Source organism: uncultured Pseudokineococcus sp., assembly GCF_947499845.1.
Taxonomy (GTDB): Bacteria; Actinomycetota; Actinomycetes; order Actinomycetales; family Quadrisphaeraceae; genus Pseudokineococcus.
In genome coordinates, this window is sequence record NZ_CANMPM010000005.1 from 1 (window position 1) to 56,690 (window position 56,690).

At 78.1% G+C, this 56,690-nt stretch carries 52 protein-coding genes (1 of these 52 running past the window's edge); 31 read left to right on the forward strand and 21 right to left on the reverse strand.

Features of this window, described 5'->3' with window-relative positions:
- Positions 1-104: 104 nt before the first annotated feature.
- The gene (locus Q0789_RS06470; RefSeq protein ID WP_366917667.1) at positions 105-1,718 is read right to left on the reverse strand and encodes an amidohydrolase family protein; all 1,614 of its coding nucleotides are present in this window, start codon (positions 1,716-1,718) and stop codon (positions 105-107) included.
- Between the two features lie 378 nt (positions 1,719-2,096).
- Between Q0789_RS06470 and Q0789_RS06475 the strand changes: the two genes are divergently transcribed.
- Together Q0789_RS06475 and Q0789_RS06480 are read left to right on the forward strand one after the other, a co-directional pair.
- Positions 2,097-3,491: an ATP-binding protein gene (locus Q0789_RS06475; RefSeq protein WP_298803322.1), complete on the forward strand. Its 1,395-nt coding sequence runs from the start codon at positions 2,097-2,099 to the stop codon at positions 3,489-3,491.
- Positions 3,492-3,699: 208 nt separating this feature from the next.
- On the forward strand, positions 3,700-4,704 hold the full coding sequence (locus Q0789_RS06480) for a sensor domain-containing diguanylate cyclase (RefSeq protein WP_298803324.1): 1,005 nt from the start codon (positions 3,700-3,702) through the stop codon (positions 4,702-4,704).
- On the opposite strand, the gene Q0789_RS06485 is transcribed toward Q0789_RS06480, so the two are convergent.
- Positions 4,691-5,620 (reverse strand): NADP-dependent oxidoreductase, encoded by a 930-nt coding sequence (locus Q0789_RS06485; RefSeq protein ID WP_298803326.1) that lies wholly within the window; start codon positions 5,618-5,620, stop codon positions 4,691-4,693. The two genes, Q0789_RS06480 and Q0789_RS06485, sit on opposite strands and share 14 nt — an antisense overlap.
- 136 nt (positions 5,621-5,756) lie before the next feature.
- Between Q0789_RS06485 and Q0789_RS06490 the strand changes: the two genes are divergently transcribed.
- Positions 5,757-6,278 (forward strand): GNAT family N-acetyltransferase, encoded by a 522-nt coding sequence (locus Q0789_RS06490; protein WP_298803328.1) that lies wholly within the window; start codon positions 5,757-5,759, stop codon positions 6,276-6,278.
- A complete protein-coding gene (locus Q0789_RS06495; protein ID WP_298803332.1) occupies positions 6,275-7,096 on the forward strand; it encodes a hypothetical protein in 822 nt (273 codons plus the stop codon). Before Q0789_RS06490 ends, Q0789_RS06495 begins: the two co-directional genes overlap by 4 nt.
- Positions 7,097-7,154: 58 nt before the next feature.
- On the opposite strand, the gene Q0789_RS06500 is transcribed toward Q0789_RS06495, so the two are convergent.
- Together Q0789_RS06500 and Q0789_RS06505 are read right to left on the reverse strand one after the other, a co-directional pair.
- Positions 7,155-8,321, reverse strand: coding sequence for a serine hydrolase (locus Q0789_RS06500; protein WP_298803334.1), 1,167 nt, complete (start codon positions 8,319-8,321; stop codon positions 7,155-7,157).
- A 45-nt stretch (positions 8,322-8,366) separates the two neighbouring features.
- Positions 8,367-9,506: an App1 family protein gene (locus Q0789_RS06505; protein ID WP_298803337.1), complete on the reverse strand. Its 1,140-nt coding sequence runs from the start codon at positions 9,504-9,506 to the stop codon at positions 8,367-8,369.
- Positions 9,507-9,672: 166 nt separating this feature from the next.
- Between Q0789_RS06505 and Q0789_RS06510 the strand changes: the two genes are divergently transcribed.
- A complete protein-coding gene (locus tag Q0789_RS06510; RefSeq protein ID WP_298803339.1) occupies positions 9,673-10,059 on the forward strand; it encodes a hypothetical protein in 387 nt (128 codons plus the stop codon).
- Complete coding sequence (locus Q0789_RS06515) at positions 10,025-12,073, forward strand: bifunctional diguanylate cyclase/phosphodiesterase (RefSeq protein ID WP_298803341.1); 2,049 nt, start codon at positions 10,025-10,027, stop codon at positions 12,071-12,073. The genes Q0789_RS06510 and Q0789_RS06515 overlap by 35 nt, the downstream gene beginning before the upstream one ends.
- 28 nt (positions 12,074-12,101) lie before the next feature.
- On the opposite strand, the gene Q0789_RS06520 is transcribed toward Q0789_RS06515, so the two are convergent.
- Complete coding sequence (locus tag Q0789_RS06520; protein WP_298803343.1) at positions 12,102-13,724, reverse strand: amidase family protein; 1,623 nt, start codon at positions 13,722-13,724, stop codon at positions 12,102-12,104.
- A gap of 176 nt (positions 13,725-13,900) precedes the next feature.
- On the opposite strand from Q0789_RS06520, the gene Q0789_RS06525 reads away from it, so the two are divergent.
- Positions 13,901-14,875: an acetylxylan esterase gene (locus Q0789_RS06525; protein ID WP_298803345.1), complete on the forward strand. Its 975-nt coding sequence runs from the start codon at positions 13,901-13,903 to the stop codon at positions 14,873-14,875.
- Positions 14,876-14,902: 27 nt separating this feature from the next.
- Here the strand turns inward: Q0789_RS06525 and Q0789_RS06530 are convergent, their stop codons facing one another.
- From Q0789_RS06530 to Q0789_RS06550, 5 genes are all read right to left on the reverse strand, one after another.
- Positions 14,903-16,132, reverse strand: coding sequence for an MFS transporter (locus tag Q0789_RS06530; protein WP_298803348.1), 1,230 nt, complete (start codon positions 16,130-16,132; stop codon positions 14,903-14,905).
- A gap of 187 nt (positions 16,133-16,319) precedes the next feature.
- Positions 16,320-17,483 (reverse strand): NAD(P)/FAD-dependent oxidoreductase, encoded by a 1,164-nt coding sequence (locus Q0789_RS06535; RefSeq protein ID WP_298803350.1) that lies wholly within the window; start codon positions 17,481-17,483, stop codon positions 16,320-16,322.
- A gap of 5 nt (positions 17,484-17,488) precedes the next feature.
- The gene (locus Q0789_RS06540; protein ID WP_298803352.1) at positions 17,489-18,109 is read right to left on the reverse strand and encodes a CE1759 family FMN reductase; all 621 of its coding nucleotides are present in this window, start codon (positions 18,107-18,109) and stop codon (positions 17,489-17,491) included.
- On the reverse strand, positions 18,109-19,254 hold the full coding sequence (locus Q0789_RS06545; RefSeq protein WP_298803354.1) for an LLM class flavin-dependent oxidoreductase: 1,146 nt from the start codon (positions 19,252-19,254) through the stop codon (positions 18,109-18,111). The genes Q0789_RS06540 and Q0789_RS06545 overlap by 1 nt, the downstream gene beginning before the upstream one ends.
- A 158-nt stretch (positions 19,255-19,412) precedes the next feature.
- On the reverse strand, positions 19,413-20,372 hold the full coding sequence (locus tag Q0789_RS06550; protein ID WP_298803356.1) for an aldo/keto reductase: 960 nt from the start codon (positions 20,370-20,372) through the stop codon (positions 19,413-19,415).
- Between the two features lie 132 nt (positions 20,373-20,504).
- Here Q0789_RS06550 and Q0789_RS06555 point away from each other — a divergent pair, with 132 nt between their 5' ends.
- From Q0789_RS06555 to Q0789_RS06595, 9 genes are all read left to right on the forward strand, one after another.
- On the forward strand, positions 20,505-22,340 hold the full coding sequence (locus Q0789_RS06555) for an HNH endonuclease signature motif containing protein (RefSeq protein ID WP_298803358.1): 1,836 nt from the start codon (positions 20,505-20,507) through the stop codon (positions 22,338-22,340).
- A gap of 228 nt (positions 22,341-22,568) precedes the next feature.
- Positions 22,569-23,423 carry a DUF4397 domain-containing protein gene (locus Q0789_RS06560; RefSeq protein ID WP_298803360.1) on the forward strand — a complete coding sequence of 285 codons (855 nt, stop codon included), beginning with the start codon at positions 22,569-22,571 and terminating at the stop codon, positions 23,421-23,423.
- A gap of 215 nt (positions 23,424-23,638) precedes the next feature.
- Positions 23,639-24,430: a class F sortase gene (locus Q0789_RS06565; protein WP_298803362.1), complete on the forward strand. Its 792-nt coding sequence runs from the start codon at positions 23,639-23,641 to the stop codon at positions 24,428-24,430.
- Positions 24,431-24,544: 114 nt separating this feature from the next.
- Positions 24,545-25,462 (forward strand): sigma-70 family RNA polymerase sigma factor, encoded by a 918-nt coding sequence (locus Q0789_RS06570; RefSeq protein WP_298803364.1) that lies wholly within the window; start codon positions 24,545-24,547, stop codon positions 25,460-25,462.
- Complete coding sequence (locus Q0789_RS06575; RefSeq protein ID WP_298803366.1) at positions 25,452-26,351, forward strand: anti-sigma factor; 900 nt, start codon at positions 25,452-25,454, stop codon at positions 26,349-26,351. The genes Q0789_RS06570 and Q0789_RS06575 overlap by 11 nt, the downstream gene beginning before the upstream one ends.
- Before the next feature lie 152 nt (positions 26,352-26,503).
- Positions 26,504-27,193 (forward strand): NTP transferase domain-containing protein, encoded by a 690-nt coding sequence (locus Q0789_RS06580; RefSeq protein ID WP_298803367.1) that lies wholly within the window; start codon positions 26,504-26,506, stop codon positions 27,191-27,193.
- Between the two features lie 216 nt (positions 27,194-27,409).
- Positions 27,410-28,387: a PRC and DUF2382 domain-containing protein gene (locus Q0789_RS06585; protein WP_298803368.1), complete on the forward strand. Its 978-nt coding sequence runs from the start codon at positions 27,410-27,412 to the stop codon at positions 28,385-28,387.
- Positions 28,384-28,908, forward strand: coding sequence for a DUF2382 domain-containing protein (locus Q0789_RS06590; RefSeq protein ID WP_298803748.1), 525 nt, complete (start codon positions 28,384-28,386; stop codon positions 28,906-28,908). Before Q0789_RS06585 ends, Q0789_RS06590 begins: the two co-directional genes overlap by 4 nt.
- 50 nt (positions 28,909-28,958) lie before the next feature.
- The gene (locus Q0789_RS06595) at positions 28,959-29,156 is read left to right on the forward strand and encodes a hypothetical protein (protein ID WP_298803370.1); all 198 of its coding nucleotides are present in this window, start codon (positions 28,959-28,961) and stop codon (positions 29,154-29,156) included.
- Positions 29,157-29,231: 75 nt separating this feature from the next.
- Here the strand turns inward: Q0789_RS06595 and Q0789_RS06600 are convergent, their stop codons facing one another.
- Positions 29,232-29,750, reverse strand: a complete 519-nt coding sequence (locus Q0789_RS06600; RefSeq protein ID WP_298803372.1) for a hypothetical protein — start codon at positions 29,748-29,750, stop codon at positions 29,232-29,234.
- A 237-nt stretch (positions 29,751-29,987) separates the two neighbouring features.
- Between Q0789_RS06600 and Q0789_RS06605 the strand changes: the two genes are divergently transcribed.
- Positions 29,988-31,385 (forward strand): GntP family permease, encoded by a 1,398-nt coding sequence (locus Q0789_RS06605; RefSeq protein ID WP_363326099.1) that lies wholly within the window; start codon positions 29,988-29,990, stop codon positions 31,383-31,385.
- 107 nt (positions 31,386-31,492) lie between these two features.
- Here the strand turns inward: Q0789_RS06605 and Q0789_RS06610 are convergent, their stop codons facing one another.
- Positions 31,493-32,749, reverse strand: coding sequence for a GAF domain-containing protein (locus Q0789_RS06610; protein WP_298803376.1), 1,257 nt, complete (start codon positions 32,747-32,749; stop codon positions 31,493-31,495).
- A gap of 135 nt (positions 32,750-32,884) precedes the next feature.
- Positions 32,885-33,130 carry a hypothetical protein gene (locus tag Q0789_RS06615; protein ID WP_298803380.1) on the reverse strand — a complete coding sequence of 82 codons (246 nt, stop codon included), beginning with the start codon at positions 33,128-33,130 and terminating at the stop codon, positions 32,885-32,887.
- A gap of 222 nt (positions 33,131-33,352) precedes the next feature.
- On the opposite strand from Q0789_RS06615, the gene Q0789_RS06620 reads away from it, so the two are divergent.
- The 3 genes from Q0789_RS06620 (at position 33,353) to Q0789_RS06630 (ending at position 35,879) form a co-directional block, all read left to right on the forward strand.
- The gene (locus Q0789_RS06620) at positions 33,353-34,045 is read left to right on the forward strand and encodes an L-ribulose-5-phosphate 4-epimerase (protein WP_366917669.1); all 693 of its coding nucleotides are present in this window, start codon (positions 33,353-33,355) and stop codon (positions 34,043-34,045) included.
- A 48-nt stretch (positions 34,046-34,093) separates the two neighbouring features.
- Positions 34,094-35,602, forward strand: coding sequence for an L-arabinose isomerase (araA, locus tag Q0789_RS06625; RefSeq protein WP_298803383.1), 1,509 nt, complete (start codon positions 34,094-34,096; stop codon positions 35,600-35,602).
- Positions 35,603-35,705: 103 nt separating this feature from the next.
- Positions 35,706-35,879 (forward strand): CsbD family protein, encoded by a 174-nt coding sequence (locus Q0789_RS06630; RefSeq protein WP_298803385.1) that lies wholly within the window; start codon positions 35,706-35,708, stop codon positions 35,877-35,879.
- A 195-nt stretch (positions 35,880-36,074) separates the two neighbouring features.
- Here Q0789_RS06630 and Q0789_RS06635 read toward each other — a convergent pair whose 3' ends face one another.
- The 3 genes from Q0789_RS06635 to Q0789_RS06645 all read right to left on the reverse strand — a co-directional run bounded on the left by Q0789_RS06635 (position 36,075) and on the right by Q0789_RS06645 (position 39,476).
- On the reverse strand, positions 36,075-37,109 hold the full coding sequence (locus Q0789_RS06635; RefSeq protein ID WP_298803387.1) for a LacI family DNA-binding transcriptional regulator: 1,035 nt from the start codon (positions 37,107-37,109) through the stop codon (positions 36,075-36,077).
- Between the two features lie 126 nt (positions 37,110-37,235).
- Positions 37,236-38,813, reverse strand: coding sequence for an alpha-N-arabinofuranosidase (locus Q0789_RS06640; protein WP_298803389.1), 1,578 nt, complete (start codon positions 38,811-38,813; stop codon positions 37,236-37,238).
- 105 nt (positions 38,814-38,918) lie between these two features.
- A complete protein-coding gene (locus Q0789_RS06645) occupies positions 38,919-39,476 on the reverse strand; it encodes an Lrp/AsnC family transcriptional regulator (RefSeq protein ID WP_298803391.1) in 558 nt (185 codons plus the stop codon).
- 133 nt (positions 39,477-39,609) lie between these two features.
- On the opposite strand from Q0789_RS06645, the gene ald reads away from it, so the two are divergent.
- Positions 39,610-40,722 carry an alanine dehydrogenase gene (gene ald / locus Q0789_RS06650; protein WP_298803393.1) on the forward strand — a complete coding sequence of 371 codons (1,113 nt, stop codon included), beginning with the start codon at positions 39,610-39,612 and terminating at the stop codon, positions 40,720-40,722.
- Positions 40,723-40,842: 120 nt separating this feature from the next.
- Positions 40,843-42,855, forward strand: a complete 2,013-nt coding sequence (locus Q0789_RS06655; protein WP_298803396.1) for a DUF2264 domain-containing protein — start codon at positions 40,843-40,845, stop codon at positions 42,853-42,855.
- 14 nt (positions 42,856-42,869) lie between these two features.
- Here the strand turns inward: Q0789_RS06655 and Q0789_RS06660 are convergent, their stop codons facing one another.
- Positions 42,870-43,388 carry a hypothetical protein gene (locus tag Q0789_RS06660; protein WP_298803398.1) on the reverse strand — a complete coding sequence of 173 codons (519 nt, stop codon included), beginning with the start codon at positions 43,386-43,388 and terminating at the stop codon, positions 42,870-42,872.
- 71 nt (positions 43,389-43,459) lie between these two features.
- Here Q0789_RS06660 and Q0789_RS06665 point away from each other — a divergent pair, with 71 nt between their 5' ends.
- Positions 43,460-44,383 carry a LysR family transcriptional regulator gene (locus Q0789_RS06665; RefSeq protein ID WP_298803400.1) on the forward strand — a complete coding sequence of 308 codons (924 nt, stop codon included), beginning with the start codon at positions 43,460-43,462 and terminating at the stop codon, positions 44,381-44,383.
- A gap of 34 nt (positions 44,384-44,417) precedes the next feature.
- Here Q0789_RS06665 and Q0789_RS06670 read toward each other — a convergent pair whose 3' ends face one another.
- On the reverse strand, positions 44,418-45,803 hold the full coding sequence (locus tag Q0789_RS06670; RefSeq protein WP_298803402.1) for an MFS transporter: 1,386 nt from the start codon (positions 45,801-45,803) through the stop codon (positions 44,418-44,420).
- A gap of 124 nt (positions 45,804-45,927) precedes the next feature.
- Positions 45,928-46,734 (reverse strand): DUF2071 domain-containing protein, encoded by an 807-nt coding sequence (locus Q0789_RS06675; RefSeq protein WP_298803404.1) that lies wholly within the window; start codon positions 46,732-46,734, stop codon positions 45,928-45,930.
- Positions 46,735-47,355: 621 nt separating this feature from the next.
- On the opposite strand from Q0789_RS06675, the gene Q0789_RS06680 reads away from it, so the two are divergent.
- The 4 genes from Q0789_RS06680 (at position 47,356) to Q0789_RS06695 (ending at position 51,599) form a co-directional block, all read left to right on the forward strand.
- Positions 47,356-48,918 (forward strand): hypothetical protein, encoded by a 1,563-nt coding sequence (locus Q0789_RS06680; protein WP_298803405.1) that lies wholly within the window; start codon positions 47,356-47,358, stop codon positions 48,916-48,918.
- Complete coding sequence (locus Q0789_RS06685; protein WP_298803407.1) at positions 48,809-49,693, forward strand: metal ABC transporter substrate-binding protein; 885 nt, start codon at positions 48,809-48,811, stop codon at positions 49,691-49,693. Before Q0789_RS06680 ends, Q0789_RS06685 begins: the two co-directional genes overlap by 110 nt.
- A gap of 94 nt (positions 49,694-49,787) precedes the next feature.
- Positions 49,788-51,101 carry a lycopene cyclase family protein gene (locus tag Q0789_RS06690; protein ID WP_298803409.1) on the forward strand — a complete coding sequence of 438 codons (1,314 nt, stop codon included), beginning with the start codon at positions 49,788-49,790 and terminating at the stop codon, positions 51,099-51,101.
- A gap of 84 nt (positions 51,102-51,185) precedes the next feature.
- Positions 51,186-51,599, forward strand: coding sequence for an ATP-binding protein (locus Q0789_RS06695; RefSeq protein ID WP_298803411.1), 414 nt, complete (start codon positions 51,186-51,188; stop codon positions 51,597-51,599).
- Positions 51,600-51,648: 49 nt separating this feature from the next.
- Here the strand turns inward: Q0789_RS06695 and Q0789_RS06700 are convergent, their stop codons facing one another.
- Positions 51,649-52,827 carry a diacylglycerol kinase family protein gene (locus Q0789_RS06700; protein ID WP_298803413.1) on the reverse strand — a complete coding sequence of 393 codons (1,179 nt, stop codon included), beginning with the start codon at positions 52,825-52,827 and terminating at the stop codon, positions 51,649-51,651.
- A gap of 151 nt (positions 52,828-52,978) precedes the next feature.
- On the opposite strand from Q0789_RS06700, the gene serS reads away from it, so the two are divergent.
- Entirely contained in the window at positions 52,979-54,253 is a 1,275-nt protein-coding gene (serS, locus tag Q0789_RS06705) for a serine--tRNA ligase (protein WP_298803416.1), read from the forward strand.
- A gap of 3 nt (positions 54,254-54,256) precedes the next feature.
- On the opposite strand, the gene Q0789_RS06710 is transcribed toward serS, so the two are convergent.
- Entirely contained in the window at positions 54,257-54,706 is a 450-nt protein-coding gene (locus Q0789_RS06710; protein WP_298803418.1) for a DUF1232 domain-containing protein, read from the reverse strand.
- Positions 54,707-54,854: 148 nt separating this feature from the next.
- Between Q0789_RS06710 and Q0789_RS06715 the strand changes: the two genes are divergently transcribed.
- The 3 genes in view from Q0789_RS06715 to Q0789_RS06725 are tightly spaced (each overlapping or abutting the next) and all read left to right on the forward strand, a layout consistent with a single transcriptional unit that may run on beyond the window.
- On the forward strand, positions 54,855-55,430 hold the full coding sequence (locus tag Q0789_RS06715) for a PadR family transcriptional regulator (RefSeq protein WP_298803750.1): 576 nt from the start codon (positions 54,855-54,857) through the stop codon (positions 55,428-55,430).
- On the forward strand, positions 55,427-56,164 hold the full coding sequence (locus tag Q0789_RS06720) for an ABC transporter ATP-binding protein (RefSeq protein ID WP_298803420.1): 738 nt from the start codon (positions 55,427-55,429) through the stop codon (positions 56,162-56,164). Before Q0789_RS06715 ends, Q0789_RS06720 begins: the two co-directional genes overlap by 4 nt.
- A protein-coding gene (locus Q0789_RS06725) for a hypothetical protein (protein ID WP_298803422.1) crosses the window boundary here: on the forward strand, positions 56,161-56,690 show its start. 1,054 nt of this gene lie beyond the right edge of the window; only the first 530 of its 1,584 coding nucleotides appear in the window; its start codon is at positions 56,161-56,163; its stop codon lies beyond the right edge, outside the window. The genes Q0789_RS06720 and Q0789_RS06725 overlap by 4 nt, the downstream gene beginning before the upstream one ends.

The window sequence follows — 56,690 nt, forward strand, 5'->3', positions numbered from 1 at the left end:
TAACCGGCGGGGTGTGGACGTCGCACTCGACATCCTTCCTGGTCACCGGGGCACCCCGGCCTACATCACCCCCGCCACGCCGCCCACCACCGGTGGATCAGGGCTCAGCCGCGCAGCGCCGTCGCGCGGTGGGTCCAGCGGCCGCCGACGAGCGTCCCGAGCACCTCGGGCTCGCGCAGCGCCGCCGGGCCCCGCTCCGCGAGGACGTCGGCCGGGTCCTCGGCGAGGAGCACGAGGTCGGCGGCGTCGCCCACCCGCACGTGCGAGCGACCGCCGCAGGAGGCCGCCAGCGCCTGCGCCAGCGTGAGGTGCTGCTCGGGGTGCCAGGCGCCGCGCCCGTCGAGGGTGCGGTGCAGCGCGCTGGCGAGGGCGTCCCACGGGTCGAGCGGCGCCACGGGCGCGTCCGAGCCGAGGACGACGTCGGCGCCCGCGGCCAGCAGGGCGGCGTAGGGGAAGGCGCGGTCGGTGGCGCCCGCCCAGTGCAGGTCGGCGAGGTCGCGGTCGTCGACGGCGTGCCGCGGCTGGACGCTCGCCGTCACCCCGAGCGCCGCGAAGCGCGGGAGGTCCTCGGCCAGCACCTGCTGGGCGTGCTCGACCCGACCCGGGCAGCCGGCGGCCTCGTAGGCGTCGAGGGCCGCCCGCACGCCGGCGTCGCCGATGGCGTGCACCGCCGTCACGAGGCCCGCGGACGTCGCGCGGCGCAGCAGCACCTCGAGCTCGTCCGGCGGCAGCAGCAGCATCCCGTGGTGGTCCCGCGGCTCGACGCCGCCCAGACCGGTGCTCTCCCGCCCGCCCACCCGGGTCCGGGCGTACGCGCACGAGCACCACGCCGTCCGCGTGCCGAGCGACCCGTCGACGAAGAGCTTCAGCGGCCCGAGGCGCACGCGGTCGGCCGCCACCGGGTCGTCCACGCCGGGCAGCGGGTCGCCGCTGCGCAGCCCCGCGGCGAGGACGCCGTCGAGGTGCTCGCGCCAGACGCCCACGGCCACGCGCAGCGCCGGTCCGGCGCCGGGCTCCGCGCCGTCCGCGGCGGGGCGGGCGGCGCCGGCCCGCCGCGCCCAGTCCTCGACGGGTGCGCGCTGGAGGTCGACCAGCGCCGTCGTGCCCCGCGCCGCCGCGTCCTGCGCCGCCCCGAGCACCCACGCGTCGCCGACCTCCGGCGGCACGGCGCCCGCGTCGCCGAGCAGCGCCATCGCGGCGCCCTCGACGAGCAGCCCCGAGCAGTCCTCGCCGAGACCGAAGCGGCGGGCGGCCTCCGTGCTGCACCACGCGCTGTGCAGGTCCTGGCTGGCGACGACGACGGCGCGGCCCGGCAGCGCGGCGTCGAGGTGGTGCGCGCGCGGCGACGTCGGCCACAGGCCGTCGCGGAACCCGCGCCCGACGAGCACGTCGTCGCGCCGCCCCCGCTCGGCGTCCGCGGCGGCGAGCAGCGCGGCCGCCTCCTCGGGGGTGCGCGCCCCGGAGACGTCCGGCCGGCGGCGGTCGGCCGCCCAGTCCGCGAGGTGCACGTGCGCGTCCACGAGCCCCGGCAGCAGCGCGGCTCCCGCGCCGTCGAGCACCGGCAGCGCCGCGCCGTCGAGCCCGCGCGGGGCGAGCGCGCCGGCGTCCGCGACAGCGGCCACCCGCCCGCCGAGGAGGAGCACGTCGCGCGCGCGGCGCGGGTCGGGGGCGCCGACCAGGCGCACCGAGCGCAGGAGCATCCCGTCCACGCCGCGCATCCTGCCCGCCGAGCGGGACGGCGTGGGCCGGTCGACGTGGCCGCACGTCGCCTCCGGGGGTGCGGCTGAAGGGCGATATGGCCACACGCCGCCCCGTGTGGGTGCGGGCGAGCGGCGACATGGCCACACGTCGCCTCCGGGAGTGCGGGCGCGGCGCGGGTGGGGGCGATATGGCCACACGTCGCCTCCGGGGGTGCGGGCTGAGGGCGACATGGCCGCACGTCGCCTCCGGGGGTGCGGCTGAAGGGCGATATGGCCACACGTCGCCCCGTAGGGGCGTGCAGTCGGGGCGACATGGCCACACGTCGCCCCGTGGGGGCGTGCGGTGAGGGCGACATGGACGCACGTCGCCGTGACGGGCCTCGGCAGACTGGCCGCGTGCCGACCGACGACGCCCCCGCCGCCCCGCCCGCCGCTGCGACCGCGACCCCCGCTCCCGACGCACCTGCCACGACGGCCGCCCTCGACGGCGAGCACCCGCTCGTGCGGCGCTCGCTCGAGGTCCTCGGGCAGCTGCTCACCGGCGCCGGCGGCGGCAGCAGCAGCACGGCGGGCGGCTTCGTCGAGGCCCACCTCGGGCAGCCGCACACCTCGCTCGTGCTCGAGCGGGTGGCGCTCACCCACACGCGGTCGGTGTCCGTGGGCGCCGTCGTCGCGGACCTCCTGGCCGCCCACCCGAGCGCCGTCCTCGGCCCGGTCGAGGACGGCGAGGCCCCGACGTGGACGCGCATCGACCTCGACGGCGACCACGTCTCCGTGCCGACGTCGGCCGCCGTCGCCTTCCCGGCCGGCACGGCGGCGGACGTCGACGTCGTCGTGCAGCTCTCGCGCAGCGAGTTCGACCCCGACCCGGCGTCGCTGCGCGTGCTCGCGCGCCCCGCCGACCACGCGGCCGCGCGGGCGCTCGTCGACGACGTCCTCGCGACGGCGCGGCGCGACAAGGGCTTCTTCCGCGGTCGGGTGCTCCACGCCGGGGCGCGGCTGCCGCTCGAGCTGCAGCCGACGTCGCTCGGCCCCGGCGGGCGCGAGGACCTCGTCCTGCCCGCCGCCGTCTGGGCCGAGGTCGACGCCGCCACGTCGGCGCTGACGACGCGCGCCGACGTGCTGCGCGAGATGGGCCTCGGCACGAACCGCGGCGTGCTCCTCGCCGGGCCGCCCGGGGTGGGCAAGAGCGCGCTGTCGCGCGTCGTCGCGCGCGAGATGGCGGGCGCCTTCACGGTCGTCGTCGTGGACGCCGCCGCGGCCAGCAGCGTCCTGCGGCAGGTCTACCGGGAGACCGCCGACCTCGGCCCGTGCGTCGTCGTCCTCGAGGACGTCGACCTCTACCTCGGCGACCGGCGCGCGGGCGCCCGCGGCACGGCCCTCGCCGACTTCCTCGCCGTCCTCGACGGCACGGAGGTCTACACCGACGTCCTCACCCTCGCCTCGACGAACGACCCCGCGGCCCTCGACGCCGCAGTGACCCGCTCGGCGCGCTTCGACAGCACCGTCACCCTGGCCCCGCCGGACCGGGCGGCGAGCGCCCGCATCCTCGACCGCTACCTCGGACGGCTCCCCGCTGCTGGCGCCGCCGGCGACGGCGAGCAGCGGCCCCGCGTCGACACCACGGCCGTCGCCGCGGCCCTGCCCGCGGGCGCCACCGGCGCGGACCTGCGGGAGGTCGTGCGCCGCGCCGTCCTCGACCACGGGCGCGACCTCACCACAGAGCGCCTCTTGCGGGTCGTCGCCGACGGGCGCTGGAGGGCGGAGCCGCTCACCGGCACCTACCTCTGACGGCGCCGGGCGCCCCGCGCCCGGGCGAGCCGACGGCTCAAGGCCGGCGTCCGTCCTGCCGATGCTCCGGCGAGCCGCAGGACGCGGCGCTGCAGGAGGGGTGGCCGTGGACGCTGCCGGGCGCGTCCCCGCCCTGCTGACCTTCGAGCAGGCGTGCCGCGTCGTCCTCGACCACCTCGCCACCGCGCTGCCCCTGGGTCTGTGAACGGTGACGCGACGCGACGACGACGACCAGGTCTTCCTGGCCGTCCGCGACGCCTCCTACGACTTCCCCCAGGGGACCGTCGTCCCGTGGGCGGCCTCGCTGTGCCAGCACATGGCTGCGGGCGACTCCCCGCAGGTCGTCCCCGACGTCGACGCCGACGTCGCGATGGCCGGGGCCGCCGCCCGCGCGGCCTTCCCCATCGACGGCTACGTCGGCGCCCCCATCCGCTCCGCCGGTGGCGAGCTCTTCGGCACGCTCTGCGGCTTCAGCCCCGAGCGGCTCCCCGACAGCGCGGAGGAGCACCGCGGCTTCCTCGACGTCCTCGCCGGGCTGCTCTCGCAGATCCTCCACGCGGAGGCCCTCGCCGAGCGGGCCGCCGAGCGCGAGGCCGAGCTGGTGCGCCTCGCGACGACGGACGACCTCACCGGTCTCGCGACCCGCTCCCTGCTCCTCGACCGGCTCGAGCACGCCCTCGCGCTGCACCGGCGCGACCCGCGCCCGCTCGCCGTCGTCGTGCTCGACCTCGACGACTTCAAGGACGTCAACGACACCCTCGGGCACGCGGCGGGCGACGACCTGCTCGTCCACCTCGCGCAGGAGTGGGCCCCGCTCGTGCGGCCGGGGGACACCCTGGCCCGCATGGGCGGGGACGAGTTCGCCCTCCTCGTCGAGGGGTCGGCGAGCGCCCGCGCCGTCGTCCACCGGCTGGAGGAGGTGCTGTCCGGCACCTACGCGCTGACGGGCACCGACCTCCGGGTGGGCGTGAGCGCGGGCGTCGCCCACCTCGGCGCCGACGACCCGACGCCGACGGCGGACGAGCTCCTCGCCCGCGCCGACGCCGCCATGTACGCCGCCAAGCGCGCGGGCAAGGGCGCCGTGGTGGCGCACGACGCCGCGGTGGTGGACGCCGTCGCGCACCTGCCGCGGCCCACGGACGTCGTCCGCGGCTCCGGCAGCGCCCCCGCCGACGACGCCCCGCGGGCCGAGCGGGAGCTCAGCCCTCGCTGACCCCGTCGCTCACCCGGAGCGCGACCTTGCCGCGCACGTGCCCCTCCTGCGAGAGGCGCACCGCGTCCGCGACCTCCTCGAGCGGGAAGGTCCGCTGCACCTCGACCCGCAGCTGGCCGCGCTCGACGAGGGCGGTCAGCCGCGCGAGGGCCGCGCCGTCGGGGCGGACCCAGACCCAGCGGCCGCCGTGCTCCTCGACCGAGGGCTCCGTGATGGAGGCGTGGCGGCCCTCGGGGGCCAGGACGGCGAGCGTCTGCTCGAGCACGCCGCCGACGGCGTCCAGCACGACCGTCGCGCCCTCGGGCGCCAGCGCGCGCACGCGCTCGGGCAGGCCGTCGCCGTAGACGACCGGCTCGGCGCCGAGGTCGCGCAGGAAGTCGTGGTTGCGCTCGCTCGCCGTGCCGATGACGCGGGCGCCGCGGGCGTGGGCCACCTGGACCGCGAGATGCCCCACGCCGCCCGAGGCGCCGTGGACGAGCACGACGTCGTCCGAGCCGACGTCGAGCAGCTCGACCATGCGCAGCGCCGTCAGCCCGGCCAGGGGCAGGCTCGCGGCCTCGTCCCAGGACATCGCGGCGGGCTTGCGGGCGACGCCCACCGCCGGGACGGCGACCTGCTCGGCGTACGTGCCGCCGTGGACGAGGTCCTTGCGGGCGTAGGTGAGGACCTCGTCGCCGACCGCGAGCTCGGGGACGTCGGGGCCGGTGCGCACGACCACCCCCGCGGCGTCCCAGCCCGGGACGACGGGGAAGACGACGTCCATGAGCCCGTCCAGGCCCCCGGCCATGAGCTTCCAGTCGACCGGGTTGACCGACGCCGACCGGACCTCCACGAGGACGGCCCCGGGCGCCAGCTTCGGCTCGGGCAGCTCGGAGGGGTGGAGGACGTCGAGGTCGCCGTAGGCGTCGTAGCTCATCGCGCGCATGGCCGGGACAACGGCGCCGGGGCCCGTCGGCTTCCCGTCCGGGCGACCGCCCGCCCGACGACGTGGGTGGCCCCGGACGGCCCGCCGGTGCGGGCCCGGCCGCCGCGGTGCGGCAGGCTCTCCCCCCGTGGTGGTGGTGCGCGAGCGGACGGACGGGGACGTCGGGGCGGCGGCGGGGGTGCTGGCCGGGGTGCACGCCGCGGACGGCTACCCGTCGCGGTGGCCGGCGGACCCGGAGGGGTGGCTGCGGCCCGACGGCGCGCGCGGCGCCTGGGTGGCCGTCGAGGGGGCGGCGCTCCTCGGGCACGTCCTCCTCGTCGACCGGGCGCCCGGCCGCGGCCTGCCGACCGACGCCGCCCTCGAGGTCGTCCGGCTCTTCGTCGACCCGGCGGCCCGTGGCCGCGGGCTCGCGGCGGCGCTGCTCGCCGCGGCCCTCGGGCGGGCGGAGGAGCTGGGCCTCGACGTCGACCTCCAGGTGGTCGCGGCCAGCCCGGCCGTGCGCGCCTACGAGCGCCTCGGCTGGCGCGCCGTCCGCCGGCACCTCGCGTCGTGGACCGAGGCCGACGGCACGCGGCCCGAGGTCGTGCGGATGGCGCCCCCGGTCGCGTCCGCCTCCTCCGGCGCCGCGCGGGTCGGGGGTGCGGCGTGACGGTCGTCGCCCTCCTCGTCGCCGTCGTGGCGATGCTCGTCAACACGGCCGCGACGCTCCTCGAGGCGGCGGGCAGCCGCCGGGCCACCTCGGACCGCCCGCTGTGGCGCCAGCCCGCCTACCTCGTCGGCCTCGTCCTCGACGCGCTCGGGTGGGTGCTCGCCGTCGTCGCGCTGCGGTACCTGTCGGTCATCACCGTCCAATCGGTCCTGACCTCCTCGGTCGCCCTGACGGCCCTCGCCGCCCACCGCTTCCGGGTGCGTCGCATGCCGCGCTCCCAGCTGGTGGGCGTCGCCGGCGTCGTCCTCGCGCTCGTCCTCGTGGCGGGGGCCACGACCGGGCAGCGGTCCGAGGGCACGCTCCCGTCCGCGGCCGCCCCGGTGCTCCTCGTCGTCGCCCTCGCCCTGGCCGCGGCGGGCCTGCCGCTCGCCCGCGCGGGGCGGCCGCTCGTCCTCGCGGCCGCCGCGGGGACGGCGTACGGGGGCGCGGCGCTGGGCGTCCGGGCGCTGCACCTCTCGCCCGACGTCCGCGTCGACGCCGACCTGCTCGGCCGCCCGCTCGTCTGGGCCGTCGTCGTCTTCGGCGTCACCGGCGTCCTGCACGTCGCGGCGGCCCTGCGCCACGGCCAGCCGGGCCCCGTCGTCGGCGTCGTGTCGGTCACCGAGGTGGTGCTGCCGGGCTCGGCGGGGCTCGTGCTGCTCGGCGACGCGGTGCGGCCGGGGTGGACGCCGGTGCTCGTCGTCGGCGTCCTGGCGGTCGCGGCCTCCGTCGCGCTGCTGTCGCGCTCCGGCTCCCGCGTCCCGTCCCGCGCCGTCTGACCGCCCCCGGAGCACCGCCGGCCGCGGAGCACCTCGGGGCCGGGCGGGGACCCGCCGGTCAGCGGCGCGCGCGCCGCCGCCGGCGCAGGAGCACCCGCGCCCGCAGGGCCACCACGGCCAGCGCGAGGGCGGCGAGGACGCCCAGCAGCGCGGCGCCGACCGCGGGCAGCGCCGACCCGCTCTCCTCCTCGGGCTCCTCGAGCGCCGTGCGGACGGCGTCGCCCACCGCGCCGTCCTCGACGGCGGCGGCGGTGGCCGCCGGAGCCGGCGGGGCGGCGGCCACCTGCGCCGCGACCTCCTCGGCGACGTCGGCGAGGTAGGGGTCGGCGGCCGCCGTCGGCGAGCGGCCGTCCTCGGTCTCGCTGAGGACGACGAGGACGGTCTCGCGCCCCTCCTCGAGCAGGTAGGCGCCGTCGTGGCTCACCTCGGAGGTGTCGCCCGTCTTGCTCGCGAGCGGCACGCCCTCGAGCACGGGCGCGAACTTCGTGTCGAGCTGCTGGTCGCGCATCCAGCCCAGGAGCAGGTCGCGCGAGGCGGCGCTCAGCACCTCGCCCTCGTGCACCGCGCTCAGGAGCTCGACCGTGCTCGCGGTGTCGAGGTCGTTGCTCTCGCCGACCGGCCCGTCCGAGAAGAAGAGCCGGCCCATGCGCGTGGGCTCCAGGTCGAGGTCGGCCACGAGGCGCTCGACGGCGTCCAGCCCCACGGTCTCGGCGAGGACGTTGCTCGCCGTGTTGTCGCTCACCGTGATGGAGAGCTCGGCGAGCTCGGCCACCGTCGCGGGGTAGGGGGAGGAGTAGCCGGCGATGACGCCCGTCCCCGGGACGTCGTCGCGGTTCGTCACCTCGACGACCTGGTCCAGCGCGAGGTCGCCCTCGTCGACGGCCCGCAGCGCCGCCACGACGAGGGCCACCTTGATGAGGCTGGCGGAGGAGTACGGCTCCGTCGACCCGACGACGACGGGGCCGTCGGTGAGGGTCGCGCCGCCGAGCGACTGCACGCCGACCGACAGCCGCACGTCGTCCTCGGCGGCCTCGTCGACGATCGCCTGCAGCGGCGCGACGTCGAGGCGGCCGACGTCCTCCGCCGGCGGCGAGGGAGTGGCGCCCTCCTCGCCCGCGGTCGTGGTCGCCGACGACGTGCTCGCCCCCGCGGGCGCGGCCATCGGCAGCTCCACGGCGGCGACCGCCACGAGGGCGGTCAGCACGGCGGTCAGCGGGAGGCGCACCCGCCGACTATCCCCCGGGACCGGGGCGCGCGGGTCGGTCGGTGCTCAGTCGGTCGAAGGACGTCGCGGGCGCCCGAGGTGCGGCTCCAGCGCCTCGAGCAGGGCGCGCCCGTCCGGCGCGGAGACGACGGGGACGTCGCCCTCGGCGTCGACGACGGGCCGGCTGCCCGGCGCGACCTGCCGGACCGCCACCGCCTCCACCGCGTCCGGGTGCCGCTGGGCGAGGTCGCGGTAGACGGCCGGGTCGTGCTCGCCGTCGTCCCCGACGAGCACCCAGCGGACGTGCGGCAGCTCGCGCACGAGCCGCTCCAGGGTGTCGCGCTTGTGCTGGCGCCCGTCGCGGAACCACCGCTCGGGCGTCACGCCCCAGTCCGTCATGAGCACCGGCCCGGCCGGGAAGCGGTGGCGCCGCAGGAAGCGGACGACGGGCCCGTTGAGGTTCCAGGTCCCGTTCGACAGGTAGACGACGGGCGCGTGCGGCTCGTCGCGGACGAGCGCGCGCAGCAGCCCCGCGACGCCGGGCACGGGGTGGCGCTGGGCGCTGGAACGGGCGACCGTGCGCCAGAAGGCGACGAGCGGGCGCGAGAGACCGGTGACCCAGACGGTGTCGTCGACGTCGCAGACGACGCCGCGGACCGGCCCGGCGGGGGCCGTGTGGACGACGCCGCGGACGTCGGGTCGCGCGGCGACGCCGGGCGCGCTGAGCCGGACGTCCGTCGGGCCCGGCGGGAGCGCGGCGTCGACCACCACGTCGAGGAGGCCCGAGCCGTCGCTGACCGCCGTCACGGCCGTGCCGGGCAGGTGCACCTCGACCGCCTGGTCGGGCAGCTCGAGGGTGAGGAAGCGCCGCCACCCCGGCAGGCCGCGGCGGCGGGAGGGCTCGACGCCCGGCGGTGCGAGCAGCACGCGGCCCAGGACCCGGGCGCCCCCGGGGCCGGCGTAGCCGGGGTAGGCGAGCAGGGCGGGCGTCCAGCCGAGGCGCCGGGCGCCCGCGGCGAGGGCGTCGCGCCCGGCGGTCAGCGCGGCGTAGGCCAGGCGCACGCCGCGCGGCGCGTCCGCGGGGGCGTGCCCGGGGCCGCGGCCCGGCTCGTCGGCCGAGTCGCGGGCCGCCCCGTCCGCGGGCGACGGGCCCGGCCCGGGTCCGTGCGGTCGGTGGTCGGAGGGGTGATCGGGAGCGTCGGCCACCGCGCCACCCTGCCGCAGCGCGCCGACGGGCGCGGGCCGGGACCGGCGGCGGACGGGTTCCCGCGTTCGCCGGACGGTCTCCCCGTCGGGGGAGCACCCTCAGGACGGGCCGCCCGACGCCGATGGGGGGGAGGAGCCGCGGACGCGGGGAGCACGAGGGGGGCGCGTGGTCGGGACGAGGGGGCTGCTGGGCTACGGCGCGGCGGCGGTGGCGCTCTGCGCGACGTACGCGCTGCTGCCGACGGGCCCCGTCCGGTCCGCCGTCTTCGTGATCGCCTCGCTCGTCGGGGCGGCCGCCGTCCTGCGCGGGGCCGTCCTCCCGCGGGCCGTCCTCCCCCCGACCGGGCGCCGCGGCGCCGCCGGTCGCGCCGGGTGGGCGCTCGTCGCCGCCGCCGTCCTCTCCTGGGGCCTGGGCGACCTCGTCTACCAGGTCTACGCCGAGCTGCTCGACCGACCCGTACCCCTCGCCCGCCGACGCGCTGTACCTGCTCGCCTACCCCCTCTTCGCCGCTGGCCTCGTGGTCCACCTGCGCCGCCGGGCGCGGGGCGCTGAGCCCGCGGCGCTGCTCGACGTCGCCGTCGTCGTCGTCGGCCTGGCGCTCCCGTGCTGGGTGGGCGTCGTCGAGCCGTTGCTGCACGCCGAGCACGCCAGCCCGCTCGAGCAGGCCGTCAGCCTGGCCTACCCGCTCGGCGACGTCCTGCTGCTCGGCCTGCTCGTCCCCCTCCTCGGGCTGCCGGTCGGGCGGTCGACGTCGACGCGCCTGCTCGGCGCCTCCCTCGGGCTCATGCTCGTGGCCGACGTCCTGTACTCCTCGCTGTCGGCGTCCACCGACGTCGTCGAGGGGGCGGTGAACGTCGTCTACATGGCCTCCTACCTCACCGCCGGCGCCGCGGCCCTGCACCCGAGCGCGACGGCGGACCCCGCCCCGGTGGCGTCGCGCTCCGGCGCGGTGCCCGGCCGCCGGCGGGCGGTCGGGCTCGCGGGGGCCCTCCTCGTGGCCCCGGGCGTGCTCGCGCTCCAGCTCGTGAGCGGCGCGAGGCTCTCGGGCTGGGCGGTGGTGGTGGCCGCCGCGGCGATGGCGCTCCTCGTGGTCACGCGGCTCGACCGCGCCACCGCCGAGGTGTCCTCCGCCGCCCGCGAGCGCGAGTCCCTCGTCGCCCGGGTCGCGCACCAGGCCTCCCACGACGCCCTCACGGGCCTTCCGAGCCGCGCGCCCTCGCTCGCGGCGCTCGAGGTGGCCCTGCACTCCCAGCACGCGCACCCGCGGGCCGACGACCGCCTCGTCGGCCTGCTGCGCGTCGACCTCGACCGCTTCACCCAGGTCAACGACCGCTACGGGCCCGGCGTCGGCAACGAGGTGCTCCGCGGCGCCGCCGACCGCCTGCGGGCCCTCGTGCGCACGGACGACCACGTCGGGCGGCTCGGCGCCGACGAGTTCCTCGTCGTCCTCGGGCGGCGCACGGCCCTCGAGCTGCGCGAGGTCGCCGACCTCGTCGTCGTCGCCCTCTCCGCGCCGCTGCCCGCGGGCGACCGGGACGTCGCCGTCGGCGTCAGCGTCGGTGCGGCCCTGGCGTGCGGGCGCGGGACGACGGCCGACGCCCTGCTGGCCGACGGCGGCGTCGCCCTGGCCCGGGCCAAGGAGGGCGGGCGAGGTCGCGCCGTCGTCGTCGACACCGACCTGCGCCGCGAGCTCGAGGAGCAGGCCGCCGTGGAGGCCGCGCTCGTGCACGGCCTCGCGGCCGGCGAGCTGGTCCTGCGCTACCAGCCGGTGCACGAGCTCGCCGGGGGCGCCGTCACCGGCTACGAGGCGCTCGTCCGCTGGGAGCGGCCCGGGGTCGGCCTCGTCCCACCGGACCTCTTCATCCCCGTCGCGGAGCGCTCCGACCTCGTGTGCGACCTCGACCGCTGGGTGCTGGAGGAGGCCACCCGCCAGATGGCCGCCTGGACGGCGGCCGACCCCGACGCCTTCGCGGGGCGGCACGTCGCCGTCAACCTCTCCGGCCGCCACCTCGCGCGGCGCGTCGTCGTCGACCACGTGGCCGGTGCGCTGGAGCGCTCGGGCCTCGACCCGCACCAGCTCGTCGTGGAGATCACCGAGACCGTGCTCGTGGACGCCTCCACCGCCGGCGAGCACCTGGCGGCGCTCCGGGCGCTCGGCGTGCGCGCCAGCATCGACGACTTCGGCACCGGCTACACGTCCGTGGCGCAGCTGCGGAACCTGCCGGCCGACGCGCTCAAGGTGGACCGCTCCTTCGTCTCCGGAACGGCCGCCGACACCGGGCTCCTGGCGCTCGTCGTCCAGGCCGGCCAGGCGGCGGGCCTGCGCGTCGTCGCCGAGGGCGTCGAGCACGTCGGCCAGCTCGCGCAGCTGCGGGCCCTCAGCTGCGACGAGGCGCAGGGCTACCTCCTGGCCCGCCCCTTCGCGCCCGAGCAGGTGCCCGGGCACGGGACGGCCCGGATGTCGCCGGGGGAGCGCGAGGGCGAGGCCGCCGGCCAGCAGGTGCGCGTCCCCCACCAGGGGACGTCGGCCCTGCCCTCCCGGGCCGGGACCGGCGCGGGCGGCTGAGCGGCGCACCTCGGGCGCCGGCGGACGGCTAGGCGGGCAGCTCGCGCGCCGGCCCGGTGCGCTCGAGCACCTGCAGCAGCAGGTCGTCGGACCGGGGTCCGGCGACGACCGACAGCCCGACCGGCAGGCCCGCGGTGCGCCCCCACGGCAGGACGAGCGCCGGGAGCCCGGCGAGGTCGGGGAGCCGGTGCAGGCCGTCGCTCGCCGTGCCGGCCCCGTCGTCCCCGTCGTCCCCGTCGTGCCGCGCGGACGGCGCGGGCCCGCTCGTGGTGGGCAGCGCGAGGAGCCGTCCGCCCCCCAGGAGCGCGCGCAGGCGCACCCGTGTCGTGTCGAGGTCGGCGCGGGCGCGCGCCAGCTCGTCGGGTCCGACCTCGGCGCCCGCGCGCAGGCGCCGCTCGACCTCCGGACCCAGCGCGCCCGGGTGGTCGAGGAGGAAGCGCCCGTGGCCGTGCCAGAGCTCGGCGTCCGCCACGACCCCGGCGGCCCGTTCCCAGCGCGCCAGATCGCCGGCGTCGAGCGCGGAGGCGGGCACCTCCTCGACCGGCAGGCCGGTCGTGACGGCGAGCGCGAGGAGCGCGGCGTCCACGGCGGCGGCGGTGGCCGGCTCGGCGAGGCCGGTCAGCTCGTCGCTGCGGAGCAGCGCGGTCGGCTCGCCCTCGGACCCGTCAGGAGCCCCCGCCGGTCTCCCGAGGAGGGCGCGCGCCGCCGCGTGCAGGAGGCGCCCGTCGCGGGCCAGGAGGCCCACGGCGTCGCTCGAGGGGCTCACCGGCAGCACGCCCTCGACGGGCACCGTCCCGTGCGTGGGGCGGAAGACGTGCAGCCCGCACCAGGCCCCCGGCACGCGCAGCGACCCGCCGGCGTCGGAGCCCAGGGCGACGTCCGCGGACCCCGACGCGACGGCGGCCGCGACGCCGCCGCCCGCCCCGCCGGTCGTGCGTCCCGGGGCAGCGGGGTTGGCGGGAGCGCCGTAGTGCGGGTTGCGGCCGTCGCGGGCGGCGCCGAGCTCGCCCGTCTGCGCGACGCCGACGACGTCGGCGCCCGCGTCGAGGAGGCGCTGCAGCGCGGGGGCGCAGGTCCGCTCGAGCGGCGCCTGCGCCAGCCAGGCGGGGACCCCGGCGCCGACGCGGTGCCCGGCGACGGCGACGACGTCCTGCACCGCGACGCGCACCCACGCCAGCGGCCCCTCGAGGGCCCCGCCGAGCAGGGCGCCCGTCGTGGGCGGCGCCACGCTCCACACGGCCTCGTCGAGCAGGGGCTCCGGCGGCGGGGGCGGAGGGGCCGCCGAGGCGTGCGCCAGGGCGACGCACCAGGTGCCGCCCGCCCCGCGCCGCCAGACGCGCGTGCCGAGGACGGCGCCGCCGTCGCGGCGCTCCGCCTCCGTCGTGACCGCGACGACGCCGTCGGCCAGCGCCCGCACGTGCACCCGGCGCGGCCACCGCTCGCCACGGGGCTCCCCGCCCGCCGGCCCCTCCCCGGCCACGAGCACCGCGCCGTCGCGGACGGCGAGGCCGCCGGGCTCGACGGCGTCACCGGCCGCGCGCTCGTCGCCGTCGGCGAGGGCCCGCTCCAGGCGCGCCGCGGCGGCGAGCAGGTCGCGCGGCAGGCCTCCCGAGCGCGCTCCCGCGCCCGACACCGCCCGCCCGTCGTCCACGCCGGCACCTCCCTGCGCCGATGGTGCCGCGCCGGGCGCTCGTCGGGAAGGGGCGCTCGTCGGGAGTGCCCTGCTCGTCCGCCGCCCCACGAGGTGGCAGCCCCTCGTCGCGGAAGAGCACGACGAGGGGCTGCCACCTCCCGCACCAGCGGCTCCGGCCCGGCCAGGATGCGGCCATGCGCACCGACATGAGCGAGCCCGAGCTGTGGGAGTACCGCAGCGCCGTCGAGGACCCGGACGGCGTGGACGCGTTCTGGGCCCGGACCCTGGCGGAGGCGCGCGCCGCGGGCGGGGAGGTGGCCGTCCGACCCGTCGAGACGCCCCTGCGCACGCTCGAGGTGCACGACGTCACCTTCCCCGGCTTCGCCGGCGAGCCCGTCCGCGCCTGGCTGCGCCGCCCCGCCCCCGCCCTGCGGGGCGAGGGACCGCTGCCGGTGCTCGTCGAGTACGTCGGCTACGGCGGCGGCCGGGGTGCGGCCGAGGAGTCGCTCCTGTGGGCGAGCGCCGGCTTCGCGCACCTGCAGATGGACACCCGCGGGCAGGGCTCCGGCTGGAGCCGCGGCGACACGCCCGACACGGGCACCAACGGGCCGCAGGTGCCGGGCGTCATGACGCGCGGCATCACCTCGCCCGAGACCTACTACTACCGGCGGCTGTTCACCGACGCGGCGCGCGCCGTGGACGCCGTGCGCACGCTCGACGGGCTCGACCCCGAGCGCGTGGCCGTCGCCGGCACGAGCCAGGGCGGTGGTACGGCGATCGCCGCCGCGGCGCTCGTGCCGGACGTCGCGGCGCTGGCCGTCGAGGTGCCCTTCCTGTGCGACGTCCCGAGGGCCCTCGCCATCACCGACGCGGACCCGTTCCACGAGGTCACGCGCTACCTCGCGACCCACCGCGAGCAGGTCGACGTCGTCATGGGCGTCCTCGCCCACGTCGACGGCGTCGTCATGGCGCGGCGCGGCCGGGCGCCGGCGCGCTTCTCGGCCGCCCTCATGGACGCGGTGGTGCCGCCGTCGACCGTCTTCGGCGCCTTCCACGCCTACGGCGGGCCGAAGGAGATGGCCGTCTACCCCTTCAACGGCCACGAGGGCGGCGGGACGGCGGAGGACCTGGCCACCCTCGCCTTCCTGCGCCGGCACCTGGAGGACTGACGCCGCCGGTCCGCGGCGGGGTCGGGTCTAGACGGCGGCGCCGCGGGGGCGGCGGCCCACGAGGACCGCACCGGCGACGGCGAGGACGGCGACGACGAGGAGCACGACCGGCAGCGTGAGCACGGGCACCGCGGCGCCCACGGCGACGGGGGCGACGACCGAGCCGAGGGCGCCCGCCACGAGCGCTGCGGTGAACGCCTCTGCCGGTCGGTCGGGGGCGACCTCCGCCGTCCAGACGGCGAGGACGGCGGAGCCGACCATGTACGCCGCCCCGAAGACGAGCGCGGCGGCGAGCACGGCGGCGAGCGAGCCGCGGCCGAGCGCCAGCAGGGCCACGGAGGCGCCGACGACGCCGAGGCTCGCCGCGGCGACGACCCTCGGTCCGGCGACGCGGGCCATCCCGCCGGTCCCGAGCCCGACGAGGCCCCCGACCCCGACGAGCGCGAAGACGGCGGGCGCCGCGGCCGCGCCCAGGCCCCCGTTGCGGGCGACGTCGCCCGCGTAGGTGAAGCAGACGGTCGTCGCCGCGAAGTAGGCGACGGCGTAGGCCAGGGGGCGGCGCAGGCGGCGCGGCACGGCGCCCGGCCCGAGGAGCGCCGCCCGCAGCAGGGCGGACGGTCGCGGCCGAGCCCGGCGGGCCCGGGCGGGGATCGGCCCGCCGAGCGGGGGGAGCCGCGGCACCCCGCGCAGGTTGACCGCGGCCGCGACCGCCGCGGCGACGGCGACGCCCGCCCACGTGGTCCGCCAGGCGGCGGCGCCCGTGACGACGGCGAGCCCGGCGAGGGCGAGCAGCCCGGCGCTCGTCCCCGTCGTGATGAGCGCGAGGGCGGTGGGCCGGTGGCGCGGCTGGACGACGCGGGCGACGACGTCGGAGTAGGGCGCCCACACGAAGCCGGCGGCGCTGCCCGCCACCACCGCGCCGGCGGCGAGGACGCCGGGCGAGGGCGCGAGGGTGACCGCGAGGCAGCCGAGCACGGCGCAGGCGCCGCCGACGGTGGTCGGGGCCCGCGGCCCGCGCCGGGCGGCGAGCCGCGGCGCCGCGAGGAGGCCGACGAGGTAGCCCGCGAAGGTGGCGCTCGCGACCAGCCCGAGCACCGCCTCCCCCAGCCCGAAGGCGGTGCGGACGTCCGGCAGCGTCAGCCCGTAGACGTACCGGGCCATGCCGAAGGCGACGCCGACGACGGCGGCGCCCGACGTCGCGACGCGCGCGGTGGGGGAGCGCGAGAGCTGCTCGGCCCGTCGGCGCCGACCGCTCACGGGACGCGCCGCCGCGCGCAGGACAGGGGTCCGGCGTACCGCGCCCCGGGACGGGTCCGTGCGGTGCGGTCCGTCGCCCTCGGGGACGGGCGGGTCGTCGCCGGCACCATGCCGCGGAGCATGGCGTCGATCTGCTCGTCCCACCCGCGGGACGCCCCGGCTGCGACCGCCGGGGCCGCTCAGCCGCTCAGCCGCTGAGCGCGGCGCTGCTGCGCCGGACCATCCCCGCCCAGAGACCGAGCGCCCACGCCTCCGGGAGGGACCGCATGACGCCGCGGCTCAGCGCGCGGTGGGTGATGGCCTGCTCGCTGCCGGCCAGCAGGGCCACGGGCCGGACCTGGCGGGCGCGGCGCGCCTCGTAGCCGCGCAGGAGGGCGGCGACGTCCCGCGCGCTCGCACCGCGCAGGGCGGCGCTGAGCGCGTGGGCGTCCTCGAGCGCCTGGTTGACCCCCTGGCCGAGGCTCGGGGGCATGACGTGGGCGGCGTCGCCGACGAGCGTGACGGCGCCCGCGCCCCACACGGCGGGCACGGGAGCGGTGCGGTGGTCCCAGCCCGTGGGGCCGCCCTCCGCCGCGTCGTCGGGGCGGCCGAGCACCGCGGCGAGGACGTCGGGCACGGGGTCGGCCCAGCCGCCGAAGCGCTCGCGGAGCGCGGCGGCCGCCGCGCCTGCGGGCGTCGACGCCGGCAGGGCGCCGGGCGGGGTGCTGAAGGACCACTGCAGCAGCCCGTCGCCGGCGGGCTGGAGGTCGCAGAAGCCGGCCGGTCCGGTCATGAAGAGGACGCGGTCGCCGTCGGCGAGCGGGTGGTCGACGCGCGAGCAGCCCTGCCACGTCGTCCAGCCCGTGCGGGCGGGCACCGCGCCGGGCCGCAGGCAGCGGCGGACGGGTGAGCGCTCGCCGTCGGCGCCGACGACGACGTCCGCCGCGGCGCTCGTCCCGTCGGCCCGGTGCACGACCGGGCGGCGCCGGTGCGGCTCGACCTCCTCCACGGCGGCGCCGGTGACCAGCGCGCCGTCCGGCAGCCGGGCGGCGAGCCGGTCGAGCAGGGTGCGGCGCAGGACGCTCGTCGTCGGCGTCCCCCACCGCCGGCCCAGGTCGCCGAGCGGGACGCGCAGGAGGGGTCGCCCGTCGTCGGTGCGGCTGTCGAGCCCCTCGAGGTGGCGGCCGAGGTCCGCGACGTCGACGCCGAGCGCGCGCAGCGCGGCGGTGCCGCCGCTCGTGAGCGTCACGGCGCCGCCGCCCCGGCGCAGGCCGGGGGCGCGTTCCAGCACGCGGACGGCGTGGCCGGCGGCCGCGAGCCCGGCCGCCGTCGCCAGGCCGGCCGGGCCCGCGCCCGCGACGAGCACCTCCACCGGCGTCAGCGGCCGGAGAGCAGGTCCGCGAAGGAGGGCGCGTCCTCGAAGGGGTCGTGCGGCCGGCGCGCGGGGCGCCCCGCGACGACCTCGGCGAGCTCGCCGGCCGCCCGGGAGACGCGGGCGGAGAGGGCGTCGCCGGACCGGCCGGCCTCGCCGCCCCAGTCCTCCGGCGCCGCGAAGACCGCCGTCGGCAGCACGAGGGCGCGCAGGTGCGCGAAGAGCGGGCGCATCGCGTGCTCGAGCACGAGCGAGTGCCGCTGGGTGCCCGCCGTCGCGCCGACGACGACCGGGACGCCGGTGAGCGCGTCCCGGTCGAGCGCGTCGACGAAGGTCTTGAAGAGCCCGCTGTAGGACGCCGCGAAGACCGGCGTCACCGCGACGACCGCGTCGGCGCCGGCGACGGCGTCGAGCGCCGTCCGCAGCGCGGGGCTCGTGGCGTTGGCGACGAGGTGGTCGGCCAGGTCGCGGGCGAGGTCGCGGACCTCGACCACGGTGGTCCCGGCCTCGAGGCCGCGACCCGCCAGGGCGTCGACGGCCTCGGCGGCCAGGCGGTCGGCGAGCAGCCGGGTCGAGGACGGCTGCCCGAGACCGGCGGAGAGGACGACGAGGGACCGGCGCTCCATCAGGCCACCGTCGCAGCCGTCGCGGGCGTCGGCGCGCCGAGACCGGTCTCCCGGTCACCTCCGCGCGCCGTGGCGTCCCGGGCCGCCACGCGGGAGGCGTGCGTCGGGGCGTCGGGCACGTGGGCCGGGCGCATCGCGTCCATCTCGCGCCGGAGCACGGGCACGACCTCCGACCCCAGGAGCTCCATCTGCTCGAGCACGACGTCGAGGGGCAGGCCCGCGTGGTCGATGAGGAACAGCTGGCGCTGGTAGTCGCCGAAGTGCTCGCGGAAGGTCAGCGTCTTGTCGATGACCTCCTGCGGGCTGCCGACGGTGAGCGGCGTGTGCTCGGTGAACTCCTCCAGCGACGGCCCGTGCCCGTAGACCGGGGCCTCGTCGAAGTAGGGGCGGAACCGGCGGACGGCCTCCTGGCTGTTCTTGTGCAGGAAGACCTGGCCCCCGAGCCCGACGACCGCCTGGTCGGCGGAGCCGTGGCCGTAGTGCTCGTAGCGGCGCCGGTAGAAGTCGACGAGCCGGATGAAGTGCTCCTTCGGCCAGAAGATGTGGTTCGCGAAGAACCCGTCGCCGTAGTACGCCGCCTGCTCGGCGATCTCGGGGCTGCGGATCGAGCCGTGCCACACGAAGGGCGGGACGCCGTCGAGCGGGCGCGGGGTCGAGGTGAAGGACTGCAGGGGGGTGCGGAAGCGGCCCTCCCAGTCGACGACGTCCTCGGTCCACAGCCGGCGGAGCAGCGCGTAGTTCTCGATGGCCAGCGGGATGCCGTCGCGGATGTCCTTGCCGAACCAGGGGTACACGGGGCCGGTGTTGCCGCGGCCCATGGTGAGGTCGACCCGCCCGCCCGAGAGGTGCTGGAGCATCGCGTAGTCCTCGGCGATCTTCACCGGGTCGTTCGTCGTGATGAGCGTCACGGCGGTCGAGAGCAGCAGCCGCTCGGTCTGCGCGGCGACGTAGCCGAGCATCGTCGTCGGCGAGCTGGGGACGAAGGGCTCGTTGTGGTGCTCGCCGGTGGCGAAGACGTCGAGCCCGACCTCCTCGGCCTTGCGGGCGATGGCCACCATCGCCCGGATCCGCTCGTGCTCGGTGGGCGTGCGCCCCGTCGTCGGGTCGGGCGTGACGTCGCCGACCGTGAAGACCCCGAACTGCATGACCGCCTCCTGCGCGCCGGCCCCTCGGCCGCCGTGATGTTCCAACGTTCAACTGTCGGAGCGCACAACGACGGCGATCGGGTCGGTGTTCCCCGCTGCGCCGTCCGGGAGCCGGCGCAGCGGGGCCCGCGGCCACCGGGAAGGGAGGCGGCGGGCGGTCAGCGGGCGGCGGTCGCCGCGTCGAGGGCCGAGCGCAGGTCCTCGGCGTCCGCGTCCGACATCTCCCAGTCGCCGGCGGCGGCGTTGGCGGCGACCTGCTCGGGCCTCGTCGCCCCCGCGATGACGGACGACACCTCGGGTCGGGCCAGCAGGCCCGCGAAGGCCACGTCGAGCATCGACCGGTCGCGCTGCTCCGCGAAGGAGGCGACGGCCTCGGCGACGTCGAACGCCTCGTCCGTGAGCCAGCTCGGGCCCATGTCACCGGCCAGGCGCGTCCCGTCGGGGGCCTGCTCGCCGCGGCGGTACTTGCCGGTGAGCAGCCCCGACGCCAGGGGGAAGTAGGGGAGGAAGCCGACGCCGTGCGCGGCGCAGGCGGGCAGCAGCTCGGCCTCGGCGCCGCGGCGCAGCAGCGAGTACTCGGACTGCTCGGACACGAAGGGGGTGAGGTGCGCGGTGCGGGCCGTCCACGACGCGTCGGTGACCTGCCACGCGGGCAGGTTCGAGGTGCCGAGGTAGCGGACCTTGCCCTCGGTGACCAGCTCGCCCATCGCCGTCAGCGTCTCCTCGAGCGGCGTGACGCCGTCGGGGCGGTGGTACTGCAGGAGGTCGACGTGGTCGGTCCGCAGCCGGCGCAGCGATCCCTCGACGGCGCGGCGCAGGTACCGCCGTGAGCCGCGGGCGCCGAAGTCGTCGCCGTAGAGGCCGCCCATGTCGAGGCCGAACTTGGTGGCGAGGACGACGTCGTCGCGACGGCCCTCGATGGCCCGGCCGAGCGCCTCCTCGGAGGCCCCCTGCCCGCCGTAGACGTCCGCGGTGTCGAAGAAGGTGACGCCGTGGTCGAAGCAGGCGTCGACGACCGCCGTCGTCGCCTCCTGGTCGAGCCGGCCGCCGAAGTTGTTGCAGCCCAGGCCGACCGCCGAGACGCGCAGGCCGCTGCTGCCGAGGTTCCTCATCCGCATGCGCTCGACGCTAGGCGGGCGGGGTGCGGGGCGCCTGTCCGACGGGCGTCGGTGGTCGAGGCCGCCGCGGGCACCCGTCGTGTCGAACACGTGTTCGATCCGTTGTCGGTGGTCGCCCCTACGGTCGTGGGTGTGGAGGACGAGGCGGTGCCGGGGCCGGGCGCAGGGGTGCCCGACGCCGTGCCGGACGCGGTGCTCGGCGTCTCCCCGGGTGGGGCGGAGGCGCTCGCGGCGTTGCGGTCCGCTCTCGACGCAGGGCGTTCCGCGGTGGCGGGTCTGGGGCTGTGGTCGGTGGTCACCTCGGACCTGCGGGCGGTGCTGTCCGAGCTCGAGGCCTTGGTGCGCGTCGCGCAGGCCGCGCAGGTGCTGGTGCTGGGGGAGGTCGCCGCCCGGGGGGAGGCGCTGGTGCCAGGCGGTCTGACGCCGGGTGAGCGGGCCGTCCTCGCGCGCTCGCGGGCGGGGGACGGGCGCGGTGAGCTGGCGGCGGTGCTGGGTGTGCACCCGGCGACGGCGGCGCGGCGTCAGGCGACGGTGGCGTTCGTCACGGGGTCGGGCCTGCCCGCGCAGCGGGTCGCCCGCACCGGTGGGCGCGGGGCCGGGCTGGGCGAGGGCGCGGCGACCGCCGCAGCGCTCGCCCAGGGACGCCTCAGCGCGGAGGCCGCGGACGTGGTCGCGGGGACGGTGCTGGACCTGCCCGAGCACTACGGGCCGGTGGGTCGGGCGGCGGTGGAGCGGGTGCTGCTCGAGCACGCCCCCGAGGTGTCGTTGACCACGTTGCGGCATCACGCGGCGGGGTTGCTGGCCCGCGCCGAGCTGTCCGAGGCCGGCGAGGACGCCCTGGTCGAGGGCGGTGACCTGCTGGGGCGGCGGGAGGAGCGGGCGCACCGGCGCCGGGAGCTGTACTGCTCGCCCGACCTGACCGGGACCTGGCACCTGAGGGGCCGCCTGGCCCCCGAGGCCGGCGCGGCCCTCATGACAGCGATCGAGGCCCTCGCTGCCCCGGAGCCGTCCGGGGAGCAGGGCCCGGACCTGCGCTCGGCGGCGCAGCGGCGCGCCGACGCCCTCGTCGCGCTGGCCGACAGGGCCCTGTCGGCCCCGCCGGGCAGCCCCACCGGGGTCCCCTCCGAGGGTGGGGCCCGGGCCCGGGTCGTGGTGACGATGGACCTGCCCGCGCTCACCGGGGCCGTGCGGGGCGCTGGTCTGCTGGCTGACGACGCCCCGTTGTCGGCGGGGGCGGTTCGGCGGCTGGCGTGCGACGCCGAGGTCGTGCCCGCGGTCCTGGGGTCGCGGTCGGAGCCGTTGGACGTGGGCCGGGCCGCCTACACCGTCACACCCGCCCAGCGCCGCGCCCTCGCGATCCGCGACCGCGGGTGCATCGCCCCCGGCTGCGACGCCCCCGTGAGCAGGACCCAGGCCCACCACGTCGTGCACTGGGCCGACGGCGGACCCAGCGACCTGTCCAACTTGGCTCTGGTGTGCGGGCACGACCACCGCCGGATCCACACCGGTGCCCTGGTCGCCCACGGCGTCGACGGCCGCCCCGTCATCACCCGCGCCGGCGACCCCCCACCGGCCACCGCCCCACCACCGTGGCGGGCACGCCTGGAAGACCTCGCCGACGAGCTCCACCACCCCGACGGCCCCGACGACCCCGACGGCCCGGACGACTCCGGCCGCCTCGACGACCCGGACGACCCCGGCCGTCCCGATGATCAGGCTGCTGCCGAGCCCGAAGCCGCTGTCGAGGCCGGTGGGCCCGTCGTGCCCGGCCTTGACGTCGAGGTCGGTGGGCACGTCGACGTCGCTGCTGTGACCGACGAGTCCCGCGCTGTCGCCCGCTCGACCGCCCACGGCGACCACCCGCCGACGGATCGGGTCGCCGACGGGACCACCGGTGAGGCGGGACACGTCGACCTCCACACCGACGCGGCGCAGGACGCGCCCCCGCGGCCGGGGGCAGACCCGTAGCCCGGCTCGCGGGCTCTCTCGCCCGAAGCGTCGGAGGGGATGCGTCCGCCTCCCGGCCGCGGCGTCGGCGGTCCGGCCGCAGCGACGACGCAGTCGCGCCAGGGGTGATCCACAGATTGTGCAGAGGTTGTGCATCCGGCGGGCGAGGTCGGCCGGAAGACGGGGTGCCAGTGCCCGTCAGACCTCCCGGCGGCTCCCGCCGGGCACCGACCGACAGGAGCGACACCCATGGCCACCACCACGTCCCGCGTCCGCAGCCGCGCCCGCGCCCTCGCCGTCACCGCCGCCGGCGCCCTCGTCGCCCTGGGCGGTCTTCCGGCCGCGGCGTCGAGCAGCGGCGACACCGCCACGGTGACGGTGTTCCACGGCGTCCCGGACACCCCCGTCGACGTCTACGCGAACGGCGAGCGCCTCCTCGACGACTTCGAGCCCGGCACCGTCACGGACCCGCAGCAGCTGCCCGCCGGCTCCTACGACCTCGCGGTCTACCCGGCCGACACCGAGAGCGTCGAGGGCGTGGACCCGGTGATCAGCGCTGACGGCGTCGAGGTGCCCGCGGGAGCGAACGTCACCGTGGCGGCCCACCTCACCGAGAGCGGCGACCCGACGCTCACGCCCTTCGTCAACGACACGTCGGCCGTGCCCGCGGGCGAGGGCCGCGTGACGGTGCGCCACACGGCGGCCGCGCCGGCCGTCGACGTGCTGGCGGACGACGCCGTGATCATCGGCGGGCTCACCAACCCGGACGGCGAGTCGCTGACGACGGCGGCGGGCACCGTGAGCGCCGCGGTGAACCTCGCCGGGACGGACACCACGGCCATCGGCCCGACCGACCTGACCGTCGCCGAGGGCGCCTCGACGATCGTCTACGCCTGGGGCTCGGCCGAGGCCGGCAACCTGGCCCTCGCGGTGCAGACGATCGACGACCTGGGCTCCGACCCCTCGGGCGTGCCCAGCGGGCTGGGTGACGCCTCCACCGGCTTCCCGGCCGGCCTCGCGGCCCTGACGGCGCTGGCCGCCGGCGGCGCCGTGCTCGTGTCGGTGACGATGGTGCGTCGTCGTCGCGCCGACCAGGGCGCCTGAGCCGGAGGTACCCGAGAGGTCGGACCCGGGGGCCGGTCGCCCGAGGACCGACCCCGACGACCGGTGCCCGGTGACCGTCACCGGCGCCCGACGTCGCGCCCCCGCGCGCGACGTCGGGCGCCGTCCCCGGTAGCGCCCGGGAGCACCACCACGAGCACCACCACGAACGGGGTCGCGCGAGCGCGACCGGACGGACGGACGAGGGCGGAGGAGCCGTGGCACGCAGCACCGGAGGCGACGACCGCCGTGCGGCGACCCCGCGGCGCCTGGCCGCGGTGCTCGCCGCCTGCCTCGCCGTCGCCGTCGGGACGCCGCTGGCCTGGGCGCTCACGCGCCCGCCCGCGGCCGTCGGCGAGGGCCTGCCCTCGTCGGCACCCCGGCCCACCGTCGGGACAACCGGGACGACCGGGACGACCGGAGGGGCGACACCCGGTCCGCAGCGGGAGCGGGGCGCTGCGCCGGACCCGCCTGGCGACGCGGCGCCCGCCGTGCCCACGCGCTGGACGGACGTCGCCCGCGACGCCAGCCCCGCCGCCGTGGCCGCCCGCCGGGCGCCGGCGGCCGCCGCGCCGGTCGAGGTGCGCATCCCCGCGCTGGACGTCGTCGCCCCGGTCGACGCCCTCGGCGTCGACGAGGACGGCGCGATGGCCCTGCCCGACGACGTGAGCCGGACCGCCTGGTACCGCTGGGGCGCCGCCCCCGGTTCCGGGGCGGGCAGCGCCGTCGTGGCCGGTCACGTCGCCGCGGCCGACGGCGAGCGCGGCGTGCTCGCCGGCCTGACCGAGCTGGGGCTGGACGACGTCGTCGAGGTCGTGCGGGCCGACGGCACCGTCGTGCCCTACCGCGTGACCACGCGGGAGGCCGTCGAGAAGACGGCCCTCCCGGTCGCCGCGCTGTTCGACGAGGACGGGCCCGAGCGGCTCGTGCTCGTCACCTGCGGCGGCCCCTACCTGCGCGACGTCGGCGCCCACCGGGACAACGTCGTCGTCGTCGCCGAGCTCCTCTGAGGCCGGCCCGTGCGCCGGCGGTCCGCTCCCGACGCCCCGGGAGCCGCCGTCGGCGCGGTGCCCGACCCGCTCCCGGGGTGCCCCCGGCCGCTCGCGCTGGCTACGGTCCCTGCCGTGGCGGCTGAGCGGGGGGACGGCGTGGGCGGGCTCCCCGGCGCCCTCCCGCGCGCCACGTCCGACCACGGTCCGCTCCCGGCGACCTCCGCCCGCGGGGCCGCCCCCGAGGGGAGCGACCTCCCCCCGCCCGGGAGGGAGCCGAGCTCCGGCTCGCCACCCGGGCCGTCCCCGGGCGAGTGGTGGCCGGACCTCCCGCCCCCTGACGCCCGGCCCCCCGACGCCCGACCTCCCGACGTCCGGCCTCCCGACGCACGGCCCGAGGACACGAGGCCCGAGGGCACCCGGGCCCGGCAGGCCCCGCCCGGAGACGCCGGCGCCCTCGACGCGGAGCCCTCCGGCACGGCCCTCGACGACCAGGCTGCCCGCGACGCGGAGCTCGCCGCGGCCTTCGCGGCCGGGTCCGAGGACGGCCTGCGCGGCGCCTTCGAGCGGTGGTCGCCCCTCGTGCACGGCCTCGCCGCCCGCGCGCTGCAGGACGCCGCCGAGGCGGAGGACGTCACGCAGCAGGTCTTCGTGGCCGCGTGGCAGGGGCGCGAGAGGTACCGCCCCGCCGACGGGCCCCTGGGGGCCTGGCTCACGGGCATCACGCGGCACAAGCTGGCGGACGCGCACGCGGCCCGCGAGCGGCGCCGCCGCGTCGTCGAGCGCAGCGCCGGCGTGGCGCCGCGCGAGCAGGGGCCGGGCGGGCCCGACGAGCACGTGCAGGACCTCGTCGACCGGGTCGTCGTCGCCGAGCACGTGGCCTCGCTCGGCGAGCCCGCGCGGAGCATCGTCCGGCTGGCGTTCTTCGCCGACCTCACGCACGTCCAGATCGCCGAGCAGCTCCGAATGCCCCTCGGCACGGTCAAGAGCCACATCCGGCGCGCGCTGCGCCGCATGCGCGAGCAGATGGAGGAGGGTCGCGATGCACGCTGACGACGACGCCCTCTGGGCGCTCGCGCTCGAGGCGCACCCCGGGGAGCACGACGACGCCGACCCCGGCTCGACGACGGGCCCCTCGACGGGCTCGGCCACGGGACGAGGCACCCCCGGCGGCGCGGCGGACGTGCCGGCGGGTGGGAGCTCCGAGGACGTCGACGACCTGCGCGCGCACGTGGAGGGCTGCCCCGTCTGCTCGAGGGAGCTGGCCGCCCGTCGCCGGGTCGTCGCGGCCGGTCGCCGCCCGCCGCAGCACCTCGAGCTGCGCCCGCCCCAGCGGGTGCTCGACGGCGTGCTCGCCGAGGTGGGCCTCGCCCGGTCCTCGGAGGGCGCACCGGGCGGCGGGGGCGCCACCGCAGGCGGCGGCCGCCCGCCGAGCGCGCCGGTCGCGACGGCGGGAGCCCCGGTGCCCGCTCCGCGGGCCCGCGGGCCGGTCACCGGGCGCTCGCGTCGGGCCCTCGCCCTGGCCGCGGTCGTCGGCGTCGTCCTGGGCGCCGGGGCGGGCGCCGCCGTCACCGCCGCGGCCGGGAGGGCGGAGGAGGGCGGCGTCGTCGCCCGGGCGGACCTCGAGCCCCTCGGGGCCACGGGGGCCCGCGGGACGGCCGTGCTGCGCGCCGGGGAGCGGGGGGACGTCCTCGAGGTCGACCTCGAGGGCGCGGGCTCGGGCCGGGGCTCCTACGAGGAGGTCTGGCTCCTCGACGAGCCGAGCGGCGGGCTGCTGTCCCTGGGGGCGCTCGTCGACGGCCACGGCGTCTTCACCGTGCCCCCGGGCGCCCTGCCGGCGGAGCAGGAGGTCCAGGTGGACGTCTCGCGCGAGGCCCTCGACGGGGAGCCGACGCACTCGGGGGACAGCCTCGCCCGCGGTGCGCTCTCCACCGGCGCCTGAGCGCCCGCACCGGCGCCCCTCCCGAGGCCCGCCGGGGCCCGTACGGCCTCTCGCGGTCGGCCGCGTTGACGGCGGGCTGTACAACTGCAGGGGGAGAGCGCCGCGGCGCCCCCGCGCCCGCGTGGCGCACGATCGACGACCTGGAGGTGGACATGAGCGTGAACGTGGTGATCCTGGCGGCGGGCATGGGGACCCGGCTGGGCCGGCCCCACCCGAAGCCGCTGACGGTGCTGCGCGACGGCAGGACGATCCTGCGGCAGCAGCTGGACCACATCAGCGGCGCCTTCGCGGACGACGCGCGCGTGTCCATCGTCGTGGGCTTCAAGAAGCGGCGGCTGCTCGAGGCGGCCGCGTCCGAGGCGAGCTTCGTCTTCAACGAGGAGTTCCAGCGCACGAACACCTCCAAGAGCCTGCTGCGGGCGCTGCGCATGGCGGCCCCGGGCGGGGTGCTGTGGCTGAACGGCGACGTCGTCTTCCAGCCCGGGCTGCTCGACGCCCTCGTCCCGCACATGGCCCGCGGTTCCTTCGTCGCGGTCAACACCGAGCGCGTCGCCGACGAGGAGGTCAAGTACCTGCTCGACGAGAGCGGGCACATCAGCGCGCTGTCCAAGCAGGTCGTGGGCGGGCTCGGCGAGGCCGTGGGCATCAACTACGTGAGCGCGGAGGACCGCGAGGTCCTCGTGCGCCACCTCGCGGCCGCGGGCGACCAGGACTACTTCGAGAAGGGCATCGAGGACGCGATCGCCCTCGAGGGCATGCGCGTGCGGGCGGTCGACATCTCCGAGTTCGGGGTCGTCGAGGTGGACTTCGCCGACGACCTCGAGCGCGCGAACGCCCTCTGAGCCGCCGCGAGGACGCCGGTCGCAGCGTTCCTCGCTCCGGGATGCGCCGCGCGAGATCAGGGCCATGCTCGGGGGGACGAGGGCTGACGCCCTCCCTCCGCCCCTGACGGGGCGACCGCTGCGCTCCCGCTGGGGGCGCTGCTGGCTCCAGCACCGGGGCCCGCCGGCGGACCGCGCGGCGCACGGCGCCGCCACCAAGGCGAAGGAACCCATCGCATGGCCATCAGCGAGAACCAGCTCTCCGACCTCTACGACGCCACCGTCGTGTCCACCACCGACGGCAAGGTCGGCAAGGTCGGCACCGTCTACCTCGACGACGACACCCAGCAGCCCAGCTGGGTCACCGTCAAGACCGGTCTCTTCGGCAGCTCGGAGTCCTTCGTGCCGCTCGACGCGGCCGAGCTCTCCGGCGACGAGGTGCGGGTGTCCTACAGCAAGGACCAGGTCAAGGACGCCCCGCGCATGGACACCGACAGCGAGCTGACGCCGGAGGAGGAGGACGAGCTCTACCGCTACTACGGCCTCCGCCGCGGCGGCGACGACGCGGGCACGCGCGACGCCGGCACGGCCGGCACCAGCACCGTCGGCACCGGGTCCCCCGGCGCCGGGGGCGGCGGCACCGCCGCGCGCAGCGGGACCGACGCCGACGCCTCGACCACGGGGACGGCCGGCAGCGGCGCCCCCGGCCACGCCGACGGCCGTGACGACGCCCGCACCACCGGGGGATCCGCGACCGGTCAGCGCGCCAGCGGGGCCGGGCACGACACGAGCGGCCCCGACACCGACGACGCGATGACGCGCTCGGAGGAGCGCGTGTCCTTCGGCACCCAGCAGCGCGAGAGCGGCCGCGCCCGCCTCCGCAAGCACGTGGTGAGCGACCGCGTGAGCGAGGACGTGGCCGTGAGCCGCGAGGAGGCGGTCGTCGAGCGCGAGCCGATCACGGACGCCAACCGCGGCGACGCCGTCTCGGGCGGCGACCTCACGGAGGAGGAGCACGAGGTCACCCTCCACGAGGAGCGCGCGGTCGTCGACAAGGAGACCGTCCCCGTCGAGCGCGTGCGCCTCGGCACCGAGACGGTCGCCGACACCGAGACCGTGAGCGCCGACCGGCGCCGCGAGGAGATCGAGGTCGACGGCGACGCCACCGACGGCGGCACGGCGGGCCGGGGCACCGGCGACGCCGACCGCCGCTGACCGCCACGGGCGAGGGCGAGGGGCGTCCCCGCTCCTCCGGCACCGGCGACCGCTCGGCCGCCGGTGCGGCCGAGGTGGTCCTCTCGGAGGAGCGGGCGGTCGCCCGGCGGCTCCGCGTGCCCGTCGAGCGGGTGCGGGTGGCCAAGCGCATCAGGACGGAGACCGTGCGCGTGGAGGTCGACGTCGAGGTCCGGCGCGAGGAGCTCGTCGTCACGAGCGCGCCGGTGCCGCCCGAGGAGGGCGAGCGGCTGGCCACCCGGGTCGACGACGCGGGCGCCGCTGCCGGTGAGGGCGCCGAGCGCGGCGCCGCACCGGCGGGCGACGAGCGGGTCGTCCTCGTGCTCTCCGAGGAGGTCCCCGTCGTGGGCGTCGAGACGAGGGCCGCCGAGCGGGTGACCGTGGCCGTGCGCCGCGTCGAGGGCGTCGAGCGCGTCGTCGTCGACCTCGACCGCGAGGTCGTCGACGTCGACGGGGCCCGAGGGGCCCCCGCCGGCACGAGCACGACCGACCAGCACCACTGACCAGACCAGCACCACCGACCAGCGCCGACCGGCGCGACGAGGAGGACGACGTGCAGATCCCCAAGCAGCAGGTGATCGACTTCATCAAGAGCAAGGTGGGCGGTGACAAGGCGGGCCAGGCGGACTCCGAGCTGCCCGACCAGGTCGACACCGACCGCGACGCCGGGCTGCTCCAGAAGTTCGGCGTGGACCCGAAGGAGCTCCTCGGAGGCTCCGGCGGCGGTCTCGGGAGCAAGCTCGGCCTGTGACCGCAGCCCCGCGACGGCGGGGAGGGGGCCCGGCGCGACGCGCCGGGCCCTCCGCGCGTCATGGGGCCCACCGCGTCAGCGGACGCCCATGTCCATCCCCAGCCGTCCCGCGACCGCCCGCGCGACCTGCAGGGCGCTGAGCCCCGTCGTGCGGACGACGACGTCGGCGCGCAGGTGGAGCCAGGCCCGGGCCCGGGCGTGGCGCTCGAGCTCGCGCAGCCGCGGGCCGACGGCGACGCGGGCCGCGCGCACGCGCGTCCGGACCTCCTCGTCGTCGGCGTCCAGCTCCACGAGCACACCGTCGAGGCCGGCGCGCAGGAGGCCCGCCTCGACGACGCCCCACAGCCGCTGGTCCAGCACCGGTCGCGCGACGACGAGCCGCTCGCTGCGCCAGGCGGCGAGCTCGGCGGAGGCCGTGGCGAGCAGGCCCCGCCACCCCGGTGACGCCTCGAGCACCGCCAGCGCGCCCGCGCCGGCGTCCCCCACGGCGTCGAGCGGCCCCGGGTCGACCACGCGGGCGCCGGGCAGCACCGCCCAGAGCTGGTCGGCGACCTCCTCGGCGAGCCCCGGCGCACCCGTGAGCCACAGGACCACGTCACGAGCGTAGGAGCGGCGGGCGCCGTCCGCCGTCCGGGACGAGCGGCCCTCCCGCGCGGGGTCTCGCACCCCGTCACGGATCGACCCGGTCGCCCGGGCCCGTGCCGCCCGCGCCGCCCCTACGGTGCCGGGAGCGAGCGCACGACGCCGACGCCGAGCCGACGGCCGCCGGCAGCGCCTCCCTCCAGCCCCGGAGCCCCCGTGACGACGACGTCAGCGCACCCCGCCGCGATCCTGGCGACGGCGACCCCCGAGCCCGCGGGCTCGCCCGGCTTCCTCCTCGCCGTCGCCGCCGTCGCGATCGCCGTCCTGCTCGTGCTCATCATCAAGGTGCGCCTGCACGCCTTCTTCGCGCTGACGATCGTCAGCGCCCTGACGGCCCTGGTCGCGGGGGTGCCCGTGGGCGACCTCGTCGAGACGCTCCAGACGGCGCTCGGCGGGACCCTCGGCCAGGTCGCGCTGCTCATCGGCTTCGGCGCCGTCCTCGGCCGGCTCGTCGAGGTGTCCGGCGGCGCCAAGGTCCTCGCCGACACCCTGCTCGACCGCTTCGGGGAGCGCCGGGCGCCGCTGGCCCTGTCGGTCGCCTCGCTGCTCTACGGCTTCCCGATCTTCCTCGACGCGGCCTTCATCGTCATGCTGCCGATCATCTACTCGGTGGCGCGACGCCTCGGCGGCTCGCTCCTGCTCTACGCGCTGCCCGCCGCGGGCGCCTTCCTCACGATGCACGCCCTCGTGCCGCCGCACCCCGGCCCCGTGGCCGCCTCGGGGCTGCTGGGCGCCGACGTCGGGCTCGTCGTGGCCGTGGCCCTGCTCGTCGGCCTGCCCACCTGGTACGTCGCGGGCCACCGGCTCGGTCTCGTCCTGGCGCGGCGCACCCGGTCCTTCGGCGTGCCCGACCTGCTCGGCTCGGCCGACCCGGACGGCGACCTGCCGCGCCCGTCCTTCGGCGTCGTCCTGCTCGTGCTGCTCCTGCCCCTCGTGCTGATCTTCGCCAACACCGGCGCGTCGACGCTCGCCGAGGCCGGGGCGCTGGACGGCGACTCGTTCCTCGTCGAGGTGCTGACGACGGTGGGCGCGACGCCGATCGCCCTGCTGCTCACGACGGTGCTCGCCATGGTGCTGCTCGTCGTCGTCCCCCACCGCGGCGCGGTGGGCGCGCGGCTCGAGGACCTCGTCGACGGCGCCTTCGCGCCCGTCGCGTCGATCATCCTCATCACGGGGGCGGGCGGGATGTTCGGCGGGGTGCTCACCGCCACGGGCATCGGCGGCGCGCTGGCCGACAGCCTCGACGCCGTCGGGCTGCCCGTCATCGTCGCGGGCTTCGTCATCGCGGTGGCCCTGCGGGTGGCCCAGGGGTCGGCCACCGTCGCCGGCACCACCGCCGCCGGGCTGCTCGCGCCGGCCGTCGAGGCCGACGGGTCCCTCACGGGCGTGGCCCTCGCCTGCGTCGTCGTCGCGACCGTCGCCGGGGCCATCACGTTCTCCCACGTCAACGACTCGGGCTTCTGGCTCGTCGGCCGCTTCCTGGGGCTCGACACGGCCACGACCCTGCGGACGTGGACGGTGCAGGCGACCGCCGTCGGCTTCCTGGCCTTCGGGCTCGTGCTCGTGCTCTACGTCGTCGTCACCTGAGGGTCGTCGTCACCTGAGCGTCGTCGTCACCTGAGGGGCGGCGTCACCGGGAGGTCGTCGTCCCCCGGGGTCGTCGCCACCCGGTGGCGGCCGAGGGGCCCGGGGCGTCAGGCCGCGGGCAGGGGCGCCGAGGCGCCGACGGCCGAGCCGCGCACCAGCGGCACGCCGAGGGCGCGCAGCGCGTCGAGCTGGCCGGCGGTGGTGACGTCGCGGACCACCAGCCGCGCGCCGACGCTCCGGGTGACGGCGAGCAGCGCCCGCACGAGCTCGGGCCGCACGTGCGCGCCCCCGTCGCCCTGTGCTCCGTCGGGGGGCGGGGCGCCGTCGGGGGGCGGGGCGCCGTCGAGCGTCCCGGCGCAGACGCTGACGAGCGGCGGGCCGAGCCGGAGCGCGTCGACGAGCCCGGACGACGGCGTCCCGGCCCCGTCCACGGCGAGGACGGCGCCGGCCGCCCGCAGCCGGCGCGCCCGCTCGTACGTCGCGCCGTCGTCCGCAGCGCCGTGCCCGACGGCCACCCAGAGCCCCGAGGCCGCGTGGTCGAGCAGGAGGTCCAGCACCCCGGGGCGCTCGAGGAGGCCCCGGGACACCGCGACCGCCAGCGCCGTCCCGGGCGGCTGCCGGCCCTGGTGCCCCAGGGCTCGGCGCAGGCAGGCCAGCTCGACGTCCTCGGCGAGGCCGTGGGCGCCGACGACGTCCCCGACGGCCGCGCCGTGGCAGGCGGCTGCGTGGAACGCCGCCGCGAAGGCGCGAGGACGGTCGGTGGCCAGGTCGACGACCGGCTCGAAGAGGACGTCGACGTCCTCCCCGCGCGCGAGGGACCGCACGGCGCGGTGGTGCTCGAGGGACGACAGCGGTGCACCGCGGGAGGCGCCTGCGGTCGGCGCCGAGGTCTCGGAGGCGGCCGCGGGCCGGCGCGCGAGGCCGAGCGCGACCGACAGCGCCGACGCGAGGCTCTCGAGGACGGCGGGCGCGTCCGGGCCGATGCGGTCGTCCGGGGCGCGGCTGAGGCAGCAGAGCATCCCGGCGACGTGGCCGTCGTCGTCGTGGAGCGGCGTGCCGACGTAGCTGCCGATGTCGTGGGCACGGGTGACGGGGAGGACGGAGGCGAGCGGGTCGGCGCCGGCGTCGGGAATCCACCGCGGGAGGCGGCCGGCGGCCACCTGGCCGCAGATCGTGTTCGCCAGCGGTGTGCGCCGACCGACAGCCCCGCGCAGCAGCGCCGAGCGGCTGCTCGTGGCCACCGCGACCTCGTCGAGCCCCTCGTGGAGGGTCACCAGCGAGGCGTCCATGTCGACGGCGATGCGCGCGGCGTCCAGCAGTCGACGGACCTCGGGGCGCTCGCGGGCGCCCGCGTGCGCGCTCATCGTCACTCCCCGTGTCGCTGCCGTCGTCCCCGGCCGAGGAGACTACGCGGCGATGCGGGCCGGTCGCAGCCCGCCGTCCGACGGTGGGGGGTGGGCGCGCTGCAGGTCTTCACGTGCGGGCGGAGCGTCACCGCGTCACGGGGCGACGCCGCGGCGGGCCCCGGGCACGGGCCGCGCCCACCACGCGCGCGCCCGCCCGGCGGTGAGGCGGACGCCCACGAGCGCGGCGACCGCCAGGCCGGCGAGGACCTGCACGGCGACGGTGGGGCCGCCGGTCCCCGCCAGGACGAGCGACGCGACGGAGGCCAGGACCATGGCGACGGCGCAGGAGGTGACCGGGGCCAGCGCCCGGCCCCGGTGCTCGCGCTGCTGCAGGTACACGGCACCCTCCCCGCCCTCGTCGGGCGCCGTCGGCCCGTCGTGCCACCACTGTGGGTGCACGGCGCCCGCGGGGCAAGAGCACGCCGCTGCAGCGCCACGGCCTTGACCCCACCGATGCTGTGAGCGCTAACATCCGGGTCGACGTGCGCCGCGGCCCGTCGCGGTCCCGACCGCCCGCCGCCGGTGCGACCGCGACGAGAGGAGCGACCCGTGAGCGCCCACCTGCAGCTCGAGCCCGAGGTGCTCGGGCACGTCGACCGGCTGCGGGGCGAGCTCGTGGACCTGCACGCCCAGCTCGTCCGCTATGGCCTCGTCGTCTGGACCGGAGGCAACGTGTCGGCGCGCGTGCCCGGGGCCGACCTCTTCCTCATCAAGCCCTCGGGGGTGCTCTACGAGGACCTCACCCCGGCGTCGATGGTGCTGTGCACGCTCGACGGCGAGGCCGTCGACCCGTCGCAGTCGCCGTCGTCGGACACGGAGTCGCACGCCTACGTCTACCGCCACATGCCCGAGGTGGCGGGCCAGGTGCACACGCACTCGACGTACGCGTGCGCGTGGGCGGCGCGGGCCGAGGAGATCCCCTGCGTGCTCACGGCCATGGCCGACGAGTTCGGCGGCCCCATCCCGCTCGGGCCTTTCGCGCTCATCGGCGGGGAGGACATCGGCCGCGGCGTCGTCGAGACGCTCACGGGCCACCGGTCGAAGGCCGTGATCATGCAGAACCACGGCACCTTCACCATCGGGAAGGACGCGAGGAGCGCGGTCAAGGCCGCCGTCATGTGCGAGGACGTCGCCCGCTCGGTCCACATGGCGCGCGCGCTCGGCGAGTGCGTCCCCATCCCGCAGGACGCGATCGACAGCCTCTACGACCGCTACCAGAACGTCTACGGGCAGCGGCCCTCGCCGACGGCGTAGCGCCGCGCACCACCACCCCAGCAGCACCGACGACCGGGAGGTCACCGCATGAGGTCCGCGCTCGCCGAGAGGGAGGTCTGGTTCGTCACGGGCAGCCAGGGCCTCTACGGCCCCGAGACGCTCGAGCAGGTCGCCGAGCAGTCGCGCCGCGTCGCCGACGAGCTGGGCGCGTCCTCCGACGTCCCGGTCCGCGTCGTCTGGAAGCCGGTGCTCACCGACTCCGACGCCATCCGCCGGATGTGCCAGGACGCCTCGACGAACGACTCGTGCATCGGCCTCGTGGCGTGGATGCACACCTTCTCGCCGGCCCGGATGTGGATCGCCGGGCTGCAGGTCCTCGACGTCCCGCTGCTGCACCTGCACACGCAGGCCGACGCCGCCCTGCCGTGGGCGACGCTCGACATGGACTTCATGAACCTCAACCAGGCCGCCCACGGCGACCGGGAGTTCGGGTACGTCCAGTCGCGGCTCGGCGTGCCGCGGACGACGGTCGTCGGCCACGTGTCCGACCCGTCGGTCACCTGGCGGGTCGGCGCCTGGGTGCGGGCCGCCGTCGGCCGGGCCGAGCTCCGCTCGCTGCACCTGGCGCGCTTCGGCGACACGATGCGCGACGTCGCCGTCACCGAGGGCGACAAGGTGGACGCGCAGGTGCGCCTCGGCGTCACCGTCAACGCGTACGGCGTCAACGCCCTCGTCGCCGCGGTGGCCGACGCGACCGAGGCGCAGGTGGACGCCCTCGCCGACGAGTACGAGGCGACGTACCGCGTCGCGCCCGAGCTGCGCCGCGGCGCGGACCGCCACGAGTCCCTGCGGGAGGCCGCGCGCATCGAGGTGGGGCTGCGGTCCTTCCTCGAGGAGGGCGGCTTCCGCGCCTTCACGTCGAACTTCGAGGACCTCGGGGGCCTGCGCCAGCTGCCCGGCATCGCCGTCCAGCGACTCATGGGCGAGGGCTACGGCTTCGCCGGCGAGGGCGACTGGAAGACGGCGACGCTCCTGCGCACCCTCAAGGCGATGGCCGAGGGCCTGCCCGGCGGCACGTCCTTCATGGAGGACTACACCTACGAGCTGCGGCCGGGGAAACAGAAGATCCTCGGCGCCCACATGCTCGAGGTCTGCCCGTCGATCGCGGCCGACGTCCCCTCGTGCGAGGTGCACCCGCTCGGCATCGGCGACCGGGAGGACCCGGTGCGCCTCGTCTTCGACGCCGTCCCGGGGCCGGCCGTCATCCTCGGGATGAGCGACATGGGTGACCGCTTCCGCCTCACCCTCAACGAGGTGGACGTCGTCGAGCCGGACGAGCCGCTGCCGAACCTGCCCGTGGCGCGCGCCGTGTGGGAGCCGAAGCCGGACCTGCGGACGTCGGCCGAGTGCTGGCTCCACTCCGGCGCCCCGCACCACACGGTGCTGTCCTCGGCGCTGACGACCGACTCCGTCGCCGACCTCGCGGAGGCGCTCGGTGTCGAGCTGGCCGTCATCGACGCCGACACCCGCCCCCGGCGCTTCCGCGACGAGCTGCGCTGGAACGCCGCCTACCACCGGCTGGCCATGGGGTTCTGAGCCGCACCAGAGCTCGACGGGCGCGCTCCTCGACGGGCGGGGCGTCCCGGACCTGCTTAGCGTAGACCGGACCCGAGAACGCCCGACCCGACCTGGAGGCGACATGTCCGCCGGTGACAAGCTCAAGAACGTCGTGCAGCAGACCGTCGGCAAGGCGGAGGAGGTCGTCGGCAAGAAGACCGACGACGCCGAGCTCCACGCCCAGGGCCAGAAGGACCAGTCGATGGGCGCGGCGCGCCAGGAGACCGAGAAGGCCAAGGACGCCACGAAGGACTGAGCGGCTCGGGCCGGCACGGCCCAGCAGGCTCGCGCGAGGGCCGGCACCCCAACGGGGTGCCGGCCCTCGCCGCGTCCGGGGACGGGTGCGAGCGGCGCACGGGGGCGGGAGCCCCGGGCCCTCGACGGCGAGCCGTGCGCTGACGTCGCGGTGCACCGCGACCTCGGCGCACAGCTCCCGGCGCGGCGCCCCGCGTCAGCGCGGGGGCGGCCCGGTGCTGGCGCGGACGACCAGCTCGGGGACGACGACGCGGTGCTCGGGCGCCGTCGCGACGCCGCCGGCCAGCCGCTCGAGCAGCAGCCCGACCGCCTCGCGCCCGACCCGCTCGAGGTCCTGGCGCACCGTCGTCAGGGGAGGGGAGAGGTACGCGGACTCGGGGGCGTCGTCGAAGCCGGTGACGGACACGCGCCGCGGGACGTCGACGCCGCGCTCGCGCAGGGCCCGCAGCAGCCCGAGCGCCAGCTGGTCGTTCGCGGCGACGACGGCCGTCGTCGCCGGGTCGTCGGCCAGCGCCAGCCCCGCGACGTAGCCCTCTGCGGCGCCCCAGCCGCCCGCGAGCACCGGTGCCGGGGCGACGCCGGCCGCCGCGAGCGCGTCGCGCCAGCCGCCCTCGCGCTCGGCGGCCTCGAACCAGCCGGGCGAGCCGCCGACGTGGCGCACCTCGCGGTGGCCCTGGCGCAGGAGCAGCTCGGTGACCGCGCGGGCGCCGGCCCGGTGGTCGACGTGCACGGAGGGCAGGCCCGTCACCGGTCCGCCCGTGGCGCAGACCGTGGGCAGGTCGGCGGGCAGGTGCTCGCGCAGGTCGGGGACCTCGTGGAGCGGCGCGGTGAGAAGGAGCCCGTCCACGCCCCGGTCGGACAGCTGCGCGACGCGGGCGAGCACGCCGTCCCGGTCGGTGGCGTCCGACGTCGACAGGATCGTGGCGTAGCCGGCGGCGTGCGCGGCGCGCTCCACGCCGTGCAGCGTGCTGGAGGGGCCGAACAGCGAGGTGCTCGAGGCGACGACGCCGACCGTGAGCGTGCGCCGCGTCACCAGGGCCCGCGCCGCGCGGTTGCGGCGGTAGCCGAGCTCGTCGATCGCCCGCTGCACGCGCTCGCGGGTCTCGGGCCGGATGCTCGGGTGCCCGTTGAGCACGCGGGAGACGGTCTGGTGCGAGACGCCGGCGCGGCGCGCGACGTCCGTCATCACCGGGGGCCGCCCCGCCGGGGTGGCCACCTCCGTCCCGGTCACCCGGGCATCCTGCCAGCGGGCGTCGCGCCCGTCGCAGCCCTTTCCGCCGGACCCCCTCCGCGGCGGCGTGACCGTCGCGGAGGGGGCTGTCGTGGGGCGGAGCGGGACGTCCCCCTCCGGGGCGGGTCAGCCGCGCGCGCTCGCCAGCTGCACGACCGCCCACGACAGCGGCGGCAGGGTCGCCCGCGCGGTGCCGTCGGCGACCGAGACCTCCCGCAGCGGGCGCAGGCCCACGGCGTCGGGCGCCTGGAGCGTGTTCGCCGTGTGGCGGTCCTGGCCCTCGCCGGCCGCGAGCACCTGCGCGTCGGCGACCCGCAGCTCGCCGGAGAAGGCGCGCAGCGGCACCTCGACGTCGGCGGCCTCGTCCTGCGACCGGTTGGCGAGGAAGAGCGTCAGCACGCCCTCGCCGGAGTCCCCGAGGCGGGCGCCGGCGTCCCAGGTGGCGGCGGCGTCGACGAGGTCGACGTCGTCGAAGCGCTGCGTGGAGACCTGGTCGCCCGTCGTGCGCACGTCGAGGATCTCGCCCGTCGCGCGGCGCCTCATCTGCTCGAAGGGGTGGGCGATGGTCTGCTTCCAGGCCGGCCCGCCCTCCTCGGAGCGCAGGAGCCCGATGACGTTGACCAGCTGGGCCTGGCAGCCGACGGCCACCCGGTCGCCGTGGCGCAGCAGCGAGTTGAGCAGCGTGCCGACGACGACGGCGTCGGTCACCGTGTACTCGTCCTCGATGACGCGGGGCGCGACGTCCCACGCCGTGCGCGCGTTGGCGCGGTCGCTGGTCTGCCAGCGCGTCTGGTACCAGACGTTCCACTCGTCGAAGCTGATGCCGATGCGCTTGCTGTGCCGGCCGCGGGCGCGGACGGCGTCGGCGGTGGCCACGACCTCCTCGATGAAGGCGTCCATGTCCTTCGCCGAGGCGAGGAAGTCGCCGAAGGTGTCGTCCCCTCCCCCTGCTGCTGGGTCCTTCTCCTCGTAGTACGCGTGCGCCGAGACGAAGTCGACCTGGTCGTAGCAGTGCTCGAGGACGACGCGCTCCCACTCCCCGAAGGTCGGCATCGCCCGACTCGAGCTGCCGCAGGCGACGAGCTCCACGGTCGGGTCCACCTGGCGCATCGCCCGCGCCGTCTCGGCGGCGAGGCGGCCGTACTCGTGGGCCGTCTTGTGGCCCGTCTGCCAGGGGCCGTCCATCTCGTTGCCGAGGCACCACAGGGAGATGCCGTACGGGTCCGGCCGGCCGTGGCTGCGGCGCATGTCCGACAGCCGCGTGCCGGAGGCGTGGTTGGCGTACTCGAGGAGGTCGCAGGCCTCCTGCACGCCGCGCGTGCCGAGGTTGACGGCCATCATCACCTCGGTGCCGACCTTCTCGGCCCAGGTGGCGAACTCGTCGAGGCCGAACTGGTTCGTCTCGACCGTGCGCCACGCGCGGTCGAGCCGGCGGGGCCGGGCGTCGCGCGGGCCGACGCCGTCCTCCCAGTCGTACCCGGAGACGAAGTTGCCGCCGGGGTAGCGCACGACGGTCGGGCCGACCTCGCGGGTCAGCTCGAGCACGTCCTGGCGCAGGCCGTCGGCGTCCGCCGTCGGGTGGTCGGGCTCGAAGATCCCCGTGTAGACGCAGCGGCCCATGTGCTCGGCGAAGGAGCCGAAGAGTCGGCGCGGGACGGGGCCCACGGTGAAGTCGGGGTCGAGAGTGAGGCGCGCGTGGGGCACGAGGAGTTCCTCTCCGGTGAGGCGCGGGCGTGCTCGGCCCCCCAGCATGGCCGGGCGGGGAGCCGCCCGGGGCGAGCGGCGCGCCCCCGCTCCTCAGCCCGTCAGTCAGCTCGGGCGCCCGGCGCTCCCGAGCCCGAGGACGTCGGTCCCGGCCCGGTGCTCGAAGACGAGCGAGGTCTCGGTGTGCTGGACGAGCGGGTGGCTGGAGAGGTGCTCGAGCACGAGCTCGCGCAGCGCGTCCGAGCTCGGGGCGACGAGGTGCACCAGGTAGTCGTCCCTCCCGGCGAGGAAGAAGACGTCGACGACCCCGGGCAGCGCCTGCAGCCGGGCGACGAAGGCCTGCATGTCCGCCGCGTCGTGCGTGCCGAGGCGGACGGACACGAGCGCCCGCAGCCCGAGGCCCACGCGGCCGGGGTCGACCTCCGCGCGGGCGCCGGTGAGGACGCCCCGCTCGCGCAGCGCGGCGGTGCGGGCGAGGGCCGTGGACGGCGCGACGCCGACCGCGCGGGCGACCGCGTTGTTGGGCGTGCGGGCGTCCGCCAGCAGCAGGCGCACCACCTCGGCGTCGACGTCGTCGAGGTGGTCCCGAACGGCGTTCGCCACGGGGCTGCGCCGGCGCCCGTGCGCCGGAGGTCGTGCGGCCATGAGGGCCTCTCCGCTCATCTGGTTCGGCTGCCAGCCGAGACGCCGAACATGCTGCCACGATGGACGCCCTCGGGGTCGCGGCGGCCCCGGTGCGCCGGGGCGGCCCAGCAGGGGGCCGGACCGCCGGTCGTGAGGTCGAGGAGCGTGCGCTGTGCAGGTCGGCATCCCCCGTGAGGTCAAGAACCGCGAGCTGCGCGTGGCGGCCACGCCCAGCGGCGTCCACGAGCTCGTCGGGCGCGGGCACGAGGTGCTCGTCGAGACCGGTGCGGGCCTGGGCTCCTCGATCCCCGACGCCGCCTACGCCGACGCCGGCGCCCGCGTCGTCCCGGCGGCCGAGGACGCCTGGTCGGCCCAGCTCGTGCTCAAGGTCAAGGAGCCCGTCGAGTCCGAGCACGGCTACCTGCGCGAGGACCTGCTCCTCTTCGCCTACCTGCACCTGGCGGCCGACCGGCCGCTGACCGACGCCCTCCTGTCGAGCGGGACGGCGGCGATCGCCTACGAGACGGTCCAGCTGCCCGACCGCTCGCTGCCGCTGCTGGCGCCGATGAGCGAGGTCGCCGGGCGCCTCGCGCCGCAGGTGGGCGCCCACACGCTCATGAGCAGCCAGGGCGGCCGGGGGGTGCTCATGGGCGGGGTGCCGGGCGTGCGGGCGGCGAACGTGGTCGTCATCGGCGGCGGGGTCTCCGGCGCGGCGGCCGCCCGCGTCGCGGTCGGCATGGGCGCCGAGGTCACGCTGCTCGACCGCGACATCGCCAAGCTGCGCCACCTCGACGAGCACTACGCCGGGCGGCTGCGCACCGTCGCGTCCAACTCCTTCGAGCTGGAGCGCGCCGTCGTCGAGGCGGACCTCGTCGTCGGCGCCGTCCTCGTCCCGGGCGCCCGGGCGCCCAAGCTCGTCACCGACGACCTCGTGGCCCGCATGCGGCCGGGCAGCGTCCTCGTCGACATCGCCGTCGACCAGGGCGGCTGCTTCGAGGGCACGCGCCCGACGACGCACGACGACCCCACCTTCGCGGTGCACGACAGCGTCTTCTACTGCGTGGCCAACATGCCGGGCGCCGTGCCGCACACGTCGACGTACGCGCTGACCAACGTGACGCTGCCGTACGTCGTCGAGCTCGCCGACCACGGCTGGCGCGACGCCCTGCGCGCGGACCCGTCGCTGGCCGGCGGCATGACGACCAACGCCGGCCACGTGCTCAACGCCGGCGTGGCCGAGGCGCACGACCTGCCGCTCGCCCCGGTGGAGGAGCTGCTCGCCTGACCGACCCGCGTGAACGACCGGGACGGCGCCCGCGCGCCCGCCCCGGCGGTCGCGCGCGGTGGCAGGGTGGCCGGCGAGGGCGCGCCGCCGGCGGGCCCCGAGGCCCGACGGAGGACCGCCGTGCTCGACCTGCCCGCCGAGGACCGCGACCTCAGCCCCGGCACGGGGTGGACGCGGGCGCACTGGACCGCCGCCGCCGACGGCCTGCTGCGCGCCGCCGCGCGCTACCGCTCCCCCCGCGGCGGGCGCCTCGACCTGCCCGGTCCGCCGTCGCGCGCGGGCGTCGTCTCCGACGGGCTCGAGGGCTTCGCGCGCACCTTCCTCCTCGCCGCCCTGCACGCCGCGGGCACGGACGGCGAGGGCCACCTGCCCGCGTACGTCGAGGGGCTGCGCTCGGGGCCGGTGGGCGTCGACGCCGACGGACGGTCGGCGCTGCCCGGCGGGGACCCCGACGCCTGGCCCCTCGTGGGCGTCGACGGGCCCGGCGGCCAGCCGATGGTCGAGTCCGCCTCGGTGGCGCTCGGGCTGCTGCTCGCGCGCGGGCGGACGTGGGACCTCCTCGACGACGCCGAGCAGGACCGGCTCGAGCGGTGGCTGCGGCGGTGCCTGCACGGCGAGCCGGCGCCGAACAACTGGTACTTCTTCCCCCTCACCGTGGCGGCCGCCCTCGAGGAGCTGGGGCGGGGTGACGCCGCGACGACGCGCGCGGTCGACCGCGGCCACGAGCTCGCCGAGGGCTGGTACCTCGGGGAGGGCTGGTACAGCGACGGCGACGGCCGGATGGTCGACCACTACGTCGGCTGGGCGATGCACCTCTACCCGGTCCTCGTGGCGCACCTGCGCGGCGACCGCGCCGTCCTCGACCGCCTCGGGCCCCGGCTGCAGGAGTTCCTCGGCACCTACGCCCGCACCTTCGACGCCGACGGCGCCCCGCTGCACCAGGGCCGCTCGCTGACGTACCGGGCGGCCGCCGTCGCCCCCGTGGCGCTGGGGGCGCTGACGGGGTGGACCCCGCTCTCGCCGGGCACCTCGCGCCGGCTCATGTCGGGCGCGCTGCGGCACTTCCTCGACCCCGCCGGGCCCGGTCGCGGCGTGCTCGAGGACGGGCTCCTCACGCTCGGCTGGCACGGCCCGCACCGGGCGACGCTGCAGCCCTACTCGGGCCCGGCCTCGCCGTACTGGCTGTCCAAGGCCTTCCTCGGGCTGCTGCTGCCCGCGACCGACCCGCTGTGGACCGCGGTCGAGGAGGAGCCGCCGTCGCGCGGCCCGGACGCCGTCGTCCCCGTGGCCCCCGTCGGCTGGCTCGTCCAGACCACGCGGGAGGACGGGCTGGTGCGGGTGCACAACCACGGCGCCGACCACGTGCCGCCGGGCGCCGCGGACGGCGGTGCGCCCGACCCGCTCTACGCCCGCTGGGCCTACTCCACCCGCACGGGGCCCACGCCGGTGCGCAGCGCGCCGGACGGCACGGTGCGGCTCGTGGTCCGCGGGCGCTCGAGCGCCCGGCGGCGCATCCACCCGCTCGGGTGCGGGGAGGGGTGGGCCGCGTCGTGGCACCGCCCCGTCCTCGACGGGCCCGAGCCGGACGGGGAGGGCGTCGACGCCGGGGACGGCGCCGGGCCGCGGCTGCCGTCGGCGCGCGTGGAGAGCGTCGTCCTCGCGCGGGGGCGGTGGGAGGTGCGGGTGCACCGGCTCCGCGGCGTCCCCGACGGGGTCGACGTCGTCGAGTCCGGCTGGGCGGTGGCGGGGCCGGCGGTCGAGGACGTCGTCGCCACGAGCCTGCCGAGCACCGGCCGCGGGGCGCCCGACGGCGTCCTCCTGCGCTCGTCGGGTCCGAGCAGGTCGTTGAGCGGCTCGCTGGCGCCGGTCCGGGGGTGGACGACCTCGCGCGCCGCCCGCGTGCCGGCGGGGACGGCGTTCGGCCGCTGGGCGCTGGTGCCCGAGCTGCTCGCCCGCACGCCCGTCGACCTGCTCGTCTCGGTGGCGAGCCTCACCGGCGGGACCGGCGAGGACCCGCCGCCCCGCGTCGAGGCGGAGCCGGACGCCGTGGTCGTCCGCTGGGCGGACGGGACGACGACGCTCGCGCTGCCCGAGGGCGACGGGCTCCCGCGGGTCGACCACGGGCCGGCCTGAGGGCCGGCCGCGGCTCAGGCGAGCGGTCGGCCGTCCGCGCCGAGCACGGGCAGCGGCGCGGTGGGCGGCCACGTCGCGGCGCTCACGTCCTCGCCGACGAGCGCGCCGGACTCGGCGGTGAGCCGCTCCGCCGCGGCGTCCCAGTCGTCCTGGGGCCACGCGTCCTGCAGCCGCTCGTCCTGGGGCCACGGAGCCACCTCGTCGGCGGCGCTGCAGCAGCGCTGGGCGGGCAGGGCCACCGGCGCGGGCGCCGCGTCGCCGCCGGCCGCGGCGAGCGCGCGACGGGCGCCGCGGGCGCGCCACGCGGCGGCCGCGCCGATGGCGATCCAGGCGACGTTGACGCCGACCGAGGCCCAGGCGGCGAGGAGGACGCCGTTGGCGACGAGGAGGAGGGCGCCGGTGGTGTTGACGGCCTGGGCCGCCGAGGAGGAGGGGGCGAGCCGGCCGGTGCTGGTGAGGCCGTAGCCGAGGAGGACGAGGAGGCCGCCGAGGTAGCCGCCGAGCGAGAGCGCGAGGTGCAGGTGCTGTGCCACGACTCGATCATCGGCACGGAGGGGCATCAATGGAAATCACCGTTCGACAGGCTGTGGTTAAGTCAGGCTTCATGAGCCTGGACCCCCGCCGGCTGCTCGTCCTGCGCGCCGTGCGGCGCGCCGGCGGCGTCCTCCCGGCCGCCCGCGCGCTGCACCTCACGCCGTCGGCGGTGTCGCAGGCCGTGACCCGGCTCGAGCAGGAGGCGGGCCTCGCGCTCGTCGACCGGTCGCGGCGCGGCGGGGGCCGCACCCTCGAGCTGACGAGCGCCGGTCACGCGCTCGCCGACCGGGCCGAGGAGGTCGCCGAGGCCCTCGCCCTGGCCGAGCGGGAGACGGCGTCGCTGCGCGGCGCGGCGTCCGGGCCCGTCCGCGTCGGGGGCTTCGCCACGGTCCTGCGACGCCTCGTGGCGCCGGCGGTGGGCTCCCTGTCCCTCGCGGGCTCGGCGGTGGTGCCCGAGGTGCTCGAGGTCGACGAGCCCACGGGCCGGCGGGCCGTGCGCGCCGGCCGGCTCGACCTGCTGATCGTCGAGCGGGTGCTCGGCGACGACCCGCCCGTCACGCCGGGGCTCGCGGTCGAGGACCTCATGCACGACGCGTACCGCGTCGTCGTGCCCGCCGCCTGGCCGCGGCCGGACGTGCTGGAGGAGCTGCTGGGGCGGCCGTGGGTCGCCGGGCCGCCGGGGCAGCCGGCGCGGCTCGTGCTCGACCGGCTGGCCGCGGCGGGGGAGCGCCGGCCCCGCGTCCAGCACACGTGCCTCGAGGCGTCGGCGACCCTCGCGCTCGTCGGCGCGGGGCTCGGCGCGGCCGTCGTCACCGAGCTCGCGCTCGCCTACCTGCCCCACCCGGGCGCGCGGGCGACGTCGGGGTCCGTCGACGCCGGCTCCCGCGTGCTCTCCGTGGTGCACCGCAGCGGGCGCGCCGACCCCTCGCCCGCGGCGGTCGCGATGCTCGAGGCCCTGAGGGTGCAGGCGGGCGAGGAGGTCTCGCCGGGCTGACGCACCCCCGGGGCCCTCCGACGCCGGGGCGGCCTCAGGCGTCGACGCGCTTGCGCACCGACTCCTCCAGCGCGCGCCCCCGCAGCTCGGGCAGGCCCCAGCACGCGGCCGCGGCGACGACGAAGACGAGCCCGAAGGCCGTGAAGACGGCGACCGTGCCGCCGAGCGCCGTCAGCGGGACGACGGACAGCGGGGCGAGGATCGAGGCGAGGCGGCCGAACCCGGCGGCGGCCCCGGCGCCCGTCCCGCGCAGGGCGGTGCCGTAGACCTCCGGCGTGATGGCGTAGAGCGCGCCCCAGGCGCCGAGGTTGAAGAAGGACAGGAGCATCCCGGCGAGGACGATCGTCGTCGGGGAGCCCGCGTGGCCCAGCAGCAGCGCGCCGGCCGCGGAGCCGACGAGGAAGGTCGCCAGCACGGGCCGGCGCCCCCAGCGCTCGACGAGGACGGCGGCGACGGCGTAACCCGGCAGCTGGGCGAGGGTGATGAGCAGCGTGTACTCGAAGGAGCGCACGAGCGGGTAGCCGGCGTCGACGAGCAGCGACGGCAGCCAGATGAAGGCGCCGTAGTAGGAGAAGTTGACGCAGAACCAGACCGCCCACAGGGCGCCCGTGCGCCCGCGCAGCCCCGGGGCCCAGAGGTCGCGGTAGCCGGCGCGGGGCGGCGCCGGGGCCTCGCGGGTGCGCCGCGCGTCGGGCGTGGACGGCGTCTCGACCCCCGCCGACCGCTCGAAGCGCCGCACCGCGGCCTCCGCCTCGTCACCGCGGCCGCGCCCCTCGAGGAAGCGCACGGACTCGGGCAGCCCGCGGCGGACGACGACGGCGTAGACCGCCGGCACGGCGCCGAGGGCGAAGGCCCACCGCCAGCCGTCGTCGGACGCGCCGACGACGAAGAAGCCGATGAGCGCGGCGGCCGTCCAGCCCACCGCCCAGAAGGCCTCGAGGGCGACGACGACGCGGCCGCGCAGCCGCGCCGGGGCGTACTCGCTGACGAGCGTCGAGGCGACGGGCAGCTCGGCGCCGAGGCCGAGCCCGACGACGAAGCGCAGCGCGAGGAGCGCGGCGAGCCCGCCGACCAGCGCCGACGCGCCCGTCGCCGCCCCGTAGACGAGCAGCGTCAGGGCGAAGACCTGGCGCCGCCCGACGCGATCGGCGAGCAGGCCCCCGAGCGTCGCGCCGACGGCCATGCCGGCGAAGCCGACCGACCCCAGGAGCGAGCGCTCGAGGTCGCCGAGCCCCCACTGCACCGTCAGCGCGGCGATGACGAAGCTGATGAGCCCGACGTCCATCGCGTCGAGCGCCCAGCCGACCCCCGAGCCGCCGAGCAGGCGGCCGTGCTGGCGCGTGAAGGGCAGGCGGTCGAGGCGCTGGCCGCGGGTCAGGGGCTCCGCGCCGTCGGCCGGTCGCGGCTGGGGGCTGCTCACGCGCGACGAGTCTGGCAGGGGGACGCGCGCGGGCCCCGGCCGGGAGTCGTCCACGGGCGTGACCGTGCACGGTCACGCTCGTGGACGGCTCTTCCGGTGCGGAGGGGTGTGGCGCGGGCTCGCGTCAGCGGCGCGGCGCCCGGGCGCTGCCGGGCAGGCCGAAGCGGACGGTCGTGCCGCCGGCGAAGGCGACGTGGTCGGGCGGGCGCCGGGCGAGGTCGCCGAAGCCGGCGGCGCCGAGCAGCTCGTCGTCGAGCTCGAGCACCTCCGCGCGGCGCAGCGACCACGGGCCGTGCTCGTTCGGCACGTGCCACGTGCGGCCGAGGTGGGCGGTGTGCAGGCCCCATCGCGCGGTGAGGAAGGCGGCGAGCCCGGCGTCGGGCGCGTCGTCCGCGATCGGCTCGCCGACGCGGACGGCGACCCGGCTGCGGGCGCCCCGGGGGCGGGGCCAGCGGGTGGCGCCCGTCCACAGCAGCTCGCGGGCGCCGTCGCGCACGCGCTCGTGACCGCGGAGGCGGGCCCACCGGTAGGGGAGCCCGAAGGCGGCGCGGGCGCCGAGGACGACGCCGAGCCGGCTCGCGTCGAGGCTGGCGAAGACGACGCCGCGCCGCCCCGTGGCGTCCACGGAGTACAGGCGGACGTTGGTCTCCCAGAAGGTGCCGAGCCACGGCACCGCGGGGCCGCGGCCGACGCCGGCGCCGACGAGGCGGAAGGGCACGAGCGCCACGTAGGTGCGCTCCTCGCCGTCCGGGCCGACGAGGACGTCGGGCCGCACCCCCGGCGGCATCCACGTCAGCACCCGCTCCGGCGGCACCGCCCAGTGGAGGAAGGCCAGGTCGCACCAGCGCTGCCCCATGAGCACGGGGCCGCGCAGGAGAGGGGCGCTCGCCGTCACGGGCTCCACGGCGGCGGTCGGTCGCGGGGCGGGCACGTCGGGACGGTAGGCGGCGCCCGCCGCCCGGGCGAGCGGGCCGCCCGCTCAGCCGGCCCGCGTCACCGCCACGACCCGCGACGCGAGCGGCTCGGGCGGCTCGGGCACCCCCGAGGCGATCCACGCCTCGGCGACGGCGACGTCGGAGGCGCTGAGGCCGCCGAACCACAGCAGCTCGCCCGGGCACCCGCCCGGGCAGGTGCGCGGGGAGACCCCGAGCTGCGCGCCCGCGGCTGTCGGGCGGCACGGCCTGCAGGTGCACGAGCACGCCACCGGGTGTGCCCCGCACCACGCGACCGAGGCGGTGGAGCACCCCGTGCTCCTCGGGGGCGACGAGGACCCAGCGCAGGGGGACGTCGGCGAGGCGCGCCGAGCCGGTGACGGCGGTCACCGCGGCCGTGCGGTGCTGGGCGGGCGGGCGGGGCCGCGAGGGCTCATGGGTGCTCCCGGGGGCGGTGAGGGGTGCTGGGCGTCATGTGCGTTAACAATAACCGTTCTCACCGCGTCGTCTGATGGGCGACCCGTCCGCGGGCGACGAGGGGAGGACTCCTTCGTCGGACGCCCGTCCGTCGTCACCCGAAGGAGAGGAGGGACCGGGCGCCCCCCGGTCCGGACCCGCTGATGACCGCACCGCACCTGCCCGCCCCGCCCGCCGCCCGTCGCCGGCCTCGTCACCGCCGGGGGCTCCCCGCCCTGGGCGGCGGCGCCGCCCTCGCCCTGGCCCTCGCCGGCTGCGGCTCGTCGGGCTCCACCGAGGCCTCCCCCGGCTCGAGCGCCGCCCCCTCGCCCTCCGCCACCGCGTCGGGGCCCGAGACGGCCGCGGCGCCCAGCGAGGCCGCGACGGACACCCCGCGCCTCGTCATCACCGCGCAGGACCACGGCGTGCTCGTCCTCGACGCCACCACGCTGGAACCCGTCGCCGACCTCGAGCTCGAGGGCTACAACCGGCTCAACGCCGCCGGCGACGGCCGCCACGTGCTCGTCTCGACGACCGGTGGTTTCCGGGTCCTCGACGCGGGCACCTGGGCCGAGCCGCACGGCGACCACAGCCACTACTACACGGCCGACCCGGTGCTCACCGACGTCGTCCACCCGGCCGAGAAGCCCGGCCACGTCGTCGCGCACGCCGGCCGCACGGCCCTCTTCGACGACGGCACGGGCGTCTCGACGATCGTCGACACCGCCGCCGTGGCGGAGGAGTCCCCCGAGGCGCGCGTCATCGAGGCGCCGGCCGCCCACCACGGCGTCGCCGTGGAGATGGCCGACGGTCGCGCCGTCACCACGGAGGGCACGGAGGACGCGCGCTCGACCGTCGTCCTCCGGGGCCCCGACGGCTCCGAGATCGCCCGCACCGACGCGTGCCCGGGCGTCCACGGCGAGGCGACGGCCGCCGAGGAGCGGGCCGTCGTCGGCTGCGAGGACGGCGTGGTCGTCGTCGACGGCGACACGCTCACCAAGGTGCAGGCGCCCGACGCCTACGGCCGCATCGGCAACCAGGCCGGCAGCGACGCCTCCACCGTCGTCCTCGGGGACTACAAGCGCGTCGCCGAGCCCGAGGTCCCCGAGGCCACGCAGACGGTCTCGCTGACCGACACGGCCACCGCCGAGCTGCGCCTCGTGGACCTGCCGTCGTCCTACACGTTCCGCTCGCTGGGCCGGGGCGAGGACGGCGAGGCGCTCGTCCTCGGCACCGACGGGGACCTGCACGTCATCGACCCGGACTCCGCCGAGCTCGTGCGCTCGATCCCGGTCGTCGAGCCGTGGACGGAGTCGGAGGACTGGCAGGAGCCCCGCCCGGCGCTGCGCGTGCACGAGGGCACCGCGTACGTGACCGAGCCGGCACCCGCGAGGTGCACGCCGTCGACGTCGAGACCGGCGAGGTCTTCGCCTCGGCGACGCTCGACGAGGTCCCCGACGAGATCGTCGTCGCCACCGGTGCCGTCACCGAGGGCTCGACCGAGCACGGCAGCGGCGACCACGAGGGCCACGACCACGAGGGCGAGGACCACGACCACGAGGGCCACGACCACGAGGGCGAGGGCCACGACCACGAGGCCACCGAGGGGTCCACGCGATGAGCTCCCCGCTGCGGCGGCGGGGGCTCCCCGCCGCCGCGGCGGCGCCCGTCGGGCTGGCCCTCGCGGCCGCTCTCGCGGGCTGCGGCTCGCCGTCGGCCGCGGGTGACGACGGCCGGCTCGACGTGGTGGCCTCGCCCCCGGCCTTCCTCGAGGTGGTCGAGCGGGTGGGGGGCGACGCCGTCGACGCCACCGGGGCGACGTCCCCGGGCGCCGACGCCCACGCCGCCGAGCTGACGGGGGAGCAGGTGGCCGGCGTCGTCGACGCCGACCTCGCCGTCGTCGCGGCGGGGCTCGCCCCCTCCGTCGACGAGGCGGTCGCGCTGCGCGACGGGCCCTCGCTCGACCTCATGGGGGTCGAGGGGGCCGGCCCGGAGGACCCGCACGTCTGGCTCGACCCGGCGCTCATGGCGGACGCGGCGGAGCAGGTCGCGGCGCGGCTCGCGGAGGTCGACCCGGACGGGGCCGACGCCTACGGGCAGCGGGCCGACGCCTACGCCGCGGAGCTGCGCGCCCTCGACGCCGACCTCGCGGAGCAGCTCGCGCCGTGCCGCGGGGCCGTGCTCGTGACGGCGCACGAGGCCTTCGGCTACCTGGCCGACCGCTACGGGCTCGAGCAGACCGGCATCACCGGGATCGACCCGAGCGTCGAGCCGACGCCCGCCCGGCTGCGCGACGTCGCCGCGACGGTGCGCGAGGCCGGCGTCGAGACGGTCTTCTTCGACGACGTCACCAGCACCGGCGTCGCGCAGGTGCTGGCCCACGAGGCCGGCGTCGCCACCGCGGTGCTCTCGCCGCTCGAGACGTCGGTCGAGCCCGACTACGCGAGCGCCATGCGGCAGAACGCGCAGGTCCTGCGCGACGGGCTCGTCTGCGACGCCTGACGCGCGGACGGCGCCGGCGGCCGGGGCGAGGGGCACCCCCGTCGCCCCGGCCGCCGCTGCGCGTGGGAGGGCGGCCGTGGGCCACGATGGCCGGGTGAGCGACCGGCCGGCCGACGTCCCGACCGAGAGCGTCGACGTCGCCGTCGTGGGCGCCGGCGGCGCCGGTCTCGTGGCCCTGCACCACCTCGCCCTCGGCCTCCTGCGCGGCCCGGCGCGGCCGTCGCCGCTGCGCGTGGCCCTCGTCGACGACGTCGAGCGCCTGGCCCCCGGCCCCGACGGCGAGCGGCCCCGTGACCGCACGTGGTGCTCGTGGGAGCCCGCGCCCGCGGCGGCGCCGGCCGTCCTCCGCAGCTGGCGGGCGGTCGAGGTGCTCGCGCCCGGTGCGCGCCTCGCCCTCGACGTGCGGCCCCTGCGCTACCGCATGCTCCGGGGCGAGGACTACTACGCGCTCGTGGACGCCGACGCGGCGCGCGCGCGGCGATCCGGCCGCCTCGAGCTGCTGCGCCGCCCGGGGGCCACCGCCGTCGAGGACGGTGCCGAGCGCGTGCTCGTGCGCACCCCCGGCGGGGACCTCGAGGCCGCCTGGGTGCTCGACAGCCGCCCGTGCGCGCCCGTCCGTCCCGCGAGGACCGCCCTCCTGCAGCACTTCCGCGGCGAGGTCGTGCGCACCGACCCCGCCGCGCCCCCGCCCTTCGAGCCTGACCGGCCCGTCCTCATGGACTTCCGCACGCCCCAGCCGCCGGTCGGGCTCTCCTTCGGGTACTGCCTGCCGCTCGACGGCCGCACCGCCCTCGTGGAGTACACGGAGTTCTCCCCGGCGGTCCTCGACGACGCCGGCTACGCCCGCGGGCTCGCGGCCTACCGGCGGCTGCTCGGGCTGCGGCCCGACCCGCACGGCCGCGCGGACGGGGACGAGCGCCTCGTCGAGGTCGTCGCCGTCGACGCCGTCGAGCAGGGCGCCATCCCGATGGCCGACGACGTGCGCACCTCCCGCGCGGGCGCCCGGGTGCGGCGCCTGGGCACCGCGGGCGGGGCCACCCGCGCGTCGACGGGCTACACGTTCTCGGCGCTGCAGCGGCAGGGCGCGGCCGTCGCGGCCGCCCTGCTGGCGGGCCGCGACCCCCTGCCGCCGGCGGCCTACCCGCGGCGGCACCGGTGGATGGACGCCCTCGTCCTGCGGGGGCTCGCCGCGGGGGCGCTCGACGGGCCGGCCTTCTTCACGCGGCTCTTCGCCGCCAACCCCCCGGACCGCGTGCTGCGCTTCCTCGACGGGGCGACGACGCGCCGGGAGGAGCTGGCGCTCATGGCGACGGCGCCGCGGGCGGCCATGGCGGGTCTCGCCGTGGAGGACGGGCTCGTGCGGGCGAGACGGCGCCTCAGCGCCGCTATGTCACGTTCCGTCCACTAGGGTCGCGGAGAGTCACGACAGGCCGGGCGGACGGCGTCCCCCGGCGGAACGCCGCCGCGTGCGGCCCCGAGCCGGGAGGCGCTCGTGCCCGTCCTCGACCTGGGCGACGACCCGTCCCAGGTGCCGCGCGCCCGGCACTGGGTGCTCGAGCACTGCGCCCGCCGCGGGATGGGGGAGGACGGCCGCTTCGCCGTCGAGCTCGTCACGAGCGAGCTCGTCGCCAACGCCTACCAGCACGGCCGGCCCCCGGTGCGCGTCGAGGTGCGCGGGGCCGACGACGCCCCCGACGGCACGGGGGACGGCGCGCACGGCGGCGAGGCGACCTTCGTCCTCCGGGTCACCGACCACGGCACGGGAGCGCCGGCCGTGCGGGACGCCGACGACGACGCGCTCGGCGGTCGCGGCCTGGCCCTCGTCGAGACGCTGACGGCCGCCTGGGGCGTCGAGCGCCCGGCGGCCGGGCCGGGCACCACCGTCTGGTGCCGCCTGGCCGGCTGACCGTCCGGCCCCCGCACCGGTGGGCTCCCGCCCTGGTGGGCGGGGGCGCTCAGACGCGACGCAGCGCGTCGGCGAGGCGCTCGGCCCGGCGCGGCACCCGGCCCTCGGGCGTCCGGAGGACGAGCACGCCGGGGTCCACCCGCATGCGCAGCTCGGTGAAGGTGCCGACGACGTCGCCGTCCATCTGCGCCGGCTGCGGCTCCTCGCAGCGCAGGACGACGCGGACGGCCTGGCGCTCGGCGATCTGCTGGTCCTCGTCGCGGCGGCGCGTGAGGAGGCGGACGCCGACGCGCAGCCAGTCGAGGATGCCGCTGGGGGACAGGGTCAGGACGTCGAGGTGGCCGTCGTCGACCTCGGCGTCGGGGATGAGGACGATGCCGCCGATGAGCGTGCCGCAGTTGCCGACGACGGCCATCCGCACGCGGCTCGTGACGGGCGGCTGGTCGTCGACCGCGATGGACACGCGTAGGCTCTCGCCCTTGAGCCGGCGCAGCCCGGAGACGACGTAGGCGAGGGGGCCGACGCGGTCCTTGATGGCGGCGGGGGCGCCGGCCATCATCTGCGCGTCGAAGCCGACGCCGGCCATGACGAGGAAGACCTGCTCGTCCCCGCCGTCGAGGCTGACGCGGCCGACGTCCACCCGCTTGTCCTTGCCGCGCAGCGCGTCCCGCGTGGCGGCGGCGACGTCGCGGAGCTCGAGCTTGAGCTGGCGGGCGAAGAGGTTGCCCGTGCCGCCGGGCAGGAGGCCGAGGGGGACGCCGGTGCCGGCGAGCCCCGCGCCGACGGAGCGCACCGTGCCGTCGCCGCCCATGACGAGCACGAGCTCGGGGTCGAGCTGGGCGGCGCGGCGGGCCATGCCGTGCCCCGGGTCCTCGGCCGTCGTCTCGATCCACCGCGGGGCGGGCCAGCCCTCCTCGGCGAGGGCCCGCTCGACGGCGCGGCGGGCGGGGGAGCCCTCGGGGAACTTCACCGGCTGGACGACGACGACGACCCGGGGGCCGCGGGACTCCAGCTGCCCCGGCACGTGCCGGTAGTCCTCGTCGGGGTCGCGCAGGCCGGCGGTGGCGTCGCGGCGCACCGCGGGCACGGGCGGGCGGTCCTTCGGGCGCAGCAGCACGGTCAGCACGCCCACGACGAGGAGGACCGCGATGCCCACCAGGCCCAGCTCGACGCTGTCCAGGGGGAGCCTCCCGGTCCCGACGGGCACGGGCACGACACCGGAGATCATGCGCAGAACGTAGTGGGGACGGCGCCCGTCGGCAGGAGCGGCGCCGGGGGCCTGGTCGTCCGGGTCATCAGGGCGTCCGGGTCGCTCGAGCCGTCCGGATCGCTCGGGCCGGGCGGGCGGCCGCGCGGGGAGGCGCCGGTAGCCTCGCGGCGTGATCGACCTGCGCGCCCTCCGCGACTCGCCCGACGCCGTCCGCGCGAGCCAGCGCCTGCGGGGCGAGGACGAGGGCGTCGTCGACGCCGTGCTGGCCGCCGACGAGCGCCGTCGCACCGCCCTCTCGGACTTCGAGCGGGTGCGCGGGGAGCAGAAGGCCCACGGCAAGCGGGTCGCGCAGGCCGCGGGAGAGGAGAAGCAGGCGCTCGTCGCCGCGGCCAAGGACCTCTCGGCGCAGGTCAAGCAGCTCCAGGCGGCCGCCGCCGAGGCGGAGGCCGAGGTCGAGGAGCTCCTGCGCTCGGTGCCCAACCTCGTGGCCGACGGCGTGCCCCCGGGAGGCGAGGACGACTACATCGTCCTCGAGGAGGTCGGGACCCCGCGCGACTTCGCCGCGGAGGGCTTCGAGCCCCGCGACCACCTCGAGCTCGGCGAGCTGCTCGGCGCCATCGACATGGGGCGCGGCGCCAAGGTGTCGGGCGCGCGCTTCTCCTTCCTCACCGGCGCCGGGGCGCGCCTCGAGCTGGGCCTCATGCAGTACGCCATGGCCCGCGCCGTGGAGTGGGGCTTCGTGCCCGTCGTCCCGCCGACGCTCGTGACGCCGCAGATGATGGGCGGCACCGGGTTCCTCGGCGCCCACGCCGAGGAGGTCTACCGGCTCGACGCCGACGACCTCTACCTCGTCGGCACCTCCGAGGTGCCCCTGGCGGGCTTCCACGCCGACGAGATCCTCGACCTGCGCGGCGGCCCGCTGCGCTACGCGGGCTGGTCCACCTGCTACCGCCGCGAGGCGGGCAGCCACGGCAAGGACACCCGCGGCATCATCCGCGTCCACCAGTTCACCAAGGTGGAGATGTTCAGCTACGTGCCGGCCGCGGAGGCCGACGCCGAGCACCAGCGGCTCCTCGCCTGGGAGCGGGAGGTGCTCGACGCCGTCGAGGTGCCCTACCGCGTCATCGACGTCGCGGCCGGCGACCTCGGCACGAGCGCCGCCCGCAAGTACGACTGCGAGGCGTGGGTGCCCACGCAGGGCCGCCACCGCGAGCTCACGTCGACGTCGAGCTGCACGACCTTCCAGGCGCGCCGCCTCGGCATCCGCGAGCGCACGGCCGAGGGGTCGACGACGCCGGTCGCCACCCTCAACGGCACCCTCGCGACGACGCGGTGGCTCGTCGCGATCCTCGAGAACCACCAGCGCGAGGACGGGTCGGTCGTCGTGCCGGCGGCGTTGCGCCCCTACGTCGGGCTCGACGTGCTGGAGCCCGTGCGCCGCTGACTGTCAGCCGGCCCGCCGGCGCTCGCCCCGGTGCGCTGCCCGGCCCCCGCGGGGCGCGACGAGCAGCCGGAGCGCGGCGAGGCCGTCGGGCGTCCCCGGCCAGTGGCGGGCCAGGGCGTCGTCGCCGGCCCGTCGCACCACCGACCGGAGCACGAGGAGGACGGCGATCGCGTCGTCGGCCCACCCGAGCACGGGGACGACGTCGGGCACGAGGTCGACGGGCGAGGCCAGGTAGGCCAGCAGCAGGACGAGGCGGACGCGCACGCCGCGGGGCAGCGACGGGTCCGCCGCGAGGCGCCGCACGAGCCGGACGACGTCGGGCAGCAGCCGCAGCACCCCGCGCAGGGAGACGGCGTCCGTGCGGGCGCGCCACAGCGCCGCCGCGAGCGCGCCCCAGGCGAGGAGCAGCCCGGCCACCGCGCCGACGAGCGCCCACGCCCACCAGCGGTCCACGAGCGCATCCTGCCGCGCCTCCCGAGCCGGAGCCGTCCACGAGCGTGACCGTGCACGGTCACGCTCGTGGACGGCTCGTGGTCGACGACGCGCCGCGACCGACTACTCACTCAGTACAGGTACGTGGTGCATCCTGGGACGCGTGTCCATGGTGGAGCTGCACCTCGCCCTGCTGCTGGCGGGCCCGGCGCACGGCTACGAGGTGAAGAAGGCGCACGACGCCTGGTTCCCCGACGCGCGCCCCCTGGCCTTCGGGCAGGTGTACGCGACGCTCGGGCGGATGGTGCGCGACGGCCTCGTCGAGGTCGTCGAGACCCGCAGCGACGGCGGCCCGGAGCGCACCGTCTACGCCGTCACGGCGACGGGCCGCGAGCGGCTCGACCGGTGGCTCGAGGAGCCCGCTGCGCCGGCGGGCACGGGGCCGGAGGACGTGGTCCGCAAGGCCGTCGTCGCCCTGCGGGCCCCCGTGGGGGCGCGGACGGCGCAGGACGTGCTGGCGCGCCAGCGCACGCACCACCTGCGGCGCATGCGCGAGCTCTCCGAGCCGGGCGGTGACGACGTCGCGCTGCGCCTGGCCCGGCGGCACGCCCTCCTGCACCTCGACGCCGACCTGCGCTGGCTCGACGAGGCGGCCGCCGCCCTCGCTCCGGGCGGGTCGACGGCCGCTGGAACGGCCGGTGGCCCGACGCCGGCGACCCCGACGACCCCGGAGGCGCCCCGATGAGCCAGCCCGCCGACCGCCAGCCCGGCGCGACCCCGCCCGGCGCCGCACCGCCCACCGGCGACGGGCCGCTCGTGGCGCTCGACGCCGTCGCGCACGCCTACGCCCGCACGCCGGCGCTGCGCGGGGTGTCCCTCGCCGTCGCACCCGGCGAGGTCGTCGCGCTCACGGGGCCGAGCGGCGGCGGGAAGTCCACGCTGCTGCACGTCGCGGCGGGGCTGCTGGCGCCCCAGGCGGGGCGCGTGCGGCTGCTGGGCCAGGACCTCGCGGGCCTCGGCGAGGCGCCGCGCGCGGCCCTGCGGCGCCGGGGCGTGGGCATCGTGCTGCAGTACGGCCAGCTCGTGCCCGACCTGCCCCTCGTCGACGACGTGGCGCTGCCGCTGCTCCTCGAGGGCTCGGCGCTGGAGCCGGCGCGCACGGCCGCGCGCGAGGCCCTCGCCCTCGTCGGGCTCGAGGGGCTCGGCGACGCCGTCCCGGCCGGGCTCTCGGGCGGCCAGGCGCAGCGGGCCGCCGTCGCGCGGGCGCTGGTGGCGCAGCCGCGGCTGGTGCTCGCCGACGAGCCCGTGGCGAGCCTCGACCCGGAGGGCGGGCGGCAGGTGCTCGACCTGCTCGTCACCGTCGCCCGCCGCGGGGGCGGGCTGCTGCTCGTCACCCACGACAACGCCGTCGCGGCGCGCGCCGACCGCGAGGTGCGCCTCGCCGGCGGCGTCGTCGCGCACGAGGCGGTGCTGCGGTGAGCCCGGGAAGGACGGGGACGACGGCGACGACCGGGACGGGCCGGGCGGCTGACGGGGAGGCGCGGCGGTCGGCCCTGCGCGGCGAGGTCGTGCGCGAGCTCGCCCGGGCGCGCACGCCGGTCGACCGGCTGCGGCTCGGCGCCACGGCCGTCGCGGCGGCCGGGCTGGGGGCGGCCGTGCTGGCGGCGGCGTCCGTCGTCGGACTGCCGCCCCCGGGCGCCGAGGTCGTCGTCGACGCGGCGGGCAACAGCTACGTCGTCGAGTCCGTCGACGGGGTGCCGGAGCTCTCGCCCTTCGTCGGCGAGCCGGGCCTGCGCCAGGGGTCGGTGCTCGCGCTGGCGCTGCTGGCCCTGCCCTTCGTCGCGCTGGCGCTGCAGGCCCTGCGCACGGGCAGCCTCGAGCTCGACCGGCGGGCCGCCCTCCTCGTCGTCGCCGGCGCCGGGCCGGCCGACCTGGGGCGGGTGGCGGCGCGCCGGTCGGCGACGGCCTTCGCGCTGGGCGGGCTGCTCGCCGCACCCGCGCACGC

Bases quoted from the DNA above. Each gene is read 5' to 3' on its own strand.
- Q0789_RS06470 (WP_366917667.1), bottom strand. From the start codon at position 1,718: ATGCGCGGCGTGGACGGGATGCTCCTGCGCTCGGTGCGCCTGGTCGGC.
- Q0789_RS06680 (WP_298803405.1), top strand. From the start codon at position 47,356: ATGACCGCACCGCACCTGCCCGCCCCGCCCGCCGCCCGTCGCCGGCCT.
- Q0789_RS06540 (WP_298803352.1), bottom strand. From the start codon at position 18,109: ATGGAGCGCCGGTCCCTCGTCGTCCTCTCCGCCGGTCTCGGGCAGCCG.
- Q0789_RS06665 (WP_298803400.1), top strand. From the start codon at position 43,460: ATGAGCCTGGACCCCCGCCGGCTGCTCGTCCTGCGCGCCGTGCGGCGC.
- Q0789_RS06525 (WP_298803345.1), top strand. From the start codon at position 13,901: ATGCGCACCGACATGAGCGAGCCCGAGCTGTGGGAGTACCGCAGCGCC.
- Q0789_RS06700 (WP_298803413.1), bottom strand. From the start codon at position 52,827: ATGATCTCCGGTGTCGTGCCCGTGCCCGTCGGGACCGGGAGGCTCCCC.
- Q0789_RS06630 (WP_298803385.1), top strand. From the start codon at position 35,706: ATGTCCGCCGGTGACAAGCTCAAGAACGTCGTGCAGCAGACCGTCGGC.
- Q0789_RS06645 (WP_298803391.1), bottom strand. From the start codon at position 39,476: ATGAGCGGAGAGGCCCTCATGGCCGCACGACCTCCGGCGCACGGGCGC.
- Q0789_RS06580 (WP_298803367.1), top strand. From the start codon at position 26,504: ATGAGCGTGAACGTGGTGATCCTGGCGGCGGGCATGGGGACCCGGCTG.
- Q0789_RS06485 (WP_298803326.1), bottom strand. From the start codon at position 5,620: ATGAGCTACGACGCCTACGGCGACCTCGACGTCCTCCACCCCTCCGAG.
- Q0789_RS06685 (WP_298803407.1), top strand. From the start codon at position 48,809: ATGAGCTCCCCGCTGCGGCGGCGGGGGCTCCCCGCCGCCGCGGCGGCG.
- Q0789_RS06720 (WP_298803420.1), top strand. From the start codon at position 55,427: ATGAGCCAGCCCGCCGACCGCCAGCCCGGCGCGACCCCGCCCGGCGCC.
- Q0789_RS06610 (WP_298803376.1), bottom strand. From the start codon at position 32,749: ATGAGCGCGCACGCGGGCGCCCGCGAGCGCCCCGAGGTCCGTCGACTG.
- araA (WP_298803383.1), top strand. From the start codon at position 34,094: ATGAGGTCCGCGCTCGCCGAGAGGGAGGTCTGGTTCGTCACGGGCAGC.
- Q0789_RS06715 (WP_298803750.1), top strand. From the start codon at position 54,855: ATGGTGGAGCTGCACCTCGCCCTGCTGCTGGCGGGCCCGGCGCACGGC.
- Q0789_RS06550 (WP_298803356.1), bottom strand. From the start codon at position 20,372: ATGCGGATGAGGAACCTCGGCAGCAGCGGCCTGCGCGTCTCGGCGGTC.
- Q0789_RS06575 (WP_298803366.1), top strand. From the start codon at position 25,452: ATGCACGCTGACGACGACGCCCTCTGGGCGCTCGCGCTCGAGGCGCAC.
- Q0789_RS06585 (WP_298803368.1), top strand. From the start codon at position 27,410: ATGGCCATCAGCGAGAACCAGCTCTCCGACCTCTACGACGCCACCGTC.
- Q0789_RS06560 (WP_298803360.1), top strand. From the start codon at position 22,569: ATGGCCACCACCACGTCCCGCGTCCGCAGCCGCGCCCGCGCCCTCGCC.
- Q0789_RS06545 (WP_298803354.1), bottom strand. From the start codon at position 19,254: ATGCAGTTCGGGGTCTTCACGGTCGGCGACGTCACGCCCGACCCGACG.